Annotated in this window: 56 protein-coding genes and 2 tRNA genes (2 of these 58 cut by a window edge); 21 read left to right on the forward strand and 37 right to left on the reverse strand. The window is 41.0% G+C overall.

Annotated features, from left to right (window positions below):
- The 3 genes in view from LV85_RS02185 to LV85_RS02195 are tightly spaced (at most 18 nt apart) and all read right to left on the reverse strand, a layout consistent with a single transcriptional unit that may run on beyond the window.
- On the reverse strand, window positions 1–201 hold the 5' portion of the coding sequence (locus LV85_RS02185; RefSeq protein ID WP_111316562.1) for an App1 family protein. It extends 939 nt beyond the left edge of the window; 201 of the gene's 1,140 nt are visible here — the first part of the coding sequence; it begins with the start codon at window positions 199–201; the stop codon falls past the left edge of the window.
- Between the two features lie 18 nt (window positions 202–219).
- Window positions 220–1,173, reverse strand: coding sequence for an ABC transporter ATP-binding protein (locus tag LV85_RS02190; RefSeq protein ID WP_111316563.1), 954 nt, complete (start codon window positions 1,171–1,173; stop codon window positions 220–222).
- A complete protein-coding gene (locus tag LV85_RS02195) occupies window positions 1,170–1,520 on the reverse strand; it encodes an MmcQ/YjbR family DNA-binding protein (RefSeq protein WP_111316564.1) in 351 nt (116 codons plus the stop codon). The genes LV85_RS02190 and LV85_RS02195 overlap by 4 nt, the downstream gene beginning before the upstream one ends.
- A 138-nt stretch (window positions 1,521–1,658) precedes the next feature.
- Between LV85_RS02195 and LV85_RS02200 the strand changes: the two genes are divergently transcribed.
- The 5 genes from LV85_RS02200 to LV85_RS02220 all read left to right on the forward strand — a co-directional run bounded on the left by LV85_RS02200 (window position 1,659) and on the right by LV85_RS02220 (window position 5,634).
- On the forward strand, window positions 1,659–2,513 hold the full coding sequence (locus LV85_RS02200) for a peptidylprolyl isomerase (protein WP_158531126.1): 855 nt from the start codon (window positions 1,659–1,661) through the stop codon (window positions 2,511–2,513).
- Window positions 2,514–2,671: 158 nt separating this feature from the next.
- The gene (locus tag LV85_RS02205; RefSeq protein ID WP_111316566.1) at window positions 2,672–2,887 is read left to right on the forward strand and encodes a dodecin family protein; all 216 of its coding nucleotides are present in this window, start codon (window positions 2,672–2,674) and stop codon (window positions 2,885–2,887) included.
- A 119-nt stretch (window positions 2,888–3,006) separates the two neighbouring features.
- Window positions 3,007–3,765 carry a DJ-1/PfpI family protein gene (locus LV85_RS02210; protein ID WP_111316567.1) on the forward strand — a complete coding sequence of 253 codons (759 nt, stop codon included), beginning with the start codon at window positions 3,007–3,009 and terminating at the stop codon, window positions 3,763–3,765.
- A 148-nt stretch (window positions 3,766–3,913) separates the two neighbouring features.
- A complete protein-coding gene (locus tag LV85_RS02215; protein WP_111316568.1) occupies window positions 3,914–4,801 on the forward strand; it encodes a sterol desaturase family protein in 888 nt (295 codons plus the stop codon).
- 218 nt (window positions 4,802–5,019) lie between these two features.
- Window positions 5,020–5,634: a MarC family protein gene (locus tag LV85_RS02220; RefSeq protein ID WP_111316569.1), complete on the forward strand. Its 615-nt coding sequence runs from the start codon at window positions 5,020–5,022 to the stop codon at window positions 5,632–5,634.
- A gap of 29 nt (window positions 5,635–5,663) precedes the next feature.
- Here the strand turns inward: LV85_RS02220 and LV85_RS02225 are convergent, their stop codons facing one another.
- Window positions 5,664–6,440 (reverse strand): class I SAM-dependent methyltransferase, encoded by a 777-nt coding sequence (locus LV85_RS02225; RefSeq protein WP_111316570.1) that lies wholly within the window; start codon window positions 6,438–6,440, stop codon window positions 5,664–5,666.
- A gap of 61 nt (window positions 6,441–6,501) precedes the next feature.
- On the opposite strand from LV85_RS02225, the gene LV85_RS02230 reads away from it, so the two are divergent.
- Window positions 6,502–7,737, forward strand: a complete 1,236-nt coding sequence (locus LV85_RS02230; RefSeq protein ID WP_111316571.1) for a GWxTD domain-containing protein — start codon at window positions 6,502–6,504, stop codon at window positions 7,735–7,737.
- The gene (gene rlmB, locus LV85_RS02235) at window positions 7,710–8,483 is read left to right on the forward strand and encodes a 23S rRNA (guanosine(2251)-2'-O)-methyltransferase RlmB (protein WP_111316572.1); all 774 of its coding nucleotides are present in this window, start codon (window positions 7,710–7,712) and stop codon (window positions 8,481–8,483) included. The genes LV85_RS02230 and rlmB overlap by 28 nt, the downstream gene beginning before the upstream one ends.
- A gap of 30 nt (window positions 8,484–8,513) precedes the next feature.
- On the opposite strand, the gene LV85_RS02240 is transcribed toward rlmB, so the two are convergent.
- Together LV85_RS02240 and LV85_RS02245 are read right to left on the reverse strand one after the other, a co-directional pair.
- On the reverse strand, window positions 8,514–9,584 hold the full coding sequence (locus LV85_RS02240; protein WP_111316573.1) for a mannose-1-phosphate guanylyltransferase: 1,071 nt from the start codon (window positions 9,582–9,584) through the stop codon (window positions 8,514–8,516).
- 8 nt (window positions 9,585–9,592) lie between these two features.
- Window positions 9,593–10,561, reverse strand: coding sequence for a KpsF/GutQ family sugar-phosphate isomerase (locus LV85_RS02245; protein WP_111316574.1), 969 nt, complete (start codon window positions 10,559–10,561; stop codon window positions 9,593–9,595).
- Between the two features lie 96 nt (window positions 10,562–10,657).
- Here LV85_RS02245 and recQ point away from each other — a divergent pair, with 96 nt between their 5' ends.
- The 4 genes from recQ (at window position 10,658) to LV85_RS02265 (ending at window position 16,121) form a co-directional block, all read left to right on the forward strand.
- Window positions 10,658–12,835, forward strand: a complete 2,178-nt coding sequence (gene recQ, locus LV85_RS02250) for a DNA helicase RecQ (protein ID WP_111316575.1) — start codon at window positions 10,658–10,660, stop codon at window positions 12,833–12,835.
- A gap of 14 nt (window positions 12,836–12,849) precedes the next feature.
- The gene (gene purD / locus LV85_RS02255) at window positions 12,850–14,136 is read left to right on the forward strand and encodes a phosphoribosylamine--glycine ligase (protein WP_111316576.1); all 1,287 of its coding nucleotides are present in this window, start codon (window positions 12,850–12,852) and stop codon (window positions 14,134–14,136) included.
- A 133-nt stretch (window positions 14,137–14,269) separates the two neighbouring features.
- Window positions 14,270–15,673 (forward strand): regulatory iron-sulfur-containing complex subunit RicT, encoded by a 1,404-nt coding sequence (ricT, locus tag LV85_RS02260; protein WP_111316577.1) that lies wholly within the window; start codon window positions 14,270–14,272, stop codon window positions 15,671–15,673.
- Window positions 15,666–16,121, forward strand: coding sequence for a gliding motility lipoprotein GldH (locus LV85_RS02265; RefSeq protein ID WP_158531127.1), 456 nt, complete (start codon window positions 15,666–15,668; stop codon window positions 16,119–16,121). The genes ricT and LV85_RS02265 overlap by 8 nt, the downstream gene beginning before the upstream one ends.
- 148 nt (window positions 16,122–16,269) lie before the next feature.
- Here the strand turns inward: LV85_RS02265 and LV85_RS02270 are convergent, their stop codons facing one another.
- Entirely contained in the window at window positions 16,270–16,722 is a 453-nt protein-coding gene (locus LV85_RS02270) for a GNAT family N-acetyltransferase (protein WP_111316579.1), read from the reverse strand.
- Between the two features lie 136 nt (window positions 16,723–16,858).
- Here LV85_RS02270 and LV85_RS02275 point away from each other — a divergent pair, with 136 nt between their 5' ends.
- Both LV85_RS02275 and LV85_RS02280 read left to right on the forward strand, forming a co-directional pair.
- A complete protein-coding gene (locus tag LV85_RS02275; protein WP_111316580.1) occupies window positions 16,859–17,770 on the forward strand; it encodes an NAD-dependent epimerase/dehydratase family protein in 912 nt (303 codons plus the stop codon).
- 120 nt (window positions 17,771–17,890) lie between these two features.
- Window positions 17,891–19,189, forward strand: a complete 1,299-nt coding sequence (locus LV85_RS02280) for an alpha/beta hydrolase family protein (RefSeq protein ID WP_111316581.1) — start codon at window positions 17,891–17,893, stop codon at window positions 19,187–19,189.
- Window positions 19,190–19,645: 456 nt separating this feature from the next.
- On the opposite strand, the gene LV85_RS02285 is transcribed toward LV85_RS02280, so the two are convergent.
- Window positions 19,646–19,719, reverse strand: a tRNA-Arg gene (locus tag LV85_RS02285).
- A gap of 181 nt (window positions 19,720–19,900) precedes the next feature.
- Between LV85_RS02285 and LV85_RS02290 the strand changes: the two genes are divergently transcribed.
- The gene (locus LV85_RS02290) at window positions 19,901–20,656 is read left to right on the forward strand and encodes a porin family protein (RefSeq protein ID WP_111316582.1); all 756 of its coding nucleotides are present in this window, start codon (window positions 19,901–19,903) and stop codon (window positions 20,654–20,656) included.
- Window positions 20,657–20,701: 45 nt separating this feature from the next.
- Here the strand turns inward: LV85_RS02290 and LV85_RS02295 are convergent, their stop codons facing one another.
- Together LV85_RS02295 and rpoN are read right to left on the reverse strand one after the other, a co-directional pair.
- Window positions 20,702–21,274, reverse strand: a complete 573-nt coding sequence (locus tag LV85_RS02295; protein ID WP_245942112.1) for a PA-phosphatase — start codon at window positions 21,272–21,274, stop codon at window positions 20,702–20,704.
- Window positions 21,275–21,321: 47 nt separating this feature from the next.
- Window positions 21,322–22,776, reverse strand: coding sequence for an RNA polymerase factor sigma-54 (rpoN, locus tag LV85_RS02300; protein WP_111316584.1), 1,455 nt, complete (start codon window positions 22,774–22,776; stop codon window positions 21,322–21,324).
- A gap of 179 nt (window positions 22,777–22,955) precedes the next feature.
- On the opposite strand from rpoN, the gene asnS reads away from it, so the two are divergent.
- Entirely contained in the window at window positions 22,956–24,407 is a 1,452-nt protein-coding gene (asnS, locus tag LV85_RS02305) for an asparagine--tRNA ligase (protein ID WP_111316585.1), read from the forward strand.
- 149 nt (window positions 24,408–24,556) lie between these two features.
- Here the strand turns inward: asnS and LV85_RS02310 are convergent, their stop codons facing one another.
- The 8 genes from LV85_RS02310 to LV85_RS02345 form a co-directional block, all read right to left on the reverse strand.
- Window positions 24,557–25,744 (reverse strand): MFS transporter, encoded by a 1,188-nt coding sequence (locus LV85_RS02310; protein WP_111316586.1) that lies wholly within the window; start codon window positions 25,742–25,744, stop codon window positions 24,557–24,559.
- 63 nt (window positions 25,745–25,807) lie between these two features.
- Complete coding sequence (locus tag LV85_RS02315) at window positions 25,808–27,277, reverse strand: NAD(P)H-hydrate dehydratase (RefSeq protein WP_111316587.1); 1,470 nt, start codon at window positions 27,275–27,277, stop codon at window positions 25,808–25,810.
- A 2-nt stretch (window positions 27,278–27,279) separates the two neighbouring features.
- Window positions 27,280–28,593, reverse strand: a complete 1,314-nt coding sequence (locus LV85_RS02320) for an MFS transporter (RefSeq protein ID WP_111316588.1) — start codon at window positions 28,591–28,593, stop codon at window positions 27,280–27,282.
- A 61-nt stretch (window positions 28,594–28,654) separates the two neighbouring features.
- On the reverse strand, window positions 28,655–29,116 hold the full coding sequence (locus tag LV85_RS02325; protein WP_111316589.1) for an ExbD/TolR family protein: 462 nt from the start codon (window positions 29,114–29,116) through the stop codon (window positions 28,655–28,657).
- Between the two features lies 1 nt (window position 29,117).
- Window positions 29,118–29,753, reverse strand: coding sequence for an ExbD/TolR family protein (locus LV85_RS02330; RefSeq protein ID WP_111316590.1), 636 nt, complete (start codon window positions 29,751–29,753; stop codon window positions 29,118–29,120).
- 1 nt (window position 29,754) lies between these two features.
- The gene (locus LV85_RS02335) at window positions 29,755–30,084 is read right to left on the reverse strand and encodes a hypothetical protein (RefSeq protein WP_111316591.1); all 330 of its coding nucleotides are present in this window, start codon (window positions 30,082–30,084) and stop codon (window positions 29,755–29,757) included.
- A gap of 53 nt (window positions 30,085–30,137) precedes the next feature.
- Window positions 30,138–30,944 (reverse strand): MotA/TolQ/ExbB proton channel family protein, encoded by an 807-nt coding sequence (locus tag LV85_RS02340; RefSeq protein ID WP_111316592.1) that lies wholly within the window; start codon window positions 30,942–30,944, stop codon window positions 30,138–30,140.
- Window positions 30,945–31,551: 607 nt separating this feature from the next.
- Complete coding sequence (locus LV85_RS02345) at window positions 31,552–33,204, reverse strand: glycoside hydrolase (protein WP_245942114.1); 1,653 nt, start codon at window positions 33,202–33,204, stop codon at window positions 31,552–31,554.
- 577 nt (window positions 33,205–33,781) lie between these two features.
- On the opposite strand from LV85_RS02345, the gene LV85_RS02350 reads away from it, so the two are divergent.
- Window positions 33,782–36,241, forward strand: a complete 2,460-nt coding sequence (locus LV85_RS02350) for an ABC transporter permease (protein ID WP_158531128.1) — start codon at window positions 33,782–33,784, stop codon at window positions 36,239–36,241.
- Window positions 36,242–36,581: 340 nt separating this feature from the next.
- Here the strand turns inward: LV85_RS02350 and LV85_RS02355 are convergent.
- From LV85_RS02355 to LV85_RS02390, 8 genes are all read right to left on the reverse strand, one after another.
- Window positions 36,582–36,668: transfer RNA gene (locus tag LV85_RS02355), tRNA-Ser, on the reverse strand.
- A 98-nt stretch (window positions 36,669–36,766) separates the two neighbouring features.
- Window positions 36,767–37,834, reverse strand: a complete 1,068-nt coding sequence (locus LV85_RS02360; RefSeq protein WP_111316594.1) for an asparaginase — start codon at window positions 37,832–37,834, stop codon at window positions 36,767–36,769.
- Window positions 37,831–38,607: a TatD family hydrolase gene (locus LV85_RS02365; protein WP_111316835.1), complete on the reverse strand. Its 777-nt coding sequence runs from the start codon at window positions 38,605–38,607 to the stop codon at window positions 37,831–37,833. The genes LV85_RS02360 and LV85_RS02365 overlap by 4 nt, the downstream gene beginning before the upstream one ends.
- Window positions 38,604–39,710, reverse strand: a complete 1,107-nt coding sequence (locus tag LV85_RS02370; protein WP_111316595.1) for a glycosyltransferase — start codon at window positions 39,708–39,710, stop codon at window positions 38,604–38,606. Before LV85_RS02370 ends, LV85_RS02365 begins: the two co-directional genes overlap by 4 nt.
- Window positions 39,707–40,333 (reverse strand): polysaccharide deacetylase family protein, encoded by a 627-nt coding sequence (locus tag LV85_RS02375; RefSeq protein WP_111316596.1) that lies wholly within the window; start codon window positions 40,331–40,333, stop codon window positions 39,707–39,709. Before LV85_RS02375 ends, LV85_RS02370 begins: the two co-directional genes overlap by 4 nt.
- Before the next feature lies 1 nt (window position 40,334).
- Entirely contained in the window at window positions 40,335–41,546 is a 1,212-nt protein-coding gene (locus tag LV85_RS02380) for a PP2C family protein-serine/threonine phosphatase (RefSeq protein ID WP_111316597.1), read from the reverse strand.
- A gap of 2 nt (window positions 41,547–41,548) precedes the next feature.
- The gene (locus LV85_RS02385; RefSeq protein ID WP_111316598.1) at window positions 41,549–41,800 is read right to left on the reverse strand and encodes a hypothetical protein; all 252 of its coding nucleotides are present in this window, start codon (window positions 41,798–41,800) and stop codon (window positions 41,549–41,551) included.
- Window positions 41,801–41,833: 33 nt separating this feature from the next.
- The gene (locus LV85_RS02390) at window positions 41,834–42,934 is read right to left on the reverse strand and encodes a glycosyltransferase (protein ID WP_111316599.1); all 1,101 of its coding nucleotides are present in this window, start codon (window positions 42,932–42,934) and stop codon (window positions 41,834–41,836) included.
- Window positions 42,935–42,955: 21 nt separating this feature from the next.
- On the opposite strand from LV85_RS02390, the gene ruvC reads away from it, so the two are divergent.
- A complete protein-coding gene (ruvC, locus tag LV85_RS02395; protein WP_111316600.1) occupies window positions 42,956–43,531 on the forward strand; it encodes a crossover junction endodeoxyribonuclease RuvC in 576 nt (191 codons plus the stop codon).
- Window positions 43,532–43,581: 50 nt separating this feature from the next.
- Here the strand turns inward: ruvC and LV85_RS02400 are convergent, their stop codons facing one another.
- Complete coding sequence (locus LV85_RS02400; protein WP_111316601.1) at window positions 43,582–44,136, reverse strand: outer membrane beta-barrel protein; 555 nt, start codon at window positions 44,134–44,136, stop codon at window positions 43,582–43,584.
- Window positions 44,137–44,315: 179 nt separating this feature from the next.
- Between LV85_RS02400 and LV85_RS02405 the strand changes: the two genes are divergently transcribed.
- Window positions 44,316–44,879 carry a Crp/Fnr family transcriptional regulator gene (locus LV85_RS02405; protein ID WP_111316602.1) on the forward strand — a complete coding sequence of 188 codons (564 nt, stop codon included), beginning with the start codon at window positions 44,316–44,318 and terminating at the stop codon, window positions 44,877–44,879.
- Between the two features lie 17 nt (window positions 44,880–44,896).
- Here LV85_RS02405 and LV85_RS02410 read toward each other — a convergent pair whose 3' ends face one another.
- The 10 genes from LV85_RS02410 to LV85_RS02455 all read right to left on the reverse strand — a co-directional run bounded on the left by LV85_RS02410 (window position 44,897) and on the right by LV85_RS02455 (window position 54,295).
- Complete coding sequence (locus LV85_RS02410; RefSeq protein WP_111316603.1) at window positions 44,897–45,436, reverse strand: hypothetical protein; 540 nt, start codon at window positions 45,434–45,436, stop codon at window positions 44,897–44,899.
- A 114-nt stretch (window positions 45,437–45,550) separates the two neighbouring features.
- Window positions 45,551–46,039 (reverse strand): hypothetical protein, encoded by a 489-nt coding sequence (locus LV85_RS02415; protein WP_111316604.1) that lies wholly within the window; start codon window positions 46,037–46,039, stop codon window positions 45,551–45,553.
- 91 nt (window positions 46,040–46,130) lie between these two features.
- Window positions 46,131–46,508, reverse strand: coding sequence for a hypothetical protein (locus LV85_RS02420; RefSeq protein ID WP_111316605.1), 378 nt, complete (start codon window positions 46,506–46,508; stop codon window positions 46,131–46,133).
- A 230-nt stretch (window positions 46,509–46,738) separates the two neighbouring features.
- The gene (locus LV85_RS02425; protein WP_111316606.1) at window positions 46,739–48,382 is read right to left on the reverse strand and encodes a PepSY-associated TM helix domain-containing protein; all 1,644 of its coding nucleotides are present in this window, start codon (window positions 48,380–48,382) and stop codon (window positions 46,739–46,741) included.
- A gap of 9 nt (window positions 48,383–48,391) precedes the next feature.
- Window positions 48,392–48,688 (reverse strand): hypothetical protein, encoded by a 297-nt coding sequence (locus LV85_RS02430; RefSeq protein WP_111316607.1) that lies wholly within the window; start codon window positions 48,686–48,688, stop codon window positions 48,392–48,394.
- Between the two features lie 2 nt (window positions 48,689–48,690).
- Window positions 48,691–49,017, reverse strand: coding sequence for a hypothetical protein (locus tag LV85_RS02435; RefSeq protein ID WP_111316608.1), 327 nt, complete (start codon window positions 49,015–49,017; stop codon window positions 48,691–48,693).
- A gap of 199 nt (window positions 49,018–49,216) precedes the next feature.
- Window positions 49,217–49,909, reverse strand: coding sequence for a DUF4198 domain-containing protein (locus tag LV85_RS02440; RefSeq protein ID WP_146260411.1), 693 nt, complete (start codon window positions 49,907–49,909; stop codon window positions 49,217–49,219).
- Window positions 49,910–50,184: 275 nt separating this feature from the next.
- Window positions 50,185–50,514, reverse strand: coding sequence for a DUF6686 family protein (locus tag LV85_RS02445; protein WP_146260412.1), 330 nt, complete (start codon window positions 50,512–50,514; stop codon window positions 50,185–50,187).
- Between the two features lie 105 nt (window positions 50,515–50,619).
- On the reverse strand, window positions 50,620–51,858 hold the full coding sequence (locus LV85_RS02450; protein WP_111316611.1) for a DUF4374 domain-containing protein: 1,239 nt from the start codon (window positions 51,856–51,858) through the stop codon (window positions 50,620–50,622).
- A gap of 64 nt (window positions 51,859–51,922) precedes the next feature.
- Complete coding sequence (locus tag LV85_RS02455) at window positions 51,923–54,295, reverse strand: TonB-dependent receptor (RefSeq protein WP_111316612.1); 2,373 nt, start codon at window positions 54,293–54,295, stop codon at window positions 51,923–51,925.
- A gap of 238 nt (window positions 54,296–54,533) precedes the next feature.
- Between LV85_RS02455 and LV85_RS02460 the strand changes: the two genes are divergently transcribed.
- From LV85_RS02460 to LV85_RS02470, 3 genes are all read left to right on the forward strand, one after another.
- Window positions 54,534–55,142: a hypothetical protein gene (locus tag LV85_RS02460; protein WP_111316613.1), complete on the forward strand. Its 609-nt coding sequence runs from the start codon at window positions 54,534–54,536 to the stop codon at window positions 55,140–55,142.
- 70 nt (window positions 55,143–55,212) lie between these two features.
- Window positions 55,213–56,580 (forward strand): purple acid phosphatase family protein, encoded by a 1,368-nt coding sequence (locus LV85_RS02465; protein ID WP_111316614.1) that lies wholly within the window; start codon window positions 55,213–55,215, stop codon window positions 56,578–56,580.
- Between the two features lie 174 nt (window positions 56,581–56,754).
- Window positions 56,755–57,671 carry the beginning of a translocation/assembly module TamB domain-containing protein gene (locus LV85_RS02470; protein WP_245942116.1) on the forward strand. It continues 4,120 nt past the right edge of the window, so only the first 917 of its 5,037 coding nucleotides appear in the window; its start codon is at window positions 56,755–56,757; the stop codon falls past the right edge of the window.

Raw genomic sequence — 57,671 nt, forward strand, 5'->3', positions numbered from 1 at the left:
AGGATTTGATGGTCCAACTCGGTTATCTCGAATCACTCGACCTACCAATAAAATTTCCTTCTCATTTCCAAAACCCTCATAGGGAACAATCAACAAGGATTTTACCCAGCCCAATTTGATCCAAAGCCATAGCACTGCGCGATTGAGTGCAAGTTTGGTTTCGTAGAGAATGGTAAGTGGTATATTCCTTTTTTGGGACATGGAGTAGCTTGGGCTGATTTACAGATTCATCACTTTCACCTCATCCCAACTTACATAAACCCGATCCCCTACCTCATATTTCCGCTGAGGATCATCCACCTCCCAGATCAGTCCGGACTCTTTGAGTCGTAGCTGAAGTGAGTTAAAATGCACCAAAAAGCGTGAGTCCGTAACATGAGCTAATAAACCAGTCTTGGTTCTCAGTTTGAGGTCTGCAGGTCTGATGTAGCTATTCTTGGTATCTGGGAGTTTATTGATTGGGCTAAAAAGCCGCGCTACATACTTGGTTTTTGGTCTCTCGCAAAGCTCTTTTGAACTACCTTTTTGAACGAGCTTCCCGTTTTGCAAAATAATCAGGTTATCAGTCAGCCTGAGTGCATCGTCCAGGTCATGAGTAACAAAAATCACCGTTGTACCCATTTCCCGAAAGGTATCCTTCATTTCAGAAACCAAGCGCTGTGTCTGTATGCTATCCAATGAACTGAAAGGCTCATCCAGCAGGACGATTTCGGGTTCTACACTTAAAGCTTTTCCTATGGCTACTTTTTGTTTTTGCCCTCCAGAAAGCTGGTATGGATACCTATCCCGATAATCCCTAAGTCCCAACAACCTAAGTAAGTCCTCCACACGGTTTTTGGCATATTCACGCTCATAGTGCAGCAAGGGTCTGGATAGATTTTCGGCGACTGTAGAATTAGGGTATAAGTGAAAATTCTGATGTATCAACCTAATTTCATCATAGCCAGAAACTATCTTTTGCTTTGGATTCAAAATTGGCTCATCATCCAAAAACACCTCTCCCGCATCTTGAACTTCTAATCCAGCCATGATCCTCAGCAGCGTGCTTTTTCCTGAACCGCTCTCGCCTACAATGGCCAAGAACTCACCCTTCTCTAGTTCGAGCGAAAATGGATGAAGTGCAGTTTGATTGTCATAAGATTTAGAAACATTTGATATAGAAAAGTAACTCATGGGCGGATTTCTGCTTGCAGTTTTTTGGTCAAGCTGCCAAAGATAAGTTCATAAGAATGATCCGCCAATTCCAAAATCAATCGATCAGGCACATTACCAGTCGTACTTACCGAATTCCACTGCTGCTTGTTCATATGAAAACCAGGCGTAATCCCATCGTACTTCTCCCTCAATTCCACCGCACGCTCAGGATCGCATTTGAGATTTATGTATTGAAAAGCTGAGATGGAACAGATCGAAAAGATCTTTTTGCCCACACGAAAACATAGGGCATCCTGATCAAAAGGAGTGTCTTCAGTCACACCAAGCTTAGCAAGGCAGTAATCACGGTAATATTCTAGGGTCATTATTTCAACAGTAAATAGGAAATGGAATTTAGGAAAAAAAGGGAAGTGAGAAAAACTTATGGAATTTTCACCCTAGTTCAAAATTGGGTAATTTTAAATTTACATTCACTCAAATTAATACAGTCACCACTGCCATTCATGAAATCAAGTTTATTCACAGTCATTCTCCTAGTACTATTATCTTCTTGCAATTCACTGGTAGAAAGCGGTGTACACAAAAAAGATCTAAAAAAAGACGTTGCATTATTAACCTCTGAAGGCACTATCGTCTTGCGCCTTTACGACGATACGCCTTTGCACAGAAACAACTTTCTCAGACTGGTAAATGAAGGAATGTACGACAGTATCCTTTTTCATAGGGCCATCAAGGATTTTATGATACAGGCTGGGCAGGCTGCCAATTCTGACTCATTTGAAGCCAAAAAGAAATTAATAAATCTACCCGATAGCATTCCTAAGGAGGTGACAGCCGATCATTTTCATAAAAGAGCTGCGCTTGGCGCTGCCCGTCCTGGGGATGATACAAATCCAACACAAAGCTCCAGCAACATCCATTTTTACCTTGTTCAAGGAAAGGTATACACAGATAGTACCCTAGCGATAGCAGAAGGCAGGATCAATAAAATGCTTGCCTATAATGCTGTTATCAACTCCCCTGAGAATGCTGAGATGTACAAAAGGTTCAAATCCATCGCCAATTTCAATACTGAAAATACTATGGATGAACACAAGATAATTAAGGATAAATTTGATTCCCTCACCTTAATACAGGAACAAACAATAGAAAAATACAGCATTCCTAATTCACACCGGGAAGTATATAAAACCATTGGTGGAGCCGCTCATTTAGATCAAAACTACACCGTTTTTGGAGAAGTGATCTCAGGAATGGAAATAGTAGACAAGATCGCCGCAGTGGAAACCAATAGATCAGATAAACCTGAAGAAGATATCTTGATTCTTTCAGCACAATTAATCAAGAGAAAAGACTAAGGCTACCGGCCTGTTCAATTGCTATAATTAAAAGACCTTCAAAACTGCTAAGAAATCCCTAGGTCTAAGTTTGAATAATTGAGACGACAATTCCACCTAGCATGGTGATTGCATAAATATTAGCCTTAACCCTAATATTCACAAAAACCAAAACAACCATGGGAATAGTAAAAGTGTTGGAGGTAATAGCCTCCTCAGAAAATAGTATTGAAGAAGCAATTCAAAATGCAGTAGACGAAGTTTCAAAAACTGTACACAACATAGATTCAGTCTATGTGAAAGACATCAAGGCCCACGTGAAGGAAGGCAAAGTCACTTCTTACGGTTGTGTCTGTAAGATTTCATTCCGGGTAGATCAATCCAAAAACGTTTAAAAAGTACTTAGGAGACTGTGGCATTTGTCACAGTCTTTTTTTTAACCTCCACCAAACTAATTGTTTTACCTAGGGGTTATGAAGTCAGGTTTCTATTGAGCCTATTAACTCCACACTGTATGAAACTATTTAAATACATACTTTTTTTCGCTGCTATCAGCATATTCAGTTGCAATCCCAAAGATCCTTCTATGGACACTGAGGCTAAGCCAAACTACAGTGCAAATACTCAAACAGACACCCTGACAAAGCATTTGAAACCATTTCGCAATGACCTGCCTACTATTGGTTTGTTGATGTATAACGGTGTACTGACTACTGAGGTGACAGCGGCTGCAGATGTATTTACAAAGCCAACGGAGGCTGGGGAACAACTATTCAACGTCATAACCATCACAGAAACAAATACTCCCATCGTCACGGAAGAAGGCTTGACCATGATAGGAGATTACACATTCAAAAACTGTCCTAAGCTCGATGTGCTTTTCGTGCCTAGTGCCTATGACATGTATGCTCAAATCCATAATGAAAACATTGTCTCTTTTATCCGTGAAAAAAATAAGGAGACAGAATACACCGTAAGTAACTGTGCCGGAGCTCAATTAATAGGTGAGTCGGGAATAGCCGATGGTAAAAAAATAGTCACCTGGATTGGTGGAGGTGAACAGCTCCAAAAGGATTACCCAAAGCTTCTAGTACAGGACGAATACAAAGTGAGTTATATTGAAGATGGTAAATTTCTATCTTCCAATGGAAACCTAGCTAGCTACATATCTGCCTTGGAACTTGTGGAGAAAATGAGCAGTCCAGCACATCGTGAATTCGTAGAATCATACCTCTACCTAGACCAATTACAGAACTGGAAAAAAGTGGAATAAAGTGATAAGATCTCCTGCAACTTAGTTGACCTTCGCTGTATTAGATTGCCATAAACCATAGTATTCATCATAAATAGGAAATATATAAATTTAAATCCCTACCACATCTATTCCACAAATACGGTAGGGAATTCCCCATCTTTGCCCCATGGAAAAATACATCAAAGCGATTTCTGACGGCTATTACGGCTATTGGAATTACTTTACTGGAGAGATCCTAAACCCAAGTTGGCATAATTACTTCTACTGGTTAGTGGGTGCATCTTTGGTGATTTATGGGCTGGAAATCCTTTTTCCATGGCGAAAAGATCAACCACTTATTCGAGAGCATTTCTGGCTGGACATCTTTTATCTTTTCTGGAATTATTTCCTCTTTGCACTAGTCGCCTACAATGCCCTGTCTATGGTAGCTGTGGAGGCTTTCAATGATTTTCTAGGTTTATTTGGCATCACCAATACTGTAGCCATCAAGGTAGATCAACTTCCAGGTTGGCTTCAGCTTCTGATTATATTCATACTCCGTGATTTTATGCAATGGGCAATTCACCGCATGTACCATCATGTGGGGTGGATGTGGGAATTCCACAAAGTACATCACAGTACTCGAGAGATGGGTTTCGCTGCCTTGCTGCGCTATCATTGGATGGAAAACATACTTTACCGCACCTTAGAATACATCCCGCTGGCGATGATAGGATTTGGGATTACCGACTTCTTCATCGTTCATATCTTTACCCTAGTACTTGGACAGCTTGGTCATGCTAATCTGAAAATTCCACTTGGTCCTTTCAAATATGTAATCAATGGCCCACAAATGCACCTTTGGCATCATGCAAAAGAATTACCCGAAACACATCCAAACGGATTTAATTACGGGATATCGCTGAGCCTCTGGGATTTCCTTTTCCGAACAAATTACTGGCCTTCAGATGATGAGAATCTTCCAGTAGGGCTTCCAGATGAAGAGAAATTCCCAGAAGACTTTATAGGTCAGACAACGGAACCTTTTAAGCGGATTTTTAGAAAAAAGAGATAATGATTTATATTTTAATCAGGCCTTATTAGCTGCCGATCTATCATTCTAAAAACTCAAGGCACCTTACCTAAATTAAACCGCGACAGGAAGAATCAATCTTGTGCTCGTAGATGTACTACTTAAAAGGATTTCGATGAATACAGAAGTGGGTTTGGGCTAGGGATTAGATTTTGATACCTTCGCAAATTCTCGCCAACCCGGAAGACCAAAGTACATTCATGGACAATATTCTTGCCTTCACCCTATCCGTTTTCACAGGTTTTTTCGCAATCATGAACCCGATTGCCAACGTACCTATTTTCACATCCCTGACTGAGGACGCTGATAAAGCAACCAAACGCAACATTAGCAAAAGAGCTACGCTTACGGCCTTTATCATAGTAGTGACCTTCATAGTACTGGGTAAATTCATTTTTGAAATTTTCGGAATCACCATTCCTGCCTTCAAAATCACAGGTGGCATACTGATTTTCTACGTGGGTTTTGAAATGCTCCAGTCCAAAAAATCCAGTGTCAAGCACATCAAAGACCCTGAAACTGAAGAAAACATTGCAATCTCCCCTTTGGCAATACCGATCCTAGCTGGCCCAGGCACGATAGTTACGGCCATGAACTTTGCATCGCAGGGCAATTATGTGAATATTTTAATCGTCATTGGCGTTTTTGCCGTGATGTGTCTATTGACCCACCTAGCTTTTGAACTAGGCGATCAAATCGTGAAGCGACTAGGGAAAAACATAATCGTTGTAATCGGAAAGATCATGGGTTTGATCATTGCCATCATCGGTACCAACATGATTATTTCTGGTATAAAAGCAGCATTCTTTGAATAGGTAAGCTTCTACCTTAGTATAGCAACTCCTTATTTCTTCTTTAGGATATAAAATAAATCCAGTCCCTTTGCAGGATCATCGACGATTGGGTAATCTTCGTGCCTGATGTCAACCACGCTTTTTCCCTGTTGCTGATGAAGTTTATTCCTGTTTCGGCGATTTAGAATCTCATAAGGAACTCTTAGAAAAGAAGAAGGTAGCTTATGCTGTAGATCAAAAATATCAAAGCGCATAATTTTCTGCACAGACTTGCGATTGGCCTCATGATATGCCCATACTTTCTCATTTCCACCCACTCCTTTTGCCTCGACTGAGTCAAAAATAGAGGAGCACAGATCAATCAGCTGCTGTGGAGTATATTCACGCTCATGCCATGGATTTCTCGAAAGGGTATGATTAATATTTGGCGTAGAGATCACAGCTTTCCCTCCTGGCTTCAGCACACGATAGATTTCCTCCAGAAATAAGCGATCATTAGGAATGTGCTCAATTACCTGGAAGCTCACGATAGTATCGAAAGAATTATCAGCTATCCCTTCAAAAGGAGGAATCACTGCTTGCTGAAACTCAACTTTTGGAAACCGAACTTTCAACTCGTCGATAACTTCCTGGATTTTGTCCAAGCCAAGATAGCTGTCTGCCAAAGGCAAAAGTGTTTCCACCCCACGACCTTCGCCACAGCCTAACTCCAGCAATTTACCAGAAATCCATGGCTGAGCAGCAATGTATGCTTTCAGTAAGCGTTGATGAATAGGGTTGTCGCTGACCAACTTGTCAGAGGCAATTTCCGTTGTATAGGTAGCCATACAAAAATTTACTATTTTGGCAAAAGTAAGGTTAATTTTGAAAACCCGATATCAACACCCAATGAACTGTAAAACAAGCCGACTCCTGATTTTTTTGATCCTCTTCGCAGGCACAACTTTACCAACCCTTGCCCAAAAAACATTAAGCAGTCTAAATCAGACACTTCGCTATTCTAGATACTCAAGACTTTCGCTGAAAATCATCCCTATCAAAAAATCTGAGACGAGTTTTAAGCTGCAATTTCAGATAGAAAAAATCGAAGAAAATCCTGAATTCAATTCTTTTAGCTTTACCTATTCAATTTTGGATAGCTATGATGAGGAAATTCTTTCAGACAATACATCGATTTTGACCTCTGAAGATCTGAAATATAACACAGACAGGCATTGGGTTTTTGAGAAAACCATCGATATCGCCGCAAGTAAAGAAACTTCTATTGCTCTATTTACGGCCTTAGATACTAGACAAGGGGATGAATATTATTATTCTATTGACATCAAGAGCAGCTTTGTTTTTGACCAAGCTAACTTCGGCGCCTATTACGCCAATAATGTCGGCTTCGATCAAACCTACTTAAACGTAGGAGAGTCTTTGCTTTTCAAATCCAATGGCGGTCCAAACCTTCATGGCTTTTACTATCCTACCAGTTTAGAAATCCCTTATCCTCCAATGGAAACTAAGCCCGCGTCGGTATCAAGAGAAACGCAGGTAATCGACCAAGGCGATTTCCTTGAGCTTATCCCCAAATCCTTTGATGAAATAGGTTATTATTTCATCCAAAGTGACACGAATGCCAATGCAGGACTTATACTCAAAACAACTCATGAAGCATTTCCTAAGGTGCGCGATTGGGATGAGATGGTCGACATGGTGGCCTATATTTCCACGAGAAAAGAACATGAAAGCCTGGTGGCTGCTGAGGACAAAAAGAAGGCTTTGGATGCTTACTGGATAGGATTAACAAGAAATGAAGATACTGCCAAAGAACTTATTCGGGAGTATTTCAGGCAGGTAGAATTCGCCAACATTCTATTCACCGACTTCAAGGAAGGCTGGAAAACAGACAAAGGAATGATCTATATTGTGATGGGTCCACCGCAGGAAGTGAATTTTTATTTGGACAGAGAAGTGTGGAGTTATGGTGGAACTAACGAGAGTTCAAGAATTCGCTTTACCTTTGCGCGGGTCAAAAACATACTTAGCCCACACTATTACACCTTGAACCGCTCACGTGCCTACCAGCCGGTGTGGTTCAAAAACATATCCATATGGAGAAGCGGAAAGATGGCTTTTTGATTGAAAAAGGCGAACACGAAAAAGATTTTATTTTTGGTACAAGAGCGGTCATGGAATCAATCCATGCTGGCAAAGACATTGACAAGGTGTTGGTTCAAAAGGAAATCAACAATGACCTGATCAAGGAATTGATCAAGTTGTGCAAAACCGAAAAAATACCAGTTGTACGCGTCCCTGATGCGAAACTCAACAGAATCACGCGCAAAAACCATCAAGGTGTAGTCGCTCAAATGTCTGCCATAGAATATGCTTCTTTGGACAATGTGATTGAGAGCTGTTTTAACGTAGGTAAATCCCCTTTGATCCTGATTCTGGACAGAATTACCGATGTAAGAAACTTTGGAGCTATAGCCAGAACAGCCGAATGTGCTGGAGTCGATGCTATTGTAATCCCAGAAAAAGGATCTGCGCAAATCAACTCTGATGCAATCAAAACATCCGTTGGTGCATTGAATTTCCTTCCTGTAGTGCGAGTAAGAAACCTTTTCTATACTTGTAGAGATCTTCAGAAGTCCGGTCTGGTATTAGTCGCAATCACCGAAAAAACTGAAAAGACCATGTACGATGTTGATTTTTCAGTACCTGTAGCTATGGTAATGGGATCTGAGGAAGATGGAATCTCTACCGAACTAATGGGAATAGTGGACGAAAAAGTCAAAATCCCAATGGCAGGAAGAATCGAAAGTTTGAATGTCTCCGTATCTGCTGGAGTAGCGATTTACGAGGCGATCAGGCAGCGCAAATAATTCTAAAAAATAATAGAGTGAGGGGAAGGCTTAAATATAGTCTTCCCCTTTTTTTCTTGCATTGGTTACAAACTCACGGAATTTCTTCTCAGCATCGAGTTTGCAGATCAGTAGTACATTATCAGTCTCATTTACAATGTAGTTTTCAAGCCCCTGTACCACGACTAACTTGTCTCCATCTACCTTGATATAGCTATTCTTTGTATCGTAAAGTAAGGCATTAGCCTCAACCACATTATCATCTTCGTCCTTCTTCCTCAATTCATATAGGCTATTCCACGAGCCTAAATCTGACCATCCAAAATCACCTAGAATTACATAAATCTGATTCGATTTCTCCATGATTCCGTAATCAATCGAAATGTTTTTCACTTGTGTATAGGCACTTGACACAAAGACAGCCTCTCCGTCCTTTCCGTAAATATTCATTCCTTCTTCGAATACCTCTGCGATATCTGGCATATGCTTTTCAAATGCGCTGATTAAGCTCTTTGACTTCCAGACAAAAATGCCCGAATTCCAGACAAAATCACCGCTGTCCAAAAATGTCTTAGCTAGCTTTGCATTTGGCTTTTCTGTAAAGGTTTTGACACGGAAAACCTCCGTATTTGGCTTCTCGATGTATTGAATATAGCCATAGCCAATTTCTGGTCTATTAGGAGTAATGCCTAGTGTGATTAATTTACCTTCATCTGCAGCCTCCACAGCCTTCTTCAGGGCAGAAGTAAACTTCTTCTCTTGCAAGATCAAATGATCTGCTGGAGTGACGATAATAGTAGCGTTAGGATCCATAGAATGAATCCTATAGGTAGCATAAGCGATACAAGGCGCTGTGTTTTTGCGCATCGGCTCAGTTAGAATCTGATGATCCTTCAGCTCCGGCAGTTGCTCTTTGACTAGTGTTATGTATTTCTTGTAAGTAATGATGACAAACTGGTCCGGCTCGGCGATGTCTGCAAATCGATCAAAAGTCATTTGCAACAGTGTGCGGCCTGTCCCTAAGACATCCAAAAATTGCTTTGGCCTCTTTCTTCGGCTATACGGCCAAAACCTGGTGCCAATGCCACCAGCCATAATCAGGATATAGGGTTTATTGCGCATGTTAAAAGTTAAACAATTCCTTCTTTCATCAATTCATGAATATGAACAAAACCTGCGATTTTATCTCCATTCATAGCCACCAATTGAGTGATATTATGATTTTTCATCATATTCAGTGCACGAATGGCGTATTCTTGGGTTGAAATGGATTTAGGATTTACAGTCATGATATCGGCAGCCTTCAAAAGATGAATATCAAGAGATTTCTGAAGCATTCTTCGCAAATCTCCATCTGTAATAATTCCTTTCAAATTTCCCTCGGCATCAATCACTGCAGTAGCTCCTAGCCTTTTGCCAGAAATTTCTAAAATCACTTCTGCCAATCCTGCAGATTCAGAAACAACCGGGATTTCATTTCCTCCCAACACATCTCCCACCCTAAGGTACAACTGCTTGCCCAAGGACCCTCCAGGATGGTACTTGGCAAAATCCTCCGAGGTAAAGCCTCTCGCTTCAAGTAAGCAAACTGCTAAGGCATCTCCCAGTGCCAAATGTGCTGTAGTACTCGTAGTAGGAGCCAGATTGTTTGGACAGGCTTCTTCATCTATACTGGCATTCAGCACGTAATCTGACTGCTCTGCAAGGAAACTTTTGGTATTACTCACCAAGGCAACGAGCTTGGAACCAAGATTTTTCAGTAAAGGAACCAGCACTTTGATCTCTGGTGTATTTCCACTTTTGGAAATGCAAATGACAATATCATCATCCAGTATCATCCCCAAATCACCATGAATAGCATCTGCGGCATGCATAAATAGAGCTGGTGTTCCTGTAGAATTTAAGGTCGCAACAATCTTGTTGGCTATGATCGCACTTTTGCCGACACCCGTGATTACCACCCTGCCTTTTGAAACCAAAATATGCTCTACACAGGCTTCAAAATCACTATCTAAAAAATCAACAAGATTTAACACTGCCTGCGCCTCGTTTTGCAGTACTCTCGTGGCTGTATTTCTAATATTTTTAGCTAAATTCAATTTTACCTGTGTTTATAACTAGTTTTGAACAAGGGTATAAATGTAATAAATCATTCCTGTTTACAGGCTTTAGTTACCCTTTTAGCCCCCTAACAAGTGGAAGAAAATGTAAAGGCAGATCTTAAAAAAATCTTTGGATTCAGTCAATTTCGTGGAAATCAGGAATTGATAGTTGACAACTTGCTTAACAAACGAAATACTTTTGTCATTATGCCTACGGGCGCTGGCAAATCTCTGTGCTATCAATTACCTGCCGTAATGAAGAGTGGCACAGCTATAGTCATCTCCCCGTTGATAGCTTTGATGAAAAATCAGGTGGATCAGTTACAGGCTCTGGGAATCAACGCCCACTTCCTGAACTCTACTTTGAATAAATCCGAAGCTGCGCGTGTAAAAAGTGAGGTGCGAAGCAAAAAGACGAAACTACTTTATGTCGCTCCAGAGTCTTTGACGAAGGAAGAGAATGTAGAATTTCTCAAATCTGTAGAGCTCAGCTTTGTCGCGATAGATGAAGCACACTGTATCTCTGAATGGGGACATGATTTCCGCCCAGAATATAGGCGGATCAAATCAATCGTCGCTCAGATCGCCCCTGACCTTCCGATCATAGCCCTTACTGCCACTGCCACCCCTAAGGTGCAGCAGGACATTCAGCGCAATCTTCAAATGGAGGAGGCAGATTTATTCAAATCTTCTTTCAATAGAACTAACCTTTTCTATGAGGTTCGTCCCAAAGTGAAGAATGATTCCAAGAAGGATTTGATCAAGTTCATCAAGGGTCACAAAGGGAAATCTGGCATCATCTATTGTCTCAGCCGAAAAAAGGTGGAGGAAATTGCCCAACTTCTCAAAGTAAATCAAGTCAATGCAGCCCCTTATCACGCTGGCCTGGACTCCTCTGTCAGAATCAAAACTCAGGATGATTTTCTCAATGAAGAACTGGATGTCATTGTCGCAACGATAGCATTTGGGATGGGAATTGACAAGCCAGATGTGCGCTATGTGATTCATTACGATGTTCCCAAGTCTCTCGAAGGATATTATCAGGAAACTGGTCGTGCCGGTCGTGACGGTTTGGAGGGACACTGCCTTATGTTCTACAGATATGAAGATATCTTGAAGTTGGACAAATTCAATAAAGACAAACCCGTCACTGAGCGAGAAAATGCTAGAATCCTCTTGCAGGAAATGGCCGCTTACTCAGAAACAGGTGTGTGTAGAAGGAAGTTTATCCTGAATTACTTCGGTGAAACAATGGATGAGGATTGCGGCTTTTGTGACAATTGTAAGCGAGATCGCGAGACCTTCCAAGGCATGGACATGGTAAGTACGGTACTGGAAGCAGCCCAACAAACCAACGAGCGATTTGGACTTGAGCATCTGGTAAAGGTGATTGTTGGCGAATCGACAGATTACGTGGTAAGCTACTCACATGACAAACTCCCCGTCTTCGGTAAAGGAGCCGATAGTACAGAGAAAACCTGGATTGGAGTGATCCGTCAGGTGATGATCCTCAATATGCTTGAAAAAGATATTGAGACTTATGGCGTTTTAAAGCTGACTCCGAAAGGCATAGATTATCTTGATTCCCCATACAAACTCGATCTTCACAACGATCATGATTTCGAAGCAGAAGTAAAACATGGGCAGGACGAAATTGACATAAGTAGCAGAATCTCATATGATGAGAAGCTATTTGAATTGCTCAAAGCTGAGCGAAAAAAAGTGGCTCGCTCCAAAGGTCTTCCGCCTTATGTCATCTTTCAAGACCCTTCTTTGGAAGAAATGGCGACCGTATATCCTACAACACGAGATGAGCTAGCGCAAATCATTGGCGTTGGTATGGGAAAAGTCATTAAATTCGGGTCTTCATTCTTGAAGTTGATCGATAATTACGTCGAGCAGAATGAAATCGAGACCGCCTCAGATGTAGTAGTCAAATCATCTGGCACTCGGTCAAAAGTAAAAATTTCAATAATCCAGCAAATCGACCGCAAGGTAGGCTTGGATGAGGTCGCAGAAAACCTCAATATGAGTATGAATGATTTATTGCATGAAATAGAGCATATCATTTATAGCGGAACTAAACTAAATATAGATTACTACATAGAAAATATCATGGACGAAGATCGGGAAGATTTACTTCACGACTATTTCATGAATGCTACGAGTGATCAAATCAAAGCAGCTCTAGAAGAACTAGAAGATGAAGATTTTGCGGAAGATGAACTACGCGTCTATCGAATCAAATTCATCTCTGAGCATGCTAATTAACTTGAATTGAGTCAATGAATATACTCTTATTAGGAAGCGGAGGCAGAGAACATGCTTTCGCCTGGAAGATCGTACAAAGTACCGGTTGTACACAATTATATGTAGCTCCTGGTAATGCAGGCACAGAGGATATAGCGATCAACGTCAAACTCAGCATCACTGATTTTGATGCAATCCGAGATTTTATCGTTTCCAAAAATATAGGTCTGGTAGTAGTCGGCCCAGAAGAGCCCTTGGTCAAAGGAATCGTTGATTACCTTCAAAACCAACCTGAGACAGCCACGACTCCTGTAGTTGGCCCATCTCAACTAGGCGCTACACTGGAAGGCAGCAAGGATTTTTCGAAGCGCTTTATGCAACGCAACAATGTGCCTACTGCTGCTTATGAAACCTTCACCGCAGCTCAACTAGACGCTGGTTTAGCCTATTTAGAAAAGCAAAATCTACCAATTGTACTGAAAGCAGATGGACTAGCCGCTGGAAAAGGCGTACTAATCTGCTCGACCCTAGAGGATGCAAAAGCATCTTTGAAGGAAATGCTTTTGGACAAAAAATTTGGTGAAGCCTCAGCCAAGGTCGTTATAGAAGAGTTTCTTACGGGAATTGAGCTTTCTGTTTTCGTAGCAACTGATGGCAAAAACTATAAGATTTTGCCGGAAGCGAAAGATTACAAGCGTATCGGCGAAGGTGATACTGGCTTGAACACCGGAGGCATGGGCGCAGTAAGCCCTGTGATTTTCGCAGATGAAGCCTTTATGACCAAGGTAGAAGAGCTAGTAGTGAAGCCTACTGTAGAAGGTCTCGCAAAAGAAAATATCCCTTACAAAGGATTCTTATTCATCGGTTTGATGAATAACAATGGTGAGCCTCATGTGATTGAGTACAATGTACGCATGGGCGATCCTGAAACTGAAGCTGTATTACCTAGAATTGAAAGTGACTTCTTGGCCTTGCTACATGGTATCGGCACTGGGACATTGGATTCTTATGAGCTAAAAATCTCTTCAGATTATGCAGCTACAGTGGTAATGGTAAGCGGTGGCTATCCTGGTTCCTACGAAAAAGGAAAAATTATAAGTCTTCCTGATACCATAATAGGAACTGAAATTTTCCATGCTGGGACAGCTAAAAATGAACATGGGGAATTAGTAAATCAAGGAGGTCGAGTACTTGCCGTCACTGGCAGAGGTGAGAACCTCCAAGAAGCGCTTAGTAATGCCTTCACTACCGTGAAAGAGATCAACTGGGATCAGGCTTACTACCGCAAGGATATCGGAATGGATATCCTTAACTTAATGTAAATAAACCCAAAACTAATCAGGGCTTTGCCCCTGTCTATATATTATGTCTGGATGTAGCACATGCTCAACCTCCTCAGGAGGAACCGGAGGCTGCCAAAGTAACGGCAGTTGCGGGACGAGTGATTGTAATAAAATGAATGTCTTCGATTGGCTGTCTCACATGGGAATCCCAGAGGTGGACAACTTTGACATTGTAGAAATAAAATTCAAAGGAGGCAGAAAAGAATACTATCGAAACGTAGATTTTCTTGCTTTAAATACTGGTGATCCTGTAGTAGTGGACGTCCCAAGTGGGCATCATATCGGCTACGTATCACTTCAAGGCGAACTTGTTCGTCTTCAAATGCAAAAAAGAAAAATCAGAGATGATGATGAAATTCTGAGAATTTACCGTGTCGCCAACCAAAAGGACATGGAAAAATGGGGAGAAGCTCAAAACCGAGAAATCCCTACACTCTACAGATGTCGTCAGATCGTCAATGAATTGGGATTGAAGATGAAAATGTCTGATATCGAATATCAGGCAGACAACTCCAAAGCAACCTTCTATTACTCAGCAGATGATCGAGTTGATTTCAGAGAATTGATCAAAGTACTGGCTGGAGAATTCAGAATCCGTGTAGAAATGCGCCAAATCAGCCTTCGCCAAGAAGCGGGGAGACTAGGTGGAATCGGTGTCTGTGGTAGAGAACTATGTTGTTCTACCTGGCTCGTGGATTTCAAAAATGTAAGCACTTCTGCTGCCAGATACCAGAATCTTTCTCTAAATCCAGGGAAACTAAGCGGTCAATGCGGTAGACTGAAATGCTGTCTCAACTATGAGTTGGACACTTATATGGATGCGATCAAAGACATCCCATCTATTGACCGTCCACTTCAGACAGAATCTGGGCCAGCTAAACTTCAGAAAACTGATATTTTCCGAAGAATGATGTGGTTCAGTTACAACAATGATAACGAGTGGCACAGCATCTCTTGCGACCGAGTGAAAGAGATCCAAGCAATCAATGAGAAGGGCACAAAAGTATTTACTCTTACTTACAATGAGGCTTCAGAGATCGAGGATCTAGCGGCTAAATCAACACGAGAATTAGAATTGTTGGATAAGAAGTTTGCTAATTCTAGTCCTAAGCGCAAGAAAAAGCCACGTCCACAGAATAGGAATGCAGGTGGTAACCGAAACCAGCAAGCATCCAATAAACCTAGCCCTAAATCAAATCAGCCAGATTCTCAGCAAAACGTCGCTCAGAATCAAAGACCAGCAGGGGATCAGCCGAAAAAGCGGAGAAATAATAAGAATAGAAATAAGCCTAGAAATCCTGACGCAAATACAGGACAGACTCCCCCTGCTCAACATCAGCAACCGAAAGCGCAAAATACAGCTCCTAAAAGGCAAAATGTGCAAAAACCAAAACCTGCTGAAGGAAAAACAGGGAATGCTAATACAGGAGATGCCGCTCCAAAACCACAAGGAAAAAAGAGATTTCCACCAAGAAAAAACCAAGGGCCTAATCCAAATAAACCTGGGAATGAATAAGGTAAAACACTGCCTATTTGTAGTACTAATCCTCGTATTTTCGGCCTGCACAGATGGGCGGATTTACGAGGATTTTCAAAGCCCGCCAAACCAAAATTGGGGGATTACTGACAGCCTGGTATTTGACCTGCAGGAGGTGGAGTTGATCAATACTCCTGATTTGGTAGCGGTGAAGTTTAACGAGAAATATTCCTTTTCAAACTGCTATATGAGAATCATCTCTAAGGATTCGGCAGGCCTTATTTTGGACAATAAGCTAATAAACATTACACTATTCGACCCGAAGTCTGGCGAGCCTCTGGGAGAGGGATTTGGCAATTCGTACACGCGATACGACACACTTCCATTCCGGTTTGATCAGAACACCAAGAGTGTAACGCTTTTACAGTACATGCGCCAAGATCAATTAGCTGGTGTAGAGGCTGTGGGGATAAAGATTTTGAAGTAAAGCACTGATTAGAACAAAAATCTACCGCAAGTATGTGCGGAAAAAACACGCAGATTTTTATCATGCAATGCAAATCACAAATCCTTTAGAGGATTTGCTCAAATCCGCGTAAGTTATCTGCGTATATCTGCGGGAAGATCGCATCTAATTAATTCAACTCTTTCTGAAAACAGATACTATTATCCATTCCTACGTATTGTGCATAATTCGGAATGATAAGGTAGCCTTTCTTTTTATACAATTCCACCGCCTCCACCTGCCTCTTACCCGTTTCGAGCACACACTTTTTATAGCCTAGTTCGGCAGCCCATTCTTCCAATTCCGTCAACACACGGGAAGCTAAGCCATTGCCCCTCACGTCAGGCTTGGTAAACATTCGCTTTACTTCCATCGCATCCGCATCAAATTGTTTGATCGCACCACAAGCCACAGGAATACCATTTTCATAACAAACCACCACGTTTTTCAGCTTGACAATTGTATTAAATTGATTGTAATAGTCATGATCTCTACCATCTTTTAGAGCCAGATAAGCATCGAGCAACTTTACCAAGGCTACAAAATCAGGATTGGAGGAATCAGTGCGCGTGAGTGTGATCATAAGATGAAGATAAATGAAAATGACTAGTTATCCAGAAATCTCAGCTCGGCGTTTTTCAAAATAATTAAAAAGAAAAAGGAATTTGAGATTCCCTCTTCAATGTGAAAAAACAAGAACTACTTTATATTGCAGAGAGATGAAAAACACAACTAAAAAACGAATCCTTTTTACTGGAGGATCTGGAAAAGCAGGAAAGCATGTAGTGTCCTACTTGCTCGACCAAGGACAACGCGTAATGAATGTAGATTTGAAACCCTTGGATCTACCTGGGGTTGACAATCTCATCGCTGACATTACGGATTCCGGACAGATGTTTAATGCCATGAGTTCGTATGCCGGTTTAGATGAGTTGGAAGCAGGCCATGGTGTACCAGCATTTGATGCAGTTGTACATTTTGCTGCTGTACCTAGAATATTAATCAATCCTGATAATGAAACTTTTCGCGTCAACACCATCGGTACTTACAATGTGATTGAAGCGGCCGTGAAGCTTGGGATCAAGAAGATTATTATTGCTTCCTCAGAGACCACCTATGGTATTTGCTTTTCAGATGGCAAAACCGATCCACATTCTTTGCCTTTAGAGGAAGATTACGATGTGGACCCTATGGATAGCTACGGATTATCCAAGGTGGTAAATGAGAAAACAGCACGAAGTTTCCAGCGTCGCTCTGGAATAGATATCTATGCGCTACGTATCGGAAATGTGATTGAACCAAACGAATACGCCGAACTTTTCCCATACTATTTCAAAAACCCTGAAGTACGCCGTAGAAACGCATTCTGTTACATTGATGCCCGTGATCTGGGACAGATTGTGGATTTATGTTTGCAAAAAGACGGGCTTGGCTATCAGGTATTCAATGCCGGTAACGATCATAACGGAGCGATTATCCCAAGCAAACAATTGGCAGAACAGTTTTTCCCAGGCGTACCAATTTCCCGTGAACTGGGTGAGCATGAAGCATTATTTTCGAATCGAAAAATCCGTGAAGTCCTAGGATTCAAAGAAGAACATAACTGGCAGAAATATGTGAAAGGGGAATGATGATTCGACTCAAACTTTGTCTCACAGGTCAAAACCTAACAACGCAGTCTTTCATATCCCTAACCTCGGTTGATACAAGAATTCCTTACCTTGAAGCCATAAACCTAAACGATAACCCATATGACTAAAAATCGCCTTCTAGTACCAATTCTAACATCAATCCTTTTTATATGCTCCTTGTCCGTCAGCCTTGGACAGTCAGCAGCAAAACCCTTTGTGTACGGAGATCCTTTGCCTGACGCACCGGAATTAGCCGCACGTGGTGAGTACGCTGTAGGTGTACAGACCATAGACTTAATTCATAAAAACCAGCTGGATATTCTTAATTACGGTAAGGGCGGAGATTCTCTTTACAACAGACCTCTAAAGGTGGAAATCTGGTATCCGGCAGAAGCTGGAACTAATGAACTGATTTCTTACGATGAAGTAATGGGACAAAATGGTTCTAAAGACAGACCTCTCATCCCCTTTAAATTCCTAGGCAGAGCCACAAGAGATGCTAAACCAGCTTATGCAGATGCTGCTTTCCCTCTTGTGATCGTATCTCATGGATACACAGGCTCAAGGTATTTGATGACCTATTTGACCGAGAACCTGGCTTCCAAGGGATATGTAGTGGTGGCGATAGATCACACAGATGCTACTTTCAGAGATGCAGCCGGATTCCAAAGCACCTTGCTAAATCGTTCACTTGATGATCTCTTTGTCCTCAACGAAATGGCAAGACTCTCTCAGCAAACCGATTCCTTTTTAAAGAACCTAGTAGATTCGGACAACACTGCATTGATCGGTTATTCTATGGGAGGCTACGGCGCAGTCAATGTAGCTGGCGGCGGATATAGTCCTCAAGCAGCACAATTCTTTGGCAGTATGGCAGGTGGAAGCAAAGCCTTATTAAAGCGAACTGTTGGAAATCCAGAATTTGAGGCATCCATAGATCCAAGAATCAAGGTTATTGTGGCTTTTGCCCCATGGGGCATGCAGCGTGGTGTCTGGAATGCAGAAGGTTTGGCTGGTATCAAAATCCCTTCTCTTTTCGTGGCAGGAAGCAAGGACGATATCTCTGGCTATGAGGATGGCACCAAAGCAATCTACGAAGGAGCGGTAAACTCCGACAGGCACTTACTCACCTACATAGATGCGCGACATAACACCGCTCCAAATCCTCCTCCTGCAGAAGCGCTTGAGCCGGGAAGACATATCGATGAGTATTTGAGATATGCAGATTCTGTGTGGGATATGCGCCGTATCAATAACATCAACCAGCATTTTGTCACCGCATTCCTAGGTGTTCACTTGAAGGGCAAGGAAGAATACAAAGCCTTTTTGGATTTCGATCAAGAAGAAAAGAAAGCTTGGCCTGGCTTCAAACCCCGTACTTCTATTGGCTTAGAGCTGGATCATCAATCTGCTAATTAACAATAGCCATTGCAACTTGAAAACACTCGATATCTGCGTGTAGCGTAGCTAAGTGCAATTGAAATCTTCTAAATGAAAATAAAGAAGCCCAACTTTACGGTTGGGCTTCTTGTGCTTACCAATATTCACCCCCATAGCATTGGATTGAAACCTATCCTAAAGAATTTGGGACGCAATAGACAGTTGAGTGATTTGAAATTTTAAATGTAGAGGCAATAAAAAGTTCTATTAGCCTAGCTTCAAAAAACCTCAAGCAGATAAATTGAGCTTAGCCTGCTAATAATTTTCTTCCGGTAAAATCGTGACTGGGAGCTTTTGAACACTAAAAGCCTAGAAAAAGAATAACCTACCAGTAAATTGCTTTGTGTGCTCGATAAGAATTATCCCGAAGGAATACGACCTCCTGAGCCTGCGAAGCCCATAAAAAAAAAAGCTCAGCATAAATGCTGAGCTTTGTGACCTCGTCAAGATTCAAACTTGAAACCTCCTGAGCCGTAATCAGGTGCTCTATTCAGTTGAGCTACGAAGCCGAATTGGAATGCAAAGGTATTTAAAAATAGATTTTATCCAAACACAGTCACATAAGAAATTTACAATTTATTTATACGAGCCTCGTTTACCCTTAAGAATAATTAAGATCAAAAAAGGGGTAAATCCTTAGGGATTCCCTATTTTTGCCCGCGTTGAATGCATTATAAGTAAACCAATTTGATGAAAAAAATATACACCTTACTGCTAGCTTTTCTTTTGATTCAAGGAGCTTTCGCCCAGGACAGCCTGCAAGTCGCTAAAAAATCAAAGACTCCTATCGGAGGAAGGCCAAACATTCCTAGTGATTTGAAGTTTGAATTTGGGTTTAACCAACTTAACAACAGGTCAGAAGACCTAGGCGTCAATTTCTTTGCCTCGCGTACCTTTAATGTTTATTATCAATATCCTATTTCCATTTTTGGTAAGGACTCCGGAATTACGATGGACTTGGGTATCGGTATTGGTTCTGACAAATACGGTTTCAAAGACGATCAAACCTTGTATAACAATCCTGCTTTAGGACCAGAATCAAGTGTATTGAGAGACATTACAGATGTATTGGGAGATGATATCAATATTAAGAAGAATGTAGTAGCGGCTAATTACGTGGATATTCCACTGGATTTCACCTACCACTTCAATAAAACCAACCATTCTAAGGGATTCCAAGTTAGCGTCGGAGGTAAATTCGGATACTTATATGAGGCACACACTAAAGTGAAGTATGAGAATTCTGATAAGCTCAAAAGACAAATTAAGGATTCTCAGAATTATGGTCTTGAGAAATTTAGATATGGCATATCAGTGAAAGCTGGCTCACAAGGCTTTTATGCGTGGAGCTATTTCGGCTTGAATCAAGTATTCCAGAAAGGTATGGGACCAAATAGCACCGAAGCTACCCAAATCAACTTTGGTATTGGGGTGAACGTCTTCTAAGACATCAATTCAGAAATAATCTAACCGGGCTTATGTCCGGTTTTTTTATGCCCAAATCCAGTTAAAACCGATAAAACATAGCGTAAATCCAAACACAAGACCGACATAAATCTCAATAGGCCTGTGCGCATTTAAGTACAGTCTCACAGTCCCCACTAAGCCAGCGAGCATTATAGAGGACAATAAAGCATAGAGCGGCTGAAATGTCGGGAATTTAATCCCTAAGACTACTACAGCGGCCAGCAAGCCACCCATCCCAGTCATATGCGCAGACATTTTCCAAAAAAAAGTAACCAAGGTCAGTATCAGAATAGCCAAGGTAATAACACCCAAGACTTGCCAAAGAATAGGATCGAACTCCTTCTTTTGATACAAAAAATAAACGGTTAGAATATAGTAAATACTGGTGACTGAGAAAGGGATGGCCCGCTCCTTCAGATCCGCCATATGAATACTTTTGAGTGTGCCAGTCAGCCGCAATCCAAAAATCGTCACCATAGGTATAACCAAGGTGGACAAGGTGATCAGATAGAACAAGGAATTCTTGAATGATTCAGGAATACTCGTAGCCTCAGGAACGACAAATAGCACCAAGCCAAAGACTAAACTTGGAATCACCAAAGGCTGAAAAACGACTGAAATAATTAACGAAAAAATCCTCTGCACTACAATTCTTTTCTTAGTCTAGCAACAGGGATCTGAAGCTGCTCACGATATTTTGCAACAGTTCTTCGCGCGATATTGTATCCTTTTCCGTTTAGCATTTTGACAAGCTTGTCATCCGATAGTGGCTTCTTTTTATCCTCTGCATCCACCATAGTTTGTAGTACAGATTTCACTTCCCGATTACTCACATCCTCCCCGCTATCTGTAGCGATACCTTCTGAGAAAAAATACTTCAATGGATAAACGCCGAATTCCGTTTGAATAGCTTTACTATTTGCTACTCTGGATACCGTGGATATATCCATATCAATTCGCTCGGCAATATCTTTCAAGATCATCGGCCGGAGATTGGTCTCATCTCCATCAATGAAAAACTCCTTCTGATATTGTAGAATCGCTTCCATAGTTCTCAAAAGCGTATTCTGTCTCTGCTTGATCGCATCAATAAACCACTTTGCAGCATCCAACTTCTGCTTTACAAAGGTGACCGTCTCCTTTAGTTTCTTGTCTTTCTTATCACTCTTGTCGTAGGCATCAAACATCTCCGAGTAAGACCTGGAGATTCTCAATTCCGGAGCATTCTTAGAATTTAAGCTGATTTCATATTTTCCCGCTGTATTAGTGAGCATGAAATCTGGAATTATGTATTGTGTCCTGACCAAGCCATCAGCCACTCCTCCTGGTTTTGGGTTGAGCTTAGTGATCAGATTCACAGCATCCTTGGTCTCTTCATCGCTAAGATCACAACGCTTCTGAATCTTTGCATAATGCTTTTTGGTGAATTCATCGAAACAATCATGCATGATTTTCAAAGCATTCTGCACGGTAGGATCATCTGGATGCTCCTTACGCTCTAGCTGAATAGTGAGACATTCCTGAAGATTCCTAGAAGCTATACCTGCTGGATCAAAATTCTGGATTTTTCTCAAAATCTCCTCCAACTCGTCAATATCTGTTTCAATATTTTGGCTGAAAGCCAAGTCATTAATAATTGATTCTAAATCTCGACGGATATACCCATCATTCTCAATACTACCAATTAGCTGCTCCCCGATGATCTTTTCCCTATCGTCTAGACGAAGAAAACTCAACTGAGAAACTAACTGATCGTGCAGGGAAGATTGACTGGAAATAGGCATTTCGCGATCTTCTTCATCCGCATTATAATTGCCGTCTCCTTGCATTTTATATCCACCGTACTCATCATCTAAGTAATCATCGATGTTTACGTCACGCTCTTCTGTGAGAGGCTCCTCTTCGTAGTTATCCTCAAAGTCATCCTCTGTACTTTCTTTTTCCTCAGTTTTGCCTTCTTCCAGCGCAGGATTAATCTCGAGTTCCTCTTCGATTCGAGTATCTAATTCGGCCGTCGGAACCTGCAACAATTTGATAAATTGTATTTGCTGAGGTGACAGCTTCTGGGAAAGTGACTGGTTAAGATGTAACTTTTGCATTCGGTATTGGGTAAAACCTGCTGTTTGGGTTCAAAAAAGGCCTTTTCTCCTGAAAAAGCCCTTATGCCAAAGTTAGGAAAAACGAGCAATTTTTTGATAAAAAGCTTATTTAATCGTTTTTTTGCATTCCTTTAAATTATTAGCAGGCTTCAAATAATCCTGCATTAACAAATCACCAAATGGCATTTAACAAAAGAGTCAAAATCAAGACCATCCTGGATACCCATCCAATTGGATCAGAAGTGACGCTCATGGGCTGGGTTCGTACAAAGAGAGGAAACAAAAATGTTTCATTCATTGCACTAAATGACGGCTCCATCATTACGAATTACCAAGTGGTGGCTGACCCAAATCTGATTTCTGAAGATATTCTGAAGAAATGTACCACAGGAGCTTGCCTTAAAGTGACCGGAAATGTAGTCGAGTCCCAAGGTGCAGGACAAAGCTCAGAGTTAAATGCTACTACTATAGAAGTTCTGGGGGAAGCAGATCCTGAAAAATACCCACTGCAACCAAAGAAGCATTCCATGGAGTTCCTTCGGGAAAATGCCCATCTGAGAATGAGAACCAATACTTTCAGCGCAGTCTTTAGAGTTAGACATGCCTTGGCATTTGCTGTTCATAAATACTTCAATGATAAAGGCTTTTTCTACATCCATACGCCTATCATCACGGCTTCCGATGCAGAAGGAGCTGGGGAGACCTTCAAAGTCACTACCCTTGATATGAAGAACCCTCCAAAGAATAGCGAGGGCGCAATAGATTACAAACAGGATTTCTTCGAAAGAGAAACCAACTTGACGGTGTCCGGTCAACTGGAAGGCGAATTGGCAGCTATGGCACTGGCTGACATCTATACTTTTGGCCCAACTTTCCGCGCTGAGAATTCAAACACAACTCGTCACTTAGCTGAGTTCTGGATGATCGAACCTGAAATGGCTTTCTATGATGCGGAAGACAATGCTGACTTGGCAGAAGATTTCTTGAAATATGTGATCCAATATGCATTGGACAATTGTGCTGAAGATCTAGCATTCCTAGATTCAAGGCTTCAGGAGGAAGAGAAGGTGAAGCCGGCAGATCAGCGAAGTGAGATGGGACTGATTGAAAAGCTGAAATTTGTAGCAGAAAATGAGTTTGTACGCATTAGCTATACTGAGGCGATAGATATTCTGAGAAATTCTAAGCCTAACAAGAAAAAGAAATTCTCCTACCTCATTGACGCTTGGGGAGCAGATTTGCAATCTGAGCACGAGCGATTCTTGGTAGAAAAACATTTCAAAAAGCCTGTGATACTCTCTGACTATCCAAAAGACATCAAGTCATTCTACATGCGTCAAAATGATGATGGAAAAACTGTAGCTGCCATGGACATTCTTTTCCCTGGCATAGGTGAAATAGTCGGTGGTTCGCAGCGTGAAGAGCGTATGAATGTACTTACCAAGAGAATGGAAGAGATGGATATTCCTCAGGACGAAATGTGGTGGTATTTAGACACCAGAAGATTTGGAGCTACACCGCATGCCGGTTTCGGATTAGGCTTTGAGCGAATGGTGCTCTTCGTCACTGGAATGGGAAATATCAGGGATGTGATAGCATTCCCTCGAACTCCAGGAAATGCAGAGTTTTAAAAGCTGTAAATCCCCGGCAGAAATGTCGGGGATTTTTTATGGCCAATTTTTTCATGAAAACATCGGTCACCGGTCTTCGGGCTTCGGTCTCCCAGCCTGTACAACAGCACGAACAAACCTATTGACATCATTGAGGGTAATTAAAAGGTTTAACTCACGACTTTAATTCTCATGGCTAGCGGAATACATAGCAAGCTAAATGCAATGGCGATATAACCGACCACATTGAAGTTGGTCAGCTCCCCAGCTGCATTCTCTCCAATTATTATTCCTGCAAGAAGAGATGCTACACCTGTAGCTAATTGCTGCACAGCTGAGTTGAAACTGAGAAAGCTCCCTCTGTTTTCTGGTTTGGCAGTTCCAGTGACTATCGCAGCAGCTGGCACATATCGGCCATTAGATGTCACAAAAAACATCGTAGAAACCATCAGCACAAAAGGAATAGGCGTTACCCCTAAATGCGTAATGATTGCAATAGGAACCACATTCAGTAGCATGAAAATGATAAAGATCTTCTGCTTACCATACTTATCAGAAAGCTTCCCTACCCAGGGCGATGTGAAAATCGTAAATGCTCCACCCGCCATGTAGATGTAAGTAAGTTGTAGCTCAGTAAACCCAACATTTGCCACAGTATATGGACTCAAAAAAGGGATAATCATAAACTGGCCAAACATCATCATTACAGAAAGAGTAATCGCTCTCATCTGATTGGAATCACTTGTAACTCTTCGAATCACTACCAGCGGACTAGGTCTTATGACATCATTTCTCAAATGATCTCTGATAGTTGGAATGAATCTGACAATCATCCCAAGGCTTAAGACTGATAGTCCTGTAAGGATGAAAAATGGCGTATGCCAGTCTGATAAACTTGCGAGAAACAAACCCAAGGGAACGCCGAGAACTGAAGCCACAGAGAATGCCGCCATCACCAAGCCCATAGCTCTACCACGTCTGGAATCAGGAATCACATCTCCTATAATAGCCAGAATCAATGCAGAGGTCAATCCTCCAAAAATGCCTGAGACCACTCTTGCAGCCAAGAGAACTGGATAGCTTGGAGATAAAGCACAGCCCAAAGTGGCAATCGCAAAGCCTACATATACCCACACCAGTATTTTCTTACGGTCAAATCGATCCAATATAAATGCTCCAAAGAAGCTAGAAGTCCCCGCACTGAAGGTATAGCAAGACACCAATAGCCCAAACTCACGAGGTGAAATCTCAAAGATCCTCATGAGCTGAGGTCCTAAGGGCATCAAAATCATGAAGTCAACAATGTGAATAAAATTGATGGCAGCCAGCGTCCAAAGTAAAAACTTCTCGTTGTTCATAGCAAAAAATGGATAGATATCAAACCTCAGGCATAGCGATATACTTTGCCGAGGAACAAAGAATTAGGAAATATCTAACTGAATGTAGGTCTCTGAGATTGCCTCAATAATATCACTAGCTATCATAGATCTACGCTTGGATTTGGAAGCAATTTCTCCCGCTAAACCATGATGAAACACACCACATAATGCAGCATTTTCAGCTGCATAGCCCATTCCTAAATAAGACGTGATCATTCCAGTAAGTACATCACCGGATCCTCCAGTTGCCATGTATTTATTGCCAGTAGAATTAACTACCTGCCTTCCATCTGGCATACTAACAACTGTATTAGCACCTTTCAACACCAAGATCAATTCATTATCAAGCGCAAACTTTTTGGCAAGCTTAAGCCTCTCCAGATGATTAATAGCCTTTCCAACCAATCTAGTAAATTCACCAATATGAGGTGTAAGCACTGAATTCTTTGGTACCAAGGGTAATAAATCAGGATTCCTCGCCAACAGGTTCAGCCCATCAGCGTCAATTACTATTGGCTTTTTGAAATCATTTAAAAACTGCCTGAATAACCTAGCCCTATTTTCTGTTCCCCAACCTGGGCCTATCCCCACAGCATCATAAAACTCAGGATTTGGAATCAATCCCCAAGATGCCATCGCCTCTGGTACTGCCGTTTGAATAATGATTCGCTCAGAATCCTCCATGTGGCAGGTTACCAAACCTGAGCCTGTACGCAGTGCACTTTTAGAACAAAGAATAAGCGCCCCCATCTTGCCCGGGCTTCCTCCTACTAGCAGGATTTTACCCATATCCCCTTTATAGCTAAACCTATTAAATGTCTTGTGCAAAGTGGCTATATCTTTGGCTTCGAGATAATACAAGGAGCTATCAAAGTCCCTGTATGCCTCTTCTAGTAAACCAAATTTGAGTACGATCATCTCCCCTACATACTCAGCATGTTCGGGTAAAATCAAGGAAAGCTTAGGGAATCCAAAACTGATCGTATAATCAGCCTTCACCGCTTGCTCTTTAGTGACTTCATCAGATGGCAATCCAGAGGGAACATCTATACTTAAAACAGTGCCCTTAAACTCATTTAACTTATGGATAATCTCGAGAGCAGCGGATCTAAGTTCCCCTTTCAAGCCAACGCCCAGAAAGGCATCAATAAGAATTCCATTTTGGGGAAATAACCAATTTTCAAAGTCTAAGACCTGAATTGATTGGGGAAGCCTATTGAAGTTCAAAAGAGCGTCCGAACTGAGTTTATCAAGCGACTCAAAGCACTTCAGGATAGTAACTGAAAAGGAATGCTCGGTCAATAGCCTAGCTATAGCTAAGCCATCACCCCCATTATTGCCTCCGCCCACAGCGATATGAATACTGTGCTCAGAAGAAAATGACTGATCTAGAAACCAATGCACAAAGGCTTTGGAAGCATCCTCCATTAGCTCATGGCTACTTTGTCCACTCAATTTCAAATGCTGCTTGTCGAGCTCCTTCACTTGAACTCCAGATAGTATTTTTTGCATAATTATGCCCTTTCAGTATCTAAGCCTTTTTTAGGGATAGTTACTAAAAGTAGGAAACCTAAGCCAACAAGAAAAAATATACCTAGGGAAAGAGCAGAGTTTCTCATACTACCAGTGATTTGCTCTATGAAGCCATAGGAGAAAGTACCAAGAACAATGGCGAGCTTCTCCGTCACATCATAGAAGCTAAAATAAGAAGCATGATCAGTAGAGCTTCTCGGGATCAATTTAGAAAAAGTAGATCTAGACAAAGATTGAATACCTCCCATCACTAATCCTACTACAAAAGCCAAGGCAAAGAATTCATACACAGAATATACATAGTAAGCTCCTGCACATATCCCCACCCATATCAGGACCATGATCACCAAACTTTGTTTGTTCCCAAACTTTTTGGAGATAAAAGCAAAGAAGTAGCTTCCTGCAATGGCTACTATCTGAATAATCAGGATAGTCATGATCAACTGATCACCAGGCAATCCCAGCTCCTTATCACCAAAGGTAGCTGCCAAGTACATTACTGTTTGCACTCCCATAGAGTAAAAGAAGAAGGATGCCAAGAAGCGATACATCACTGTAATTTGCTTGACCTCATTCCACACTTTTCTAATCTCATGATAGCCTTTCAGCAAAAACTCTTTTTTGATATCCTTCCCAAAAGGATTATGAGGAAGGACTCTAAATGGAATCTGCGAGAAGCCAGCCCACCACAGACCAGTAATCAAAAACGAAAGCCGTGCAGCCATCCCGTCATCAGATAGCATAAACCAAGAAGGAAACTGGATCATGAGCAAATTGATCACCAGAAGAATGACACTACCGATATAACCTAGCGCAAACCCCTTTGCACTGAGTAGATCATACTTATCTGGAGTGGTAATCTCTGGCAAGTAGGCATTGTAAAAGACTATACTCCCAGCATAGCCTACACTTGCAAGCACAGAGAAGCAAATACCCCATTCCAAGTTATTCCCATCAAAAAAGAAAAGCGCAATACAGGATAAGGAACCAAGGTAGGCAAAGAACTTCATAAACTGAAGCTTCTTACCACTTGCATCAGCTATTCCAGAAAGTATTGGTGATATCAGAGCAATGATCAGGAATGAAAAGGATATGGAATAGGAATACAAAACCGTATTGACGATCTCAAACCCAAAAAAGTCAACCGTATCATTGGCATTTAGTCCTTTTGTGACACTATTAAAGTAAACAGGGAAAATGGTAGAAGTGATGACTAGACTATAAACAGAATTTGCCCAGTCGTACATCGCCCAAGCATTTTGGACCTTCTTAGTGTTTTTAAGTGATGCTAGCATAACAGGAAATAAAAAAAGCTATCCCAATCTGGGATAGCTTTCACATCAATTTAATGATCTATTACTTTTGAACTTTGCCTATTGAAGCATAAAGAATTCTTCTTGCATCAGCTTCTCTCAGTTCAGTCTGAACATCAGAGATAGGGCCCATTTTTACATCTCTATCAGCTTTCATGGATATAGTGATCAATCCACGATCGGCTTCAGGAAGTAAATCACGCTCTTGGTTTACCCACTGAACAATGTCAGGAGTATTCAATAACGCATCATTTGCCTGTACTCTTGGCTCAGTACCATAAAGGGCTGTATTCTTAGGCTTTCCAATGAAAATATAAGAAATAAGCGTCTTCTTCTGAAGTTTCTGAAGCTGTGTAGCTGCAGGAATCTTTTGCTCAACCAATATCTCTTGCTCTCTCAACACGGTAGTTACCATGAAGAAGAACAGAAGCATAAAGATAATATCCGGTAAAGCTGAGGTAGGTATATTTACGTCTGCTTTTGTTTTCTTTCCAAACTTTGCCATATCAATTACCTCCTATTTTATTAGGTTCTGCGATAGAAATCGCCATAGGGATTCCTTCTTTTCCTCGATCTTGAAGACTTGTTTCAGCATCGTTTTTACCAGTCAAGGCTCTATACTCATCCGTGCTAAGATTAACTCTTTGAGCATAAATATCGAAATATGCCTTCTTAGTCAAATCAAATACTTCAAGGTATTTATCATAACTAGTTCCTCGGTCAGTCTTAATAGATACAACTGCCTCTCCTGGATCATCAGATGAATCAGGGTTTCTAGCTGCCAAAGCTTTCACTGATGCAGGTAGTGAGTTATACAAGGCAATACCTTCTTCGTCTGGTGAACCAAAGTTCATAATGAACGCCTTCACATCTTCGTCTAGTCCTTCTGGACTTTCTCTGAATTCTCCTTCAACCAACAACTGATCGTTAGCATTCAAAAGAATCGTGAAGATGTTTCTCTCATTCAAATCAATCTTTGGAGGAGGGTTGTTTGGATCTAGCTTCGGAGGCAAGATATTCAAGATACCCTTATCCGATGCGATCGTAGTGGTGACGAGAAAGAAGATCAGTAGCAGGAAAGCAATATCTGCCATAGAGCCTGCATTGACCTCCGTACTCATTCTATTTTTCTTTCTAGCCATATTACTTTATCGCTTTAGTCACTTCTGTCAATACGATACTTCCAAGAGCAACGATTGCAAGAATGTAAGTGGTGATAAGCATTCCACCTACCAACTGAGATCCGCCAGGAGTCAGGTTGAAAGGAGAAGCTTCAAATTTAGGAAGTACTTCATTGCTAGAAATAGAATAGGCAATGAAGAACAATACAACTATACCGACAATTCCCACCGCAGTTTTGAGCAAGCTTTTTGGATTATCCAAAGACTTGATCAATGGCATTAATATTGCCACTACAGCTCCAACTCCGATTAGGATGTAACTTCCGTATAATAAGATGTCATAAGTATCCATAATGTAGTTTTTCTTTGAGGTTAATAAATATTAAAGTAGTACAAGCTGACGGCTTACTTGCCAGTCAATTTGTGCTTAACCAAGATATCAACCAATGAGATAGAAGCATCTTCCATGTCATTAACCAAAGAATCAATTTTAGCTACACAATAGTTGTAGAACAACTGAAGGATAATCGCAACGATCAAACCAGCAACTGTGGTCAAAAGGGCGATCTTGATACCACCTGCTACTAGAGAAGGAGAGATATCACCAGCAGCTTCAATAGAATCAAAGGCACCAATCATACCGATTACTGTACCCATGAATCCTAACATTGGAGCTAGGGAGATGAATAGAGAGATCCAAATAAGACCTTTTTCTAATCTACCCATTTCTACAGAACCGTAAGCAATAATAGATTTCTCTACCATTTCGATTCCTTCAGAGTATCTCATCAAACCTTGTGTAAAGATAGATGCGACTGGGCCTTTAGTACTTTTAGTAAGGTCCTTAGCAGCTTCTATCCCTCCAGTTTCAAGAGCATCCTCTACTTTGATCAACAATTTCTTGGTGTTGGTCGTAGAAAGATTCAGGGTGATGATTCTTTCCAAAGCAACCGCTAGACCCAAGATCAAACAGATCAATACTGGAGTCATGTAAAGAGGATCACCTTCGATGAACTTCTCTTTTACAACTTGGTGGAAACTTTGCTCCTCTGCGACGATTTCATCATCTACAATGGTGGGAGATGCAGCAGGCTGAACTGCTACTGGGGTTGTTTCTTCTTGTGCTGCAGTCTCTTCTGCGTCTTGTGCGTTAGCAAAAACAGGTGCGAATAGGATGCCTGCAAGCATGAACAAAGCGATTAACTTTCTCATAATGTGGATTTTAAATAGACTTTTGATAAAGGTTAAATGGTTTCTACTCTAGAATCGAGTTTTAAAGTTATCATTTTTTAAATTCAAAAAACAATCGACTCTTTTAGAATTTTGTGAAAAATCAGGCTTATATCTCAGGATACAGCAAGCTTTTACACGAACGGACGTATTTCCTTTTACAATAAAAAAGACGCTTATCCCCAAAACTCGATCGTAAGGTTCTTATTTTTTCGCAGAAAGAAAAATTAATTTGTACTAGTGAGCCTAGCTTTTTTCAAATTGATCAGAATATCCTGATTAATTGGTTTTTACATTTCAGGACAATCTGACAAAATTTCACACTTCTCTTTTATAGGCTCTCTTAATTTGCAGAATTTTGAGAAGAAACACACTAGCCCCCTATCGATAATTAACAAATTTTAAACTTTCACGAGTCTTTATTTTATTTTTTATAGGAGATTTTTTACTTCTATTTTTTCTAAAAAACATTATCTCTTGTTTTATTTACTAAGGATCAACGTCAGAATACTCATTAATTATTGGCCTTCTGCACCCCAAGATCTAGAATAGTCAAGCTCCATTCTTCGCACAAAAATCATCGGACATACTAATTTTCTGTCAATACCGTCATAATAGATCTAGCTGGAATAGTGACAGCTCCATCGCTGTCAGTCCTTGCTACGGATTCCAAATCCTTATCCTTGGAGGTGAGAAAAAGAGCCTTAATGGAAATTGAATTGCCATCTTCCGCCAAATTCACTTTTAGCTCTTGGTCTGAAGAATTAACAAACACCAAGACAAGCTCTCGCTGATCTATCGATTCATAAGCAGAAGCCAAAAAATCTGGGCCCTGCTGCTTTTCGTTATTTATTTCTACGGCAAGCCTCTGATAGCCTGGTCGGATAAATCTACTGTAATTACCCAGTGCCCAGAGCATTTTACTTTCATAGAACTCCCCATCTGTTTTTTGCTTATCGATGTAAATCAAACCATCCTTATAATTATAAGGTGAAATAGCAATCCACCAATGCCAGGCGCTTGCATTGGAAACCGTCAAATCATTATGAATTACTCTTGCTATATAAAGTGCTGGATCAATCCCCAAATCTCTTCCGTTCCCTTTGATTTCTCCTTCATTGCCACCCAAAATACAGTATTCGCTCATCCAATAGCTCAGGCCTTCTACCTTACCTAAGGCAGCATTTAGATTTTGACGTTGCTGTACTGCTGCTATATAAGGAGAAGTGGTGAAATAACTATGTGCTGAAATTGTACGACTCAGATGTGCTAGATCGCCAATGTAATTCGCTGACCCAGGATTGAAAAAATTGGCAATCTGTTCACCTCTCTCCTCCTTGTCGGCATTTTCGAAGAGATAATTGATTTTTCCTGCTTCGGCTACATCAATCTTTGTCGACAGCATATTTCTACTCAAAGCTTGATCCAATGCTTTGACAATGCCAGCGATTTCAAGGTTGCTAAAGGGTGTGCCTTCCTGGCCTCCATCCGACCAATCCCACTGTGGTTCATTCACCGGACTCACATAATCTACCTTCAGGCCTTTCTCACCAAGCCCTTTGATGACTTGAGCTAAGTATTCTCCGTAATCATTAAAATTCTTTTCAGCCAAATTCGATTTCCCATCCTTCGCGTAGGCTTTTCCAGTCTTGGTCATATAGACTGGAGGACTATTTGGGAAGACCAGCAATTTTTCCAGGCCAAATTCTTTCGCCGCTTTAGCAAACCAAACCTGACCAGCTTGCTTGGACCAATCGTAAGAACCATCTGCTGTTAAAAAGGATTCTGCTCTCCTCCACTCATCACGAATACCACTTTCTTGGCCCTGCTCGGTGCTTCCCGCTCCCACATTAAATCGCCACATCGAAAGCCCAATTCCTTTTGGACTTCCATCTTCATCTTCCTCTTTACTAAAAAGCAGCTCAGCAATTGCATTTTTCTTTTGATCTGGCCATAGCCCAACAAACTGAGTAGACCAAGCATCTGAAGCACCGAAGTGCTCAATCACTTGATTCCTCTCCTTGCTGAGCACATTAACCTCGATGGTATTGTCTGCAGCCATTTTCGCTTGATTCCCCTGACCTGAGCTCGGATAAGCAAATAGAACAGCAAAATTGGCTACAAGAAGTAGCTTTAACAGGAAAGCCTTCCTCTTAAAAATTATAGGTTTTTTCACAGCAGCGCCCTCATTATCAGTTGTAGTGGTAACTGTTGAGAAGTTGTTTTTAGAGAATTTCTTCATACTGCAAGATTAAAAAAGCATTTGAGATTTCATCCAATGCTGATTTACTAATCTAGGACTAAGGCTTTAGATATCATAAACCAATAAAGAATCTTGTGTATCATGAAATAGGTACAAAATCGTTTGCGTCTCATAAATCGAACTTTATGAGACGCAAGCATCTCTTTTATCTCATCTGTAATACATAAAAAAGGCTTTGCATGGTTCGTGCTTTTTCAAACCTACGAATGCGCGAGAACCCAAAAACATGAAAACCTATTTATGCTCATCTAAACTTTGGCTAGTATCCTCTAACAAAAGGTGTGTAAATGGATAATTGAGACTTTGATTTAATGGATGAGTTTTTAAGACTAAAAATTGGTCTTTTTCAGCGTAGGTGACATTAGCAGAAAACCTGAATTGATATATGATTTTTCAAGGATAATTGAAAAATTGGATTTTGTACGAATACGTACATTTTTGTTCGGTCTTTTCTTCTTGATATAAAATTATTTCTCCCGTAATGCTCTTTTCTGCTTATTTGTTTTGGCATAAAAGTAGAATAACAAGGATTACTTTCATCCTAACTAAAAACAAGATGTGGAAAAACTACCTCCTAGTTGCGTATCGAAATTTTTTAAAGCATAAGGTTTTTAGTGCTATTAACCTCTTAGGTCTCGCCTTTGGAATGGCTGCATGTCTAATGATTTTGCACTATGTTCAATTTGAGTTCAGTTACGATGGTTTTCATGAAAAAGCGGATCGAATCTATCGTGTTCAGCATAATCGATATTTAGACGGAGAACTCCAATATCAAAAAGCCCAGACATTTATTCCCACAGGAGAAGCTATGATGGATGATTTTCCTGAAGTGGAAAATTATACCACGATGTTTAGGATCAGCAATGAATCTGATATTATTATGACCCACTTAACAGCCGATGGTGAAATGCTTCGATATGCGGAAAAGGAAGTTTACCATGTTAAAGGTGATTTTTTTGAATTGTTTTCTTTCCCATTAATCGAGGGAAATGAGAAAATAAAACATCTGGAGCCGCATACTGCGATGATTTCGAGATCTGCCGCATTTAAATATTTTGGAAATGAATCTGCAATAGGAAAGATTATCAGTCACAATTATGCAGAGAACTATAAAATTGTTGGTGTTTTTGAGGATATCCCTAACAACTCCCACATGAAATTTGACTTTTTGTTTGCCTGGCAGGAAGTGACAAATCAAGATAGTGGGGGTGATAGCGAGAACTGGAGAAACGACGGGTTTTATACTTTTCTGCTACTAAATTCCAGTACCGATGTTTCAGCCTTAGAAGCTAAATTCCCTTCCTTTGTTGAAAAACATATAGCTGAAAAAGCTAATAATAATCTCAGCTCGTCCTTTTCTCTTCAACCTATAACATCTATTCACTTAAATTCAAATTTACTGGCAGAAGTTGAGTCTAATAATGATTCGAAGATCGTGTATGCGCTTTTGGCTGTCGCAATTATTGTAATGCTAATTGCATGGGTGAACTTTATCAATTTGTCGGTCGCTCGGTCATTGGAAAGATCAAGAGAAGTTGGCATACGAAAAGTAATCGGGTCAGGAAAATCACAGCTCATCAAACAGTTTTTAACTGAATCACTCCTGATGAATCTTCTGGCGTTTAGCATTTCTTGTATTTTCTTGGTTTTATTGAATCCTTATATATCGCCCTTCATTGGAGGACAATCCACTTTATCACTTTTTTCTAATCCTGCTTTTCTTTTTGGGCTTGCGCTGCTTATAGTTTTTGGAAGCGTATTGGCGGGAATATACCCTGCCTTTGTCTCATCATCTTTTAAACCCATCCTTGCGCTGAAAGGCAATTATTCAATTGTTTCCAAAAGGTCTGCCTTCAGCCTTAAATACAGCCTAATAGTATTTCAATTTGTAATTTCCATTGCATTGATTGCAGCATCTATGGTTGCTTATAGACAGCTTAGCATGATGAAAAACAGTAGTCTGGGGATTGATATCGAAAGCACAATCGTGGTAAACACGCAAGCAACTTTTGGCCCTCCTGGCTCAGACTCTGTATTCACCAGAAGGCTTATTGCCTTCCGAGATAAGCTAAATGCAAATCAAAAGGTACAGGGAATTACTGCCTCGCATGATATTCCTGGAAAAGAGCACCTTTCGCTGATGCCCAACTTTAGACACGCTAAGAATCCAGATGAACTTGTCACCCTTTACTTCACTCGGATGGATTATGATTTTATCCCAACTTTTGGAGTGAATTTAATTGCAGGAAGGAATTTCATTGAAGGGGTAGACGATCAGTATTCCATGATACTGAACAAAGAAGCTGTTCAAACATTAGGTTATGAAAAACCGGAAGATGCCATAGGTCATGAAGTCAACTGGGGAAATAAAAATTTAGCAAAGGCTGAAATCGTAGGAGTTGTTGATTTTAGGGCTATTAGTTTTAAGGAAGCGAATTACCCTGTCGCTTACACTTCAACTTTTTTTCCCTACAAATATGTATCTATCAAATTTGATGAAATCAATGGAGTAAATGCACAAGAGAATGTAGCTTTAATACAGGATACCTGGAATGCAGTATTCCCTGATAAGCCATTCGAATATTTCTTTTTGGATGACTTTTTCAATAGTCAGTATCTGGCTGATCAAAAGTTTGGACAATTGCTCGGCGCATTCACAATACTGGCTATTGTTGTAGCAGGCTTAGGACTTTATGGTATTACACTTCTTAATGTGACACAGAGAATCAAGGAAGTGGGCGTTAGAAAAATTATGGGTGCCTCCGTTATCCAAATAATAGTATTACTCGCTAAACAATTCTTGGTATTAGTATTAGTGGCAGGAGTGCTATCAATCCCAATCATTAGATTTAGTATGGAAAATTGGCTAGCTAACTATCCATATCGAATACAAATATCTTGGTGGACATATATGCTTCCAATTGGTTTGATCCTGGTTATTACATGCCTTACCATAGGTTTTCAGATCCTAAAAGCATCTCTAATCAACCCTGCAAAATTGCTTAGACACGAATAGGAACGATGGTTTTCTTTACTAACTGAAAAATGATTGGAGATAAGATCCGAGTTCACCATATTCATTAGTACATATTTTAAAACCCTCGCCAAATTAAAATATCACTACGCAAATTCCCTACTGATTCAAAACAAGAAACCCTAACCATCAATTTTTCTGATAGTTAGGGTTTTTAAATGTATAGAGGAAGGGATTGCACATACGCGTAAGCATGCCGCACTGTCCCTCGCGAATCTCCCGATGGTCGATTTCAATTCCGAGGGTTCTCATTCCTTCCAAATTCATCTTGATTTAGACTAAAAAGAAAAAGCCAACTTTATTGCTAAAGTTGGCTCTAATGTAGAGAGGAAGGGATTCGAACCCTCGATACCCTCACGAGTATACACGCTTTCCAAGCGTGCGCCTTCAGCCACTCGGCCACCTCTCTAGCTTATTTTGCGATCTGCATTCCAAATCGGAGTGCAAAGGAAATTATTATTAATTCAGTTTCCAAATTATCCCGGAAAATAGCCGATGAAATTGCTTTTAAGCGCTCATCTCACCCGCTAAAGCCACCTTAAGCTTCTTGATCACATCAGCACGATTGTTTTCCTGCCCCAGCAAAAACATTAATTTGGTAACGGCGGCCTCGGTAGTCATATCTGTACCGCTGATTACACCTACATTCAACAGCTCTTTACTAGTCTCATATCGACCTTGTATCACCCTACCACCATTGCATTGGGATACATTCAATATGATAATCCCCTTTTTTATGGCTTTCTGAAGGGAATCCATAAACCAATCCTCACTCGGGCTATTTCCAGAGCCATAAGTTTCCAATACAATCGCTTTAAGCCCTTTGATATTAAGTGTGGCATCAATCACATTCTGAGATATGCCAGGAAATAATTTGAGAATCAAAACATTATTATCCAGGGAGTTTCGAGTCACCAATTTCTTATGTGATTCCAATGGACGAATAGCCTGTGTATTGTAATCAATTACAATTCCCGACTCCGCCAATGGCGGATAATTCTCAGATTCAAAGGCATCAAAATGTACACTTTGCACCTTTTTGGATCTGTTCCCACGAAGTAATAAATGATTGAAGAAAATACAAACCTCAGGCACTATAGGCTCTCCATTGATTTTTGCGGTAGCGATTTCTAAGGAAGTCATCAGGTTTTCACGTGCATCTGATCGCATCGCTGAGATAGGCAACTGTGCCCCTGTGAAAATCACAGGCTTGTTCAAACCTTGCAGCATATAGCTTAGCATAGAGGCAGAGTAGGCCATGGTATCTGTACCATGAAGGACGACAAAGCCATCATAGCTATCGTAATTTTCATAGATAATATAGGCCATATCTTTCCAGTGACTCATGGAGACATTAGAAGAATCTATCGGCTCAGGAAAAGAAATCACAGTAATGGCAATATCCATGCTGTAGAGAATTGGGATCTTCTCCAGAATCTGCCCGAAATTAAACGGCACCAGTGCCCCGCTATCGTCATAGGCCATTCCCAGTGTGCCTCCGGTATATATGATAAGTACCGAAGAAGTTTTACTGGTGCGAAGTGCAGTATTTAAACGAACTATTTTATAATTCATGATCCAATCTCTCGGAAAAGGTTAAGGGCATTTTGTTTGGTTTTCAGAGCTACTTCCTCTTTCGAGAGCTGTAGGTAATCTCCGATTTTCTCTGCAATAATCGGTAAATACGCCGGAGAGTTCCTTTTCCCTCGAAATGGAACAGGAGCAAGGTAGGGAGCATCAGTTTCTAACACCAAGTGCTCAATGCTGATTTCAGGGATTACTTTGTCCAAGCCCCCATTTTTGAAGGTAGCTACTCCGCCTATTCCCAGCAGAAAACCCATATCAATAATCTGTTTTGCCTGATCCAGGTTCCCGTTGAAGCAGTGGAAGATTCCTTTAAGTTTGCCATCAAGCTCCTCCTTCACTATAGCAATTGTTTCATCCATCGAATCTCTACAATGCAGCACAATTGGTAAATCCCTATCCTTTGCCCAGCCAATCTGAATCCTCAAGGCTTCTTTTTGCTGCTCAAAAAATGTTTTGTCCCAGTATAGGTCCAAGCCTATTTCTCCTACCGCTGCAAAGGGACGTCTATTGAGCCAGTCTTCCATGACTACCAATTGTTCTTGGAAATCCTCTTTTACATCACAAGGATGAAGTCCCATCATAGGAATACACAAACCAGGATATCTTTCTTCGCAAGCCAGCATAGCGTCTATCGTCGATACATCCACATTTGGCATGTAAACTCGCTCTATACCAGCATCTCTGATATCCTGAATTACCTGATCCCGATCGGAATCAAATTTAGTGGAATAAATATGTGCGTGGGTCTCTATGTAATTCATGGGTATCTTCTGGATTTCCATTTCGTCTTGGAAGGCCAAAAATAGTAAAGAATAGTAAGGACGGTGGTATGGAAATTATAAAAATCAAAAACTAACAAGGACAGCCAGCTACTTTTCACCCCCACTTTGCGCGTTAATCCAATAAGAAAAATTCCCTGCAAAAGTATTTTGAGCAGAGCCAAAGAGAGCCCAAGTACCGGATCAAGTACCACAAAATAGATCAGTCCTACAAAATACCCGAATTGCAGTCCTAATACCAACTTCCAATAAAAAGGCAAGGTCATCACACCGCTCATCCATCTCTTCCGCTGATCTAGCAAATCCCGAAAATTGTGTTCTGCTTTTGTCAATGCCAGCATTCCTGGACTTACATGATGTGCTATTTTAAATCCTTCGCGCTGAATCGCCCTAGAGATTTCCAGATCTTCTGTTAGGCAAAAAGGCAATTTCATAAAGCCACCTGACTGTTGATAAGCCGCTCTACTAATCACCATATTATTCCCCAAACCAGTAGTCTGAATATTTAAATCCGTTGCTACTTTCACAAAACCAAGCGTCAGCCACCAATCGATCTCTTGAAATTTCTCCAAGGTAGTCATTGCTTTGACCTGAGTAATGCCAATCACCAAACCTACATTTTCAGTAAATGCCCCAACTCCCTCCATGATCCAATTTGGGTTTACTTCACAATCAGCATCAGTGAAAAAGTAATATTCCCCACGGGCTTTTTCTCCCAAAATTGCCAAGGCATTTGCCTTTCCATTTTCGTTATACAAGGCTGTTTGAGAAGCAACTACAGTTAGAAAGCTTCGATTTGGGTTCTTCGCACACCAGTTCTCCAAAATTTCAGCTGTATTATCTGTACTTTGATCGTTGGCAAATAAAAACCGGATACGACTTGCAGGATAATTCAATTGCTCAAAAGACCTTAAGAGTTTGGGAAGATCAACCGCCTCATTTCTTACAGCTACTAGAACTGACACAGTCGGCAATTCATCGAAGTCAGATCTATGCTGTTTCCAGAAAAAATTGATCCTAAGGATAGCAAAGACAAACTGGAAGAGAATTAATCCAACTATCCCGATTCCCAACCAGACTATCATAACACAGCCGTTTTCCAGCCATTTTCCAATATGAAATCTAAGTATTGCGGCAAAATTTTAGGCAAAAGCTCCTTGGTCTTTAATTGATCATGAAAGAGGACAATCGAGCCCTCTTTGGTATGCCGGATAGATTTACTCAAAACTTTCTCTGATTTCAGCTTATGATCATAATCCCCAGAGAGCATGTTCCACATCACTATCTGATGGAACTTCGAAATCTCCGCTGCCTGGCTTGATTTGACCAAACCATAAGGCGGACGAAATAACTTTGGCTTCATTCCTACCACATCTTCCAGCATTCTATCACAGCGTTCGATATTATCCAGATAAATTGACTTTTCGGTTTTCCAACCATTGAGGTGATTGTAGGTATGGTTGCCAATCGCATGACCTGCACTTATGATTTCTTGAGCCAGCTCGGGGTACTTCCGCACATTATCTCCCACCACAAAAAATGTAGCCTTCTGATTTCTTTTCGCTAATTGCTGCAACACATAATCCGTAACTCCCGGTACTGGCCCATCGTCAAAAGTCAGGTAAACGGTATTTTCACCAGCGTCCTTCCGCCATATCCTATCAGGAAAAAGTCGCTGAACTAGAGCTGGGACGGTATGCCAAATCATACTATTGAAATCTTAAACTCAGTAAAGTCAAATCATCCCGCAAAGGCACATCCTTCGAAAATTGCTTGATTTTCTTTAAGAATTTCCGATGAAAATCATCCGGGTCCAAGTCCATGTTCTTGTCTACAAACTTCTCCAAGCGCTCCTCTCCAAACTCCTCTTCAGCTGGGTTCATCGCTTCTGTCAAGCCATCGGTATAGAGATGTAGGGCAAAATCTTTGAGATGTTCTCGTTTTCCGATTTCCAGAAAAGGTAATTCATCGAAAGCTCCCAAAATTGTAGTCCCAGCATGCAAATTCTCACATTTCCCGGTTTCCTCTCTACAAAGCAAGGGAGGGTTATGCCCAGCATTGACATAGGTAAGTTCGCGGGTTTTGAAATTGAAGTGCCCTAGAAAAAAAGTAATAAATCGTTCTCCATTCGTATTTTCGAACAGGGTATAATTGAGTTGTTTCACCACCATTTCCAGATTGGCATCACTACGCAAAAGTGTCCGCAAAGCCGCTTGAAAATTAGACATTAGCAGTGCTGCAGAAATCCCTTTGCCCGAAACATCCGCAATACAGAAGTACACCTCATCCTTGGACTTTCGGATCAGATCGTAATAATCACCACCGACCATGCTATGTGGTAAATAGGTCACTTTGGCCTTCAACTCCTTGTCAGTAGGAAGCTCCGCGGGAAAAAGCATTTGCTGCACCTGCGAGGCTATTGCCACTTCCCTATTCAAAATTTCCTGTTCTAATTGCTTTCTGGCAAATCGCTTATTCTCCAAAGCCACCACCAGGATATTCGTCAAAGCCTGGGTAAAGTTCAAGTCCAGTTCCAAACTCTGATCCTTTCTCCTCAAAAAGAGAATGGCGAGCATCTTATCCTTATGATAAACTGGCAAATAGGTTTCGAGCTCTTCAAAAGAATATTCCTCCTCCAGCTCTAGTCTCAGTTCACCCGTAGATTTCTCGTCTACCACTTGACTTGCGGCTATCAGCATCGGCACATTCCCTTTCACGCCATGAGAGATCTTGTTTTCAAAAGCCCCTTCCTTCGCCACGTAGAGTATCAGTGCTTTTATATTCAAATGCACTAGACAGGTGAATTTGAATATATTAAGCAATATTGCTTCAGACTGATTTTCATTAATCGCCTGAGTAATTTCGAGCAAAGACTTCAGCTGAAGCTCCTTACGTTGATATTTATGTATTTCAGTGGTCAATGCTATAGTGTATTATGTGCCATCAGCCCATTTTTTGTTGCCAAAAAATATAAGCCTTTTCCTTCTTTCAAAATATCAGTTGCTCCAAATCGCTCTTTATCGGGATCATCCAGACATTTGATATAGCCCTGTGAATAAAGCTTTTGCAAAGTTTTCAATAGCAAATCATCTTCCCAGCCCAAGGTTTCCAAAAGATATCCATAAGGCTGCACGAAATAAAGCTCGTCCATCAAGTCAAATTCCTCGTCGTTCATGTTCTAGTTTTCAAATTCTAAATTAACACTTCTCTAGTTCTCCCTACCCTTCCAAGTAAACTTTCCGCGCAAAGCTCCTATCCCAACTCGCATGACATAGAATGGGTGAACAAAGGAAGTCTGAAATAGCATCAAAGTACTCGGTTGGCTCCCCAGACTTTTCAACACTTTGCCCAAGCTGATTTTTTCACCAAAGACTTTGATTAACCAGACTAAGCCGAAGGCCAAGATTCCTTTTCCCCCGAGGGACATCAGGGAAATACTACCTATCCAAACCAACTGTATCAAAAACGCTAAACTGGCGGATATCGCATGTGAAGCAGAAAAATGTACCTTCCATTTACTTGCCCAGCGCACACGCTGATTGATTAATGTCTCCCAAGTTGACTCTGGCTTTGTTCTGACCAATGTCTCCACTGAGGACAAATAAAAGCAGGCATCCTTTCCATAGGCTTTGCAGATTTTCTTCAATAGAAACTCATCATCACCTGATGCAAATTCCAGATTTCCTTCATATGCATTTACTTCCCAAAAAGCAGATTTTCTATACGCCAAATTAGCCCCACTGCACATCAGAGGGGATTGTGTAGCAAAATAATAATTAGTCATCAGCAAAATACTCGACCAATCTATGGATTGGAATTTCTCTAAAAACCCAGCTTTCTCCTCCACCATAACAGCTCCCGCCACCAACTGCACATTAGGATTTTGAAAGGGCAGCACCATCTTTTCTACCCAAAACTCAGGAAAAACACAATCTGCATCTGTGCACAAGATGATTTCTCCCACTGCTATTTGCACACCATATTCAATGGCAGACTTTTTCCCCTTGCTTGGACTCCTTAGAACTTGGACATGTTGATAGTCTTCGAAACTCTTTTCCAATAGCTGAAATGAATCATCTTCAGACTGATCATCCACCAACAGAATTTCAAGATTGGGGTACCTGAGCCGCTTCAGATTCAAACTCAACCTGGCGACATTCTTTGCCTCATTTCTAAAGGGTACTATAAGCGTCAAGTCAGGAGAGAAATCCTTAGCGAGGGCGAAATCCTCTTTTTCTTGCCAAAATCTACTCATCCACCAAAGCAAAGTGCAGTAACTCAGAGACCAGATCAGATAAAAACTTAGCATGTTTTGGGCTAACTTGCGAGGGTGAGCAAAGAACAAGAAAAAGCAGCAAAGGAAAAAATCATCTTAGGCATAGATCCCGGCACCAATGTGATGGGTTATGGCGTGATTTTGACCGAAGGCAAAAAGTACAAGCTACTTCAATACGGTGTAATTCATCTCAAAAAGTATGAAACGCATGAGTTGAAGCTCAAGAAAATTTTTGAACGAATTACGGGGATTTTAGAGGAATTTATGCCTGACAGCGTAGCCTTGGAAGCTCCTTTCTTTGGCGTCAATGTACAATCCATGCTCAAACTCGGGCGGGCACAAGGCGTAGCCATGGCAGCGGCTTTGGCAAGAGGTATACCTATCACGGAGTATTCCCCAAAAAAAGTAAAGCAATCCGTCACAGGGAATGGTAATGCTTCCAAAGAACAAGTGGCAGCTATGCTTCAGACACTTTTCAATATTACTGAGCTACCTAAAATGCTGGATGCTACGGATGCTTTGGCGGTGGCTCTTTGTCATCATTTTCATGATGGAAGAATTCAGACCAAAGGGAGAAATGCGGGCTGGAAATCTTTTATTCAAGAAAACCCAGATCGGTTGAAAAAATAAAAACCCGGCACAAACCGGGTTTTTAATAATTATATCAAGTTGAAATTTACTTAGAAATCAAATCCTAAAGAGATCTTCAACACATTATTCTTAACATCCTGATTGTAGTAATTGACACTCTGGAATCCAATATCATAACTCACCTGGGCATTCAGTCCTAAGGGTAAATTAGCACCCAATCCTACCACTCCAGAAATATCATAACCTTTGATAGGGTCCATGCTCGTATCCGAACTTCCATCTTCATATTCCAATTTTCTAGACACCAAGACAGAACCCTGTGGACCTGCAAAAACATTAAGAAATGGTAGAAAATTAACGCGAACCAAAACAGGTATGTCAACATAATTCAGTCGATCTTGTTTGACCACTGGAGCAATCTGAGACTCATTTCGAGTATGTCCTTTTTGGGAATAGTAAACGCCTGGTTCTACCGAAATAAAGCCTAAATCTTTTCTGAAATATGCACCTGCATGAAAACCTCCGATTGCATCAGAATCAAAGTCAGAGAAATTAGCTCCGCTATAACCTGCGCGAACACCAAATTGAGCCTGAGCAGTCCCGAAGAAGCCAAGTGCAAATATGAATACCAAAAGTTTTTTCATAAAATATTAATTAGTTAGTAGATGTTATTTAGTATTATTCAAGAGTTTAAAGATTAAAAGCTGAGATATTTCCACTTATTATGTGACTGTTCCTTCACTTCTATTTAAATTAACTGGGCAAAACTAAAGGATAGATTATAAATTACCAGTCGCCACCAAAACTTTTTAGTAACTAACAAATGGAAAATTTCTCAAGCCTATTCAGCAAATTCCCTACCATAAGTGACGAAGCAAAGGCAGCTTTTGCAAATCACCTAGAAGAATTTGAAGTTGATAAAGGTTTTTTATTGGAAAAAGAAGGTCAAGTAAGCAAGTATCTCTACTTCGTATCCGAAGGATCAGCAAGGAGCTATTACATCCGCGAAAACCGTGATATCACGGTCTCATTCACACTAGATGAAGAATTTGTAACAGCCATGCATTCCTTTATCACTAGGAAGCCATCATACGAAAATATCGAAACGATGGAGAAAAGTAAGGTCTTCAAAATCTCTTATGATAATCTTCAGGCCTGTTTTATAGATTTCCCAGAATTAGAACGAGCCTACCGGATGATTTTGGAACAATACTACATTGTCCTCGAAGAGCATCAAATATTCAACAAATTCAAAACAGCTAGGGAAAGATACCTCGAACTGATGCAGTACCGACCAAAAGTAATCCACAAGGCATCTGTAGGACAAATTGCCTCATTTCTAGACATGACTATTGAAACCCTCAGCAGAATCCGAGCAAAAATTTAATATCTCAAACTGCTCCCCTAAGATCCACTTCCCTTAAATTGATCTTCCTTGTAAGCAAACAGCACATTAAAAGTTGTCAGTGAGCCGTATGCCCTGGTGATGTATTGTTGCAAATGCACTCGATCTTCATCATCCAGCTTTGGATGATTATTAATGTTTTGTTCTAGCACCCTTAGCTTTTCTCGCACCATCACAATTTTATGGAAGAAAGCAGACATTGGGACCTCCTTAGCTTGAAGAGACGGGTCATTGGGCTTGAAAACCACATTTCCTCCCATCCATTTCCCTCCCAAAGGCACAATCGGCGCTCGCTCAGAAGTCTGAATTAAGGCTTCTCGGATAGCTTTCTCCACATCTTTCATCGTCAGCATAGGAAAGTCAGGGACTTTGGCTTCATCTATTGTGAATCCCTCATAATCTCGAGCGAGCGTTTTGACTTCCTCATTGTTGTAAAAATAAATTTTGTAATAGGTATCGTCCACAGAAAGGATCATTCCTGTGCCGAATTTCGGATGTACCAATTTGCTCCCTGGAGCTAGTTCAGATGCTTGTGCCATTATATATAAAAAAGGTTTAGGCAACCAAAATAAGGAATTTTGGAATAATTGAACGGAGAGAATTGAAATCCTTCTAAAAAAAGAATAGGAGGCCTTTTGCCTCCCATTCTAGAATTAATTCTTCAAGTCATTTATCCTTTTAGACCAGGTTTGGGCAAGCTCCCACTCGTTGATTATATAATCATTCTTCTCCTCATCATAAAGTTCCACTTCAAATGGCTTCATATGCTCATCAAATTGATCCAGCACCAAGCTGATTTTATTGATAATCTGACGCTTTACTTTGCCTTCCTTAATTTCCCGGAAATTTCTGATTGGGCGACACAATCTTACTTTCCCCAAATCGAATTTATGCACCTGAACATCTTTCTCTAGGATATTCAGAAAGAGTAGCTGGCTATTGTGTTGGTCTAAACCTATACAATAAGTTTCACGCCAAGTCTCAAAATCACTAGTATTTAAATGGCTTACCTGTGCCTCGGACTTGAGTCTCTCCTTCAGCAGATTAGCCTTATTCTTTTGTTTGTAATGATTTATAATTAATGGTAGACATACCATTGCGATCAAGAAGATCGACACAATTATCACTGTTAGTTCGCTCATTATTTTTAGATATGTAAAATGGAATATCAATCCTACCTGGCTTGGAGAAGTCTGGAGGATTTTGCAATGTCAACTAAAATTGCAATCCGTTTTACCAGAAATAATGAAAGGGGAAAATGATCTTGGCGGCAGTCAAGGCACCATACACCGGAGTACTCAAAAAAGATATGTTTAAAATCTCTCCTTCAGAAATTCTAAACTGTGGTTTGAAAATAGATGAAAAAAGAACTGGCCAATGCCCCGTATTTGAAAGCCAATCATCATTGGATCCTTGCCTACTTATTCTATTCCAATCAGGATTGACACAATGATGAAAATCAGAAAAATTAGTGTCAGACTTCGTAACAGTATAATAGTCTCTATCCCCAAATTCACTCGCAAATACCCGCTCACCTAGCCCTGTAGATGGCAAAACCACCCAAAGAAGGAGATAATAAAAGAGGTAAATAAGAGAATTAAGTTTTTTCATAGTATTTCGAGAGGCTGATTCATCTCATCAAAACGGAGTACAAAAATAAAGCAAATGCGGCATCATTCCGTTCCATTTTATCAAAAAATACATTGTCTTGGTGCTAGTGTAATTAAAAATCTGGCCAATTCCATTACAAATTGAACTACAAACACATACTCGCTAAAGACACCTTTCAAAATAAAAAGAAGTTGGCGAAGCCTGAATCATCACTCCGCCAACTAAAAAAATCAACCCACTGCTACTGCCGATTTCCTTCTTGGAGCTGTCGTTTTGCCAGGTTCTTCCTCGGCTTTCTTTAGTTTCATTTTTAGTCCAATCAAAATCGCAGAAACGGATATAACCAGCCAAAGTGCATCTATCAGGAATATATCCGTCTGTCCATTTCTCAGTGTAATCCACAGCCAGTTTCCTGAGATCAAACCATTCATGAGAGGCACACCTAGTCCGATGATTCCTCCAAGAATCATGGTGAATTTATTGGTAACAGCGTTGTTGCGGAGGAAAGTAAAAATCAACGTCAATGCCAACCATGACCAGAAAAAAGTCTGAAAAATAAAGGTAGATCGATCTGCCACAGGGTCCTGCAAGCCGACTTTGATCATCACAAATGTAAATGCCGTGGCAGGAAACATACTCAGACAGCCCCCCAAATAGAACCAAACTAACCAAGCGTTGAACTTCCTTTTTATCGGAGACACATGTTTTTTGTCCCGAGCCACTAGCCAGATCATTACGCCTGAGACAATCACAAAGCAGGTCAATAAACCGAGTGCAAAGTAAATCAGCTTCAAGCCTTTGCCTCCAAAGTCACCAAAGTGCAATCTCAAAATCACAGCTCTCGCTCCATCGAGATAAGATACTTCTTGAAATGGGCTCTTCTCAACCACTATTTCTCCATCAGCAACTCGGTAAGTAATCGTCCCCGAGCTGGCAAATTTCTTATCATAATCAGACTTTCCAGTAAACTGCACATGCATATTTTCATCGCCATAGTTGAAAATACTCGCATTGTGCACATGAAACTCAGGCCACTTCTCTTTGGTCTGCGCGAGTAATCCATTCACGGAAAAATCTCTTTCCAGTGGCTTGCCTACAAACTCATACTTGGGAGGATTGAAGCCAAAATCGTCGTATGCTTTCTCCTGGTTCCCCTCATAAGCGTAACTGATAATCGCTGGTGACATAATCGTCAAGCCCACTATGATATAAACTCCTGTGAGTGCAAACATGAATTGGTAGGGCAAACCTATAATCCCCAAAGCCGTGTGTGCATCTGTCCAGAGATTTTTGATGCTGTTGTTTGGGCGAAAGATGTAAAAGTTGCTGATGATCTTTTTCCAATGAACTATCACTCCCGTGATCACTGCGAAAAGAAAGAAAAAAGCGATAATTCCAGCCAGCAAATAACCTGACCTGCCATAGAAATTCAGCTGTGCAAAAAAGTGAAGTCTGTACAGGAATTCCCCAAAGGAATAGGATTCCTGATAATCATAAGTCTTCAGATCCTGCGTATTCATATAGAAGAAATTACCTCGACCTCCACGCCCTCTTCTACCCTCTCCCTCTTTTACCACAGCATCTTTGGGTGCAGAAATAGTTACGCCTGTACGCTGCTCATCGTAATATTGATTGAATACAAGGTCTGTTTTGGCAATTCCTTTTCTTGCCTGAAGCGTATCCAGTACAAGATCAAAATCCATTTCCTGCAGCGCCCATCCTTCAGAAATCGACTCATTCCGCTCCCAACTGATAATTTCATCCCTGAAAAAAGAGAATGATCCTGCGAAGAAAATCACATACAAAGCCACACTGATGATAATCCCAGAAATTGTGTGCGTGTGAAATAAAATATTGTAAATCCTGTTGCTCATAAGTTCTGATTAAATGGCGACTGAAGGTTGATTGAGGTAAATAATTGCAGAAAAGCACAGCGTAAGTAATAGGTAAATCCCCCAGATTTTCCATCCGCTTTTGGCGATGAAGGCAACAATCATAAGTCCTACCCAAAGTAGAAACCCACCAAAAACTAGCGTGAACAGCACAGAAGCTTTGTCCAGCCAAAATGATAGCGCAAGAAAGAAGGAGACCGTAACCAAGTAGCCACCAACCAAGCCTGCTGTAATTCGAGAAAAGCGATGTAGGAATGTTGGTGTTAAGTGTTTTTTATTTGCAGGCATAATCAGATAATTTCTATCAAAAACAATAAGCCAAACCCGGCGAAAAGCCAGGAGATATTCAGTTTCCAAATCGGGGAAAGCAATACAACTAGGCTACCTACCATCATCAGTACGCACAGGAATGCAAAGATTCCAGAACCTATCCCTAGGTATACCACAATCAAGATTAGGCCTAGGATTAAGAGAGCCGAACCAATGATTTTGGCCAGTTTTTCATTTGCCAAAAACCAATTATTCAGTAATGCTGGTCGGCTAAGTATGGCTTTTTCGGAGCATTGATAAAAAAACTCAAAGCCCAAAAAAGTAAGTAGGATGCTTACGGTAATCATATTTTCATAAGTTTAATAGTCACTTGGTTCCACCTTGCTTTTGCTTGGTATGATACTGAAAATTGGTAGGATCTAGAAAAAGAGCATCAGGAGAATCAAGCAAGAATGATCCCCCTGATGCAATAAAAATCTTAGCTGAAAAAGAAAAGCTCATAGTTCAAACAGCAGATATAAAAGTGACCCAATCAATCGTCTTCAGTTAGTCAATTTCAATAGCTTGCGTAGCACATCTCCAGATGGCTTTCAAACCAGAGGGATCGTTTTCCGGAAGCTTTTCGGTATGTGTGGCTTCAGCGAAGTAGATACCTTTGGCATCTAGGGCTGCGCTTGCCTTCCCTTTTTTACCGGTTTTCAATTCCTGAGTTTCTGCATCTGGACCAAGGATCGCAATATCACCTTCTGCCAATGCCTTCCCTTTGTACAAAACTTCCAGATCAGAAGATTTAGCATCTCTCACCAAAGCCAAATCTGAGTCTGGTATGGCTGCTGCTTTACCTTTGCCCACCCAAACTTGGGCGTAAGCATTGAACTGATAGGCAGTTTTGCTATCTCCAGGGTCAGCCGTATGACTAATCTGCAGCCTGTACTCACCTTTTTCATCAGGAGTGAAACTTCCTTCGAAATACTCATTAGTAGCAGTTGGCTCCAACTTGGTTTTCTTTCCCGAAGGGCTAATCAGCCAAAGCTCAAACTCCTTTACATCAGAGTACCATTTTGCAACTGGCTCGATAGCATTTTCATGGTAATCGGCATAGTACACTTTGTAAGGATGTGCTTGTCCAAGTTCGCTTGTGGAAGCCGTATGGATCCAAAGTGCATGTGCCTGCACGCCCACGATCAGCATCGTGAGCATCAGCGTCAGGCTAAGTGATTTTAATGATATTGTTTTCATAGTGTTTATTTTTTCAACCACTGAGTCCACAGAGGATAATACAGAGGTCACGGTTATTAATTATTGTTTAGTATTCAAGTTGTCCTGCTTCTCCAGAAGCTGGATTGATATCATTGTTTAAATCCCCCTTACCCCCTTTTCAAGGGGGGAATTGCATCTACTAAGTATTAATCCTATTAGCTCACTAAGTATCCCAGTTGCTCAATTTATCAGGGTTGCCATCTTCCTTCTTTCGTCTTCTGTCTTTTGTCTTCTGTCTTCCGTCTAAACCCACCTCACATCTTCCTAATCATCTCGATCAGTTGCAGCTGAGCATTCGCTTCGATGACATTTGCTTTCAGCCGATAAAACTCTTCTTCTACCAGCGTGAACTGCACATCGGGATGGTATGTCTCAATGACCACTCTATCCAGCCCATCGAAGAATGGGTACTTTTCAAATTCAAACTCCATCCGCTCCATGTATCTGCAAAAAGCGTCAAAATTGAGCTCATCAAAACTGATCATTGCCTGCTTGTACATGAGTCCCATGCGGTCGCAATCGGTGCATTTTGTAAAAACAAAATCCTCGTTCTGATAGATAATTTCTGTTCTACATCCAGACATAAGCGATTGGTTTTGGATTGATATTGAATTGGTGCCTGGGATAGGAGCCTTTGTCGGTTTAGTTTCCAAATGCAGCTAAATTCCCAGGACTTAGTTTTCTTAAGATTACTCCGCCACTTCCAGTTTGCTGATGGCAGTGATTCTACCACCTTCGACTTTTAGTCCTTCTTTGGCAGTGGCCGTGTTGGCATTGAACTCATATACCCAGCTCCCTACTTCCGTGGTGATACCGATGTAGGCAAGTCCATTCTTTTCGGAATAATTATTAATGGTCACATTGACGATAGATGCTTCAGCTGGAGCTCCGGTGACCCAGGTGAAAGTTTTATTGTACACATCGGCTACACCAAAGCGGTTTCCAACGGTATAGGCACCTTTCTCTTTGTTCATCATCACGATGAATTTTCCGTTTCCTGCGTAAGTTTTCGCCGTCACGTAATAGTCATCTGCTAAAGCTTCCACATTGAAATAGTAGGATTGGTCAAACTCCAATTCTCCTTTTTTGATCCTGGTAAAAGCTGAAGGAAGCGTAGATGTCATTTCACCGTTTGAGGATGCTACGGAAGCAGAGAATGCATAAGTATCTCCCAACTCATCTACTTCAAGACCCGATAGAAAATATCGACCTATAAAGCTGGTTCGGTCATCTTTGATCACTTTGTTCAATTCCATGCTTGGGTAATCAAAAACTGCGATCCACGAGCTATCCGGATAATTGGTACCAAAGCTGTCATTGCAGCAAGCTTTGATACTGAAGTAAGGCGCGAATAGCTTGTCTCCTACCTGAGTCACCCAGGAGAAAAATGCGCGCTCGCCATTGTTGGCTATTTCTTCCTGATTCCACTTTCCATCAGCAACTATCTGAAGCTGGTCAGCGTCCAAGCGATACCAAGAACCCACAGGATCCGTAGCTCCTCTTGCCACTTTCACCATTACGATATCATCGTTCATCGGCCCAAAAGCCTGTACTGTTTCTGACTGAAAATCAGACAATTTCTCCAAAGCACCTTCGGAATTCAATTCGTAGATAGTCACAGCACCAGGATTTCCCTGACCGTAAAGCATGCTGAAAAACTTGTTTTTGTGAGTCACATAATAGCGGTATGTTCCGTCTTGTTCCACGCCATTCCCTACTGTACTCACCGTTCCTTCGGACAAGCTTTCGGCAGTCAAGAGATAATCCGCCACTCCATCAGATGCGAGAGGTGTGGATGCGATGATGAATCTGCTTTCGGTAGTTGGTGATACTGGTCCCGGTTCGGGATCATCTGTAGAATCACAGCTAGAGAATCCGATGGTAATGACTGCCGCAAAAGCTAATAGGATGTTAAAGTTGGTTTTCATAGGATATTAATTTGAATTTTAAATGAGCTCCTGATAGTCCTCAGGAAAAAGAATTGTTGAAGAGTTAATAAATAAAGTATCTGATCTTGCCTGAGAAGCTTCTACCTGGCTTCTGCAAGCTGAAATTGTCATAGAGTTTACTGTCGAAAATATTCCTGCATTCAGCGATCAGCTGAAGCCGACCCTTTTTACCTGTCGTATAAGTCACATTCACATCATGGGAAAGCTGCTGAGGCACATCGAATTTCTCAGATCCCAGACTTGGCCAGTAGAGATAAAAAGCATGCACATAAAGCAGATTGTATCCGAAATTGAGGTCATTCCCTTTGCCAAAGGCATCCTGAAGCATAACGCTCACATCACCATTTCCGAAGAGGTAAGGCATATTTGGCACCCGATCGCGATAGACTATACTCGGGATGGTTTGTCCTTCTTCGAATTCGGTATTGTTGCGTAGGTTCTGGTAAGTAATATTTGCGCCAGCAGAAATAATAGTTTTATAAGTCCAGCGAATTTCTCCTTCCACACCAAGGTTGGTCACACTATAAAGGTTATCCATGACCTGCATAGTTTGGTTGTTGTTCAGTCTAGGCCGGATGAAATCTTTCGCATCTCGGTAAAAACCATTTGCAGAAAAATCAATTCGATGATCAGCGCTGAGTTGCTTCCAAATGCTTAGTCCCAAATTGTAGTTGTAACTGGTTTCCGGCTTCAGATCCAGATTCCCCTGTAGGTTTACCATATCACCAAACAGCTCCTCAGGCTCAGGCAATCGGTAGCTTTTCTCAAAAGAGGCTTTAGCCTGGATATTTCCTGTAACAAAATAGGAACCTGTTATACCAAAACCTGGATAGGTAAAATTCTCCTTTTCGTTGCGATAGGCCAGGTCTCCATAATTCCCGGTAGGATTATAGGACATAGTGAAATAGTTGGTTTGATTATAAATTTTGGTGAACGCCGAAACACTGGCTTTTTCCTCCCAATTCAGCTGATAGCTCAAGCCAGTGATATTCTTCTGGCTTTTGCGGGGCTCTTCATATCGGTCATTTTCAGGACTCAATGCATCGCTACCTACACGATTGAAACTGTTGTACACATTACTGATCGCGATGGTGTGAATCTTCCCAAAATTGTAATGGGCATTTGCAGTAAATACAGCATTGTTATTTTTGAATTTGTAAAGTGTGTAAGATCGCTCCCCGCCAGGCACATCGTATTCTTTATACTGCTGAAACCAATTGTATCGTCGATTAACCGTATCGATGTTTTGCTCTGAACCAAAGTTGTAATTGGCATTCACAATTACATCCAGTCCTTTGACAAAAAGATCCCGCTTTTGATACTTGAAGGTTGGCATCACTATCGTCCCCTTACGGTGCCATTGCCCAAAAACAGTCACCAACCTCGCTCCAGTCTGAACTTCTGAATAATTTTTACCCGCCGTCAGACCAAACAAAAGCTTATCTGCATACGATTTTCCCTGAACTCCAAGCTGAGCGATAACAGTCTCATTATGGTAAGTATCATGAAATCTGCGAACATGTTGGTTCGGATAATATTTCCCAGTTTCTATATCCGCCACATCTACATCTACCCAATAGTTGTTATCAGAATAGTTTTGAAAAGCATTCAGCTGAACTGTAAAGCCTGATTTTGCTACAAAAGCAGTGTTGATTACCGTGCGATGCGTATTGAATGAGCCATAGGAATAGGATACATCCACGTAGTTCTTCTGCACGTTTTTGGTCACAATATTGACTGCACCACCTAATGCATCTGCACCCAATCCTATCGGAACTACACCTTTATATACTTCGATTCTCTCAGCTAGATTGATCGGAATATTGTTTAGCTGGAAGGAGGAGCCAAAGTCATCCATGGGAATGCCATCGATGAAGAATTTGACCTGCTTGCCCGAAAATCCATTGAGGGAAAAATTCATCCGTGACCCCACGCCTCCACTTTCTCTGACACGCACTCCAGAAACCCGGTCTAATGCATGCCCCAAATCCAAATTGGTATGGTGAAGCTTTCGTGCGTCCACTACTTCCACGTTGAAGGCTCGCTCTTCGATTTCACGAAGCTCCGACTTGCCTAGAACTGTAAATTCTTCTAAGTCATTTTGGTCCTCTTCGAGTTTGATTCTAAGCTTTCTCTCAATTGAGCCAAGTGAAATCTCTTCTGTATGGTGTTTGAAACCCATAAAAGAGAACTCCAAGATGTACTTCTGATTAGCTGGAAGACTTAGCGAGAACTTGCCGTTTTCATCGGTCACAAGTCCCTTTTCTATAGGGGATATCCGGATTAAAACTCCGGGAATCGACGAGTCATTTTGGTCCAAGACCTCGCCGGATATGATAGTATTTTGCTGAGCAAATGCCGGGTAGGCAAAAAAACTGCACAAAAATACAATGGACAATATTTTAGTATATTGCATCGCTTTGTAATTGGAGAATTAGAAAGTATAGTACCCGAAGCCATACGGTTGCCGCCGTGTGGCTTCTTCTTTTTAAGCTGTAAAACTTCTCTCTATTGTTATTTAGATTAATTTTAAATTAAGACAAATCTATGTCATGGAAATGTATATGGCAATAGTTTTTAGAAATTCTTTTGAGAAAAATCAAAAACAGATCAAATTCTAGCTGGATTGAGAAAGTGCAAAAATTACTAATTCCATGAAAAAACTTGCTCCATTGATGATAACAGCTATTTCTGTTTTTCTCGGCTTCACATTTTGGGGTGCTGGAATGGCAAAACTTTTTTATGAGCATCAGTTTTTTGGATGGATCGGACCAACCTGGCTCGTGGAAGAGCTGGAACATTTTGGGCTAGGATTTTATGGTAGATTCATTGCTTTCAGCCAAATCATCATTGGTTACATGCTGCTCACTACCCGATACAAATTGCTCGGAAGTATCATGATGATTCCTATGATTGGGAATATTCTGATGGTGACTATTTCCCTGCAATGGCGTGGAACTCCTTTCGTGCTTGCTTTTCTTCTTCTCTTAGATTTGATTATCCTTTGGCAATACCGTGATTTTTTCAGACCCTTGATCGATGAGGGCAATCGTAGATTCGATATCAAATCAAGAACGATTCGAACTAGAAATGGACATTTGGTTTGGCTAGCTGGTCTGGGGCTTCAGTTTTTTTCTATACCCATTTCCAATAGTAATTGGCTCCTTGCATGCGGGGTTGTTTTACTGGGATTGGTAGTATCAGGATTGAGTTTTCGCTTGGAAAGAATACAGTACAATAAGGCCGATTTAAAAATTCCTTAACACCACTTTTAAAGACAGCTGTCTTTTTCGTAGCTTCTTTACTGATTCATTTTCACAAAACCACCATTTGATGATGTCCACCATTAAAATCACGTTTGCGACACTATTTTTCTTTGGGTTTTCATGTAGCCTTTTTGCACAGAAATTTCTTCCTACTGAATTTCCTGACCGCATAGTACTTACATGGTCCGACAATCCTATGATCACCCAATCTGTCACTTGGCGAACTTCGGGAGATGTTAAAAACTCAAAAGCACAATTTATCCTTGCTCCAAATACTCCTATCTACTTGGAGAATGTTAAGACTTTTGATGCTACTACAGAATCCTTGGATGTGGACAGCGTACAGGCAAATTATCATTCAGTGACATTCAGAGATCTTAAACCTGCCACCACCTATGCCTATCGCGTGGGAGGTGAAGAAACTTGGACAGAATGGTTCCAGTTCACCACAGCTCCGGATAAAGGAACTCCTTTTTCGTTTGTCTACTTCGGTGATGCGCAAAACAACCTAAAATCTCAATGGTCCAGAATAATCCGTCAAGCCTATTCCAATTTACCTAAGGCGGCTTTCATGCTTCATGCAGGTGATCTTATCAACAGTACGCAATCCGACTCCGAATGGGGTGAATGGAACTATGCTGGAGGCTTTATCAATGCTATGATTCCGAGTATCAGTACTCCGGGCAATCATGAATATGATAGAGAGGAAGACGAAACCTTGGTTTTGGATTATCACTGGAAAAAGCAATTTACCCTTCCAGAAAATGGTCCGAAGGAATTTCCAGAGACGGTTTACTATATCGACTACTCTAACATGCGTATGATTTCCCTGAACTCCCAAGAGATCGTTTCAGATGAGAATTCTATGGCTATTCAAAAAGAATGGCTAGAAAATGTATTGAAAGAAAATAGCCAAAAGTGGACAGTGGTCACTTTTCACCACCCGATCTACTCTTCGGGCACTGGTCGTGACAACAAGAAATTTCGCGAAGCTTTCAAGCCAATTTTTGACAAATACAAAGTTGATCTAGTGCTACAAGGACACGATCATTCGTATGGTAGAGGAAGGAATTTGCCTACAGGTGTAGGTAATCAGGATCCGGCAGCGCAGGGGCCAGTGTATGTAGTGTCAGTGAGTGGCCCAAAAATGTACAACCTTACTCCTAACAAATGGATGGATCGTGCTGCATCGAACACACAGTTGTACCAATTGATTACCATCGAAGGAAACAAACTCAGCTATGGGGCTTACACGGCTACGGGAGACTTGTATGATGCCTTTGATCTAATCAAAGCTGACGGCAAGCCAAAGGAATTTATCGACAGAGCCGACAAAGCCATCCAAGAAGCTATCGAGCTTACTCCGGGTTCGGAGAAGAAAATGACTCCAGAGGAAATGGCTGAATACATGCGGACCTACCAAAAGAAAAACTAACCTGGGTAGAGCCAATTCACTTCTCACAAACAAATCAGTATTTTTGAGGTTTAAAAGTAATTGTTTTAATAAACAAGCTGGCTTATTTATTGTCCCTTAATTAGCTTGAGGACAAGTACATTTACTACCATTATTTAAACACTCAAATCTATTAAACGATTTTTCGGTAAATTTTTGAAGATTTTGGGTATCACGATCGGTATTCTTTTGCTGATCATTGGTGCCTTAATTCTATTTATCCGTAGCCCTTGGGGTCAGGGGATAATTGTGAACAAAGCAACCAGCTATGTTTCGGAAAAAACGGGCACAGAAGTATCAGTAAAGCGTCTTTTCGTTACTTTTTCAGGAAACATTTACCTGGAAGATTTATACCTCGAGGACACTGAAGGCGACACCTTGTTATATTCTAAAAATCTCGAAGCAGGAGTAGCTTTTGGCCCTCTTATAACCACAAGGAATATCAGCGTTAGAAAATTGGATTGGGAGGGCTTGGTCGCTCGTGTAAGCAGAAGTGCAGACACCGAAAAATTCAACTTTGACTTTTTGATTGAGGCATTCGCTTCCCAAGCTGCGGATTCGACCCAAATTGACGCAGACACCACCGCGTCCGATCCACTAAAAATAAAGCTTTCACCAATTTCTCTTCGAGATTTTGACATTAGCTATTTGGATGAGGTACTGGGGATCGATGCATACCTCAAACTTGGAGAGTTGGATGTCGCCATTCCAGGCTTAGATTTGGAAAAATATGTGTTTGATATCAAAAATGTAGCACTTCAAAATACTCAAATCAGGTATACGCAAACCAAAGCTTTTCCCCCTTCGGAAGACTCCAGCGAAGAAACGCTCATGCCTATTGTGAATGTAGACGAACTCACCATCTCCAATGTTACCGCTGATTATATCAGTGAGCCTGACCGGCAGGAAGCGCAAGTTCAGATAGGTAATTTATTGATCAAACTCCCAGAAGCAGATCTCCAAACTCAGACCATCGAAGTAACTACGATCGCTATTGAACAGTCAAAGATCCTATACCATGACTTCTCCACTTCTTCGCAAATAGATACTAGTAGCACAAGTTCAGCTACAGC

Origin of the sequence: Algoriphagus chordae (assembly GCF_003254055.1) — a bacterium.
In the GTDB taxonomy this organism is placed as follows: Bacteria; Bacteroidota; Bacteroidia; order Cytophagales; family Cyclobacteriaceae; genus Algoriphagus; species Algoriphagus chordae.

Coding starts and splice junctions, on each gene's coding strand:
- ricT (WP_111316577.1), top strand. CDS start 14,270: ATGAATGTCTTCGATTGGCTGTCTCACATGGGAATCCCAGAGGTGGAC.
- LV85_RS02445 (WP_146260412.1), bottom strand. CDS start 50,514: ATGTCTGGATGTAGAACAGAAATTATCTATCAGAACGAGGATTTTGTT.
- LV85_RS02220 (WP_111316569.1), top strand. CDS start 5,020: ATGGACAATATTCTTGCCTTCACCCTATCCGTTTTCACAGGTTTTTTC.
- LV85_RS02195 (WP_111316564.1), bottom strand. CDS start 1,520: ATGACCCTAGAATATTACCGTGATTACTGCCTTGCTAAGCTTGGTGTG.
- rlmB (WP_111316572.1), top strand. CDS start 7,710: ATGGAGAAGCGGAAAGATGGCTTTTTGATTGAAAAAGGCGAACACGAA.
- LV85_RS02240 (WP_111316573.1), bottom strand. CDS start 9,584: ATGCGCAATAAACCCTATATCCTGATTATGGCTGGTGGCATTGGCACC.
- LV85_RS02370 (WP_111316595.1), bottom strand. CDS start 39,710: ATGATAGTCTGGTTGGGAATCGGGATAGTTGGATTAATTCTCTTCCAG.
- LV85_RS02390 (WP_111316599.1), bottom strand. CDS start 42,934: ATGCTAAGTTTTTATCTGATCTGGTCTCTGAGTTACTGCACTTTGCTT.
- asnS (WP_111316585.1), top strand. CDS start 22,956: ATGGCATTTAACAAAAGAGTCAAAATCAAGACCATCCTGGATACCCAT.
- LV85_RS02290 (WP_111316582.1), top strand. CDS start 19,901: ATGAAAAAAATATACACCTTACTGCTAGCTTTTCTTTTGATTCAAGGA.
- LV85_RS02270 (WP_111316579.1), bottom strand. CDS start 16,722: ATGATCACACTCACGCGCACTGATTCCTCCAATCCTGATTTTGTAGCC.
- LV85_RS02450 (WP_111316611.1), bottom strand. CDS start 51,858: ATGAAAACCAACTTTAACATCCTATTAGCTTTTGCGGCAGTCATTACC.
- LV85_RS02405 (WP_111316602.1), top strand. CDS start 44,316: ATGGAAAATTTCTCAAGCCTATTCAGCAAATTCCCTACCATAAGTGAC.
- LV85_RS02225 (WP_111316570.1), bottom strand. CDS start 6,440: ATGGCTACCTATACAACGGAAATTGCCTCTGACAAGTTGGTCAGCGAC.
- LV85_RS02315 (WP_111316587.1), bottom strand. CDS start 27,277: ATGCAAAAAATACTATCTGGAGTTCAAGTGAAGGAGCTCGACAAGCAG.
- LV85_RS02420 (WP_111316605.1), bottom strand. CDS start 46,508: ATGAAAAAACTTAATTCTCTTATTTACCTCTTTTATTATCTCCTTCTT.
- LV85_RS02440 (WP_146260411.1), bottom strand. CDS start 49,909: ATGAAAACAATATCATTAAAATCACTTAGCCTGACGCTGATGCTCACG.
- LV85_RS02210 (WP_111316567.1), top strand. CDS start 3,007: ATGAAACTATTTAAATACATACTTTTTTTCGCTGCTATCAGCATATTC.
- LV85_RS02205 (WP_111316566.1), top strand. CDS start 2,672: ATGGGAATAGTAAAAGTGTTGGAGGTAATAGCCTCCTCAGAAAATAGT.
- LV85_RS02345 (WP_245942114.1), bottom strand. CDS start 33,204: ATGAAGAAATTCTCTAAAAACAACTTCTCAACAGTTACCACTACAACT.
- LV85_RS02335 (WP_111316591.1), bottom strand. CDS start 30,084: ATGGATACTTATGACATCTTATTATACGGAAGTTACATCCTAATCGGA.
- LV85_RS02430 (WP_111316607.1), bottom strand. CDS start 48,688: ATGCCTGCAAATAAAAAACACTTAACACCAACATTCCTACATCGCTTT.
- LV85_RS02375 (WP_111316596.1), bottom strand. CDS start 40,333: ATGATTTGGCATACCGTCCCAGCTCTAGTTCAGCGACTTTTTCCTGAT.
- LV85_RS02455 (WP_111316612.1), bottom strand. CDS start 54,295: ATGCAATATACTAAAATATTGTCCATTGTATTTTTGTGCAGTTTTTTT.
- purD (WP_111316576.1), top strand. CDS start 12,850: ATGAATATACTCTTATTAGGAAGCGGAGGCAGAGAACATGCTTTCGCC.
- LV85_RS02415 (WP_111316604.1), bottom strand. CDS start 46,039: ATGAGCGAACTAACAGTGATAATTGTGTCGATCTTCTTGATCGCAATG.
- LV85_RS02215 (WP_111316568.1), top strand. CDS start 3,914: ATGGAAAAATACATCAAAGCGATTTCTGACGGCTATTACGGCTATTGG.
- LV85_RS02360 (WP_111316594.1), bottom strand. CDS start 37,834: ATGAATTATAAAATAGTTCGTTTAAATACTGCACTTCGCACCAGTAAA.
- LV85_RS02310 (WP_111316586.1), bottom strand. CDS start 25,744: ATGAACAACGAGAAGTTTTTACTTTGGACGCTGGCTGCCATCAATTTT.
- LV85_RS02330 (WP_111316590.1), bottom strand. CDS start 29,753: ATGGCTAGAAAGAAAAATAGAATGAGTACGGAGGTCAATGCAGGCTCT.
- LV85_RS02325 (WP_111316589.1), bottom strand. CDS start 29,116: ATGGCAAAGTTTGGAAAGAAAACAAAAGCAGACGTAAATATACCTACC.
- LV85_RS02425 (WP_111316606.1), bottom strand. CDS start 48,382: ATGAGCAACAGGATTTACAATATTTTATTTCACACGCACACAATTTCT.
- rpoN (WP_111316584.1), bottom strand. CDS start 22,776: ATGCAAAAGTTACATCTTAACCAGTCACTTTCCCAGAAGCTGTCACCT.
- LV85_RS02365 (WP_111316835.1), bottom strand. CDS start 38,607: ATGAATTACATAGAGACCCACGCACATATTTATTCCACTAAATTTGAT.
- LV85_RS02230 (WP_111316571.1), top strand. CDS start 6,502: ATGAACTGTAAAACAAGCCGACTCCTGATTTTTTTGATCCTCTTCGCA.
- LV85_RS02190 (WP_111316563.1), bottom strand. CDS start 1,173: ATGAGTTACTTTTCTATATCAAATGTTTCTAAATCTTATGACAATCAA.
- LV85_RS02265 (WP_158531127.1), top strand. CDS start 15,666: ATGAATAAGGTAAAACACTGCCTATTTGTAGTACTAATCCTCGTATTT.
- LV85_RS02410 (WP_111316603.1), bottom strand. CDS start 45,436: ATGGCACAAGCATCTGAACTAGCTCCAGGGAGCAAATTGGTACATCCG.
- LV85_RS02200 (WP_158531126.1), top strand. CDS start 1,659: ATGAAATCAAGTTTATTCACAGTCATTCTCCTAGTACTATTATCTTCT.
- LV85_RS02435 (WP_111316608.1), bottom strand. CDS start 49,017: ATGATTACCGTAAGCATCCTACTTACTTTTTTGGGCTTTGAGTTTTTT.
- LV85_RS02280 (WP_111316581.1), top strand. CDS start 17,891: ATGACTAAAAATCGCCTTCTAGTACCAATTCTAACATCAATCCTTTTT.
- LV85_RS02340 (WP_111316592.1), bottom strand. CDS start 30,944: ATGAGAAAGTTAATCGCTTTGTTCATGCTTGCAGGCATCCTATTCGCA.
- LV85_RS02350 (WP_158531128.1), top strand. CDS start 33,782: ATGTGGAAAAACTACCTCCTAGTTGCGTATCGAAATTTTTTAAAGCAT.
- LV85_RS02385 (WP_111316598.1), bottom strand. CDS start 41,800: ATGAACGACGAGGAATTTGACTTGATGGACGAGCTTTATTTCGTGCAG.
- LV85_RS02320 (WP_111316588.1), bottom strand. CDS start 28,593: ATGCTAGCATCACTTAAAAACACTAAGAAGGTCCAAAATGCTTGGGCG.
- LV85_RS02465 (WP_111316614.1), top strand. CDS start 55,213: ATGATGTCCACCATTAAAATCACGTTTGCGACACTATTTTTCTTTGGG.
- LV85_RS02275 (WP_111316580.1), top strand. CDS start 16,859: ATGAAAAACACAACTAAAAAACGAATCCTTTTTACTGGAGGATCTGGA.
- LV85_RS02460 (WP_111316613.1), top strand. CDS start 54,534: ATGAAAAAACTTGCTCCATTGATGATAACAGCTATTTCTGTTTTTCTC.
- LV85_RS02400 (WP_111316601.1), bottom strand. CDS start 44,136: ATGAAAAAACTTTTGGTATTCATATTTGCACTTGGCTTCTTCGGGACT.